General features: G+C 63.3%; 49 protein-coding genes. 26 read left to right on the top strand and 23 right to left on the bottom strand.

What is annotated here, in order from left to right; translation table 11 throughout:
* The first annotated feature begins 71 nt into the window (after positions 1–71).
* Positions 72–1,079, top strand: coding sequence for an amidoligase family protein (locus tag CMN27_RS10195; protein WP_293626174.1), 1,008 nt, complete (start codon positions 72–74; stop codon positions 1,077–1,079).
* Between the two features lie 8 nt (positions 1,080–1,087).
* Complete coding sequence (locus tag CMN27_RS10190; RefSeq protein ID WP_293626172.1) at positions 1,088–1,801, top strand: gamma-glutamyl-gamma-aminobutyrate hydrolase family protein; 714 nt, start codon at positions 1,088–1,090, stop codon at positions 1,799–1,801.
* Between the two features lie 42 nt (positions 1,802–1,843).
* Here CMN27_RS10190 and CMN27_RS10185 read toward each other — a convergent pair whose 3' ends face one another.
* Positions 1,844–2,050, bottom strand: a complete 207-nt coding sequence (locus tag CMN27_RS10185) for a CsbD family protein (RefSeq protein ID WP_293626170.1) — start codon at positions 2,048–2,050, stop codon at positions 1,844–1,846.
* Positions 2,051–2,126: 76 nt separating this feature from the next.
* The gene (locus tag CMN27_RS10180; protein ID WP_293626168.1) at positions 2,127–2,987 is read right to left on the bottom strand and encodes a formate/nitrite transporter family protein; all 861 of its coding nucleotides are present in this window, start codon (positions 2,985–2,987) and stop codon (positions 2,127–2,129) included.
* On the opposite strand from CMN27_RS10180, the gene CMN27_RS10175 reads away from it, so the two are divergent.
* On the top strand, positions 2,986–3,897 hold the full coding sequence (locus tag CMN27_RS10175; protein ID WP_366515443.1) for a glutaminyl-peptide cyclotransferase: 912 nt from the start codon (positions 2,986–2,988) through the stop codon (positions 3,895–3,897). The two genes, CMN27_RS10180 and CMN27_RS10175, sit on opposite strands and share 2 nt — an antisense overlap.
* A 16-nt stretch (positions 3,898–3,913) precedes the next feature.
* On the opposite strand, the gene CMN27_RS10170 is transcribed toward CMN27_RS10175, so the two are convergent.
* The 6 genes from CMN27_RS10170 to rpmH form a co-directional block, all read right to left on the bottom strand.
* Positions 3,914–4,315 carry an ectoine synthase gene (locus CMN27_RS10170; RefSeq protein ID WP_293626166.1) on the bottom strand — a complete coding sequence of 134 codons (402 nt, stop codon included), beginning with the start codon at positions 4,313–4,315 and terminating at the stop codon, positions 3,914–3,916.
* Positions 4,316–4,452: 137 nt separating this feature from the next.
* The gene (locus CMN27_RS10165) at positions 4,453–6,036 is read right to left on the bottom strand and encodes an FMN-binding glutamate synthase family protein (RefSeq protein WP_293626164.1); all 1,584 of its coding nucleotides are present in this window, start codon (positions 6,034–6,036) and stop codon (positions 4,453–4,455) included.
* A gap of 69 nt (positions 6,037–6,105) precedes the next feature.
* Positions 6,106–7,464, bottom strand: coding sequence for a tRNA uridine-5-carboxymethylaminomethyl(34) synthesis GTPase MnmE (mnmE, locus tag CMN27_RS10160; RefSeq protein WP_293626163.1), 1,359 nt, complete (start codon positions 7,462–7,464; stop codon positions 6,106–6,108).
* A 10-nt stretch (positions 7,465–7,474) separates the two neighbouring features.
* On the bottom strand, positions 7,475–9,223 hold the full coding sequence (yidC, locus tag CMN27_RS10155) for a membrane protein insertase YidC (RefSeq protein WP_293626162.1): 1,749 nt from the start codon (positions 9,221–9,223) through the stop codon (positions 7,475–7,477).
* A gap of 20 nt (positions 9,224–9,243) precedes the next feature.
* Positions 9,244–9,630, bottom strand: a complete 387-nt coding sequence (gene rnpA, locus CMN27_RS10150; RefSeq protein ID WP_293626160.1) for a ribonuclease P protein component — start codon at positions 9,628–9,630, stop codon at positions 9,244–9,246.
* A 9-nt stretch (positions 9,631–9,639) separates the two neighbouring features.
* Positions 9,640–9,774, bottom strand: a complete 135-nt coding sequence (rpmH, locus tag CMN27_RS10145) for a 50S ribosomal protein L34 (protein ID WP_006914433.1) — start codon at positions 9,772–9,774, stop codon at positions 9,640–9,642.
* Positions 9,775–9,950: 176 nt separating this feature from the next.
* On the opposite strand from rpmH, the gene dnaA reads away from it, so the two are divergent.
* From dnaA to gyrB, 4 genes are all read left to right on the top strand, one after another.
* Complete coding sequence (gene dnaA / locus CMN27_RS10140; RefSeq protein WP_366515445.1) at positions 9,951–11,264, top strand: chromosomal replication initiator protein DnaA; 1,314 nt, start codon at positions 9,951–9,953, stop codon at positions 11,262–11,264.
* A 264-nt stretch (positions 11,265–11,528) separates the two neighbouring features.
* Entirely contained in the window at positions 11,529–12,617 is a 1,089-nt protein-coding gene (dnaN, locus tag CMN27_RS10135) for a DNA polymerase III subunit beta (RefSeq protein ID WP_293626152.1), read from the top strand.
* A gap of 11 nt (positions 12,618–12,628) precedes the next feature.
* On the top strand, positions 12,629–13,702 hold the full coding sequence (gene recF / locus CMN27_RS10130; protein WP_293626150.1) for a DNA replication/repair protein RecF: 1,074 nt from the start codon (positions 12,629–12,631) through the stop codon (positions 13,700–13,702).
* Between the two features lie 64 nt (positions 13,703–13,766).
* Positions 13,767–16,187, top strand: a complete 2,421-nt coding sequence (gene gyrB / locus CMN27_RS10125) for a DNA topoisomerase (ATP-hydrolyzing) subunit B (protein ID WP_293626148.1) — start codon at positions 13,767–13,769, stop codon at positions 16,185–16,187.
* A gap of 46 nt (positions 16,188–16,233) precedes the next feature.
* Here the strand turns inward: gyrB and gmhB are convergent, their stop codons facing one another.
* The 3 genes from gmhB to glyQ are packed head-to-tail and all read right to left on the bottom strand — an operon-like array spanning position 16,234 to position 19,802.
* Positions 16,234–16,794, bottom strand: a complete 561-nt coding sequence (gmhB, locus tag CMN27_RS10120) for a D-glycero-beta-D-manno-heptose 1,7-bisphosphate 7-phosphatase (RefSeq protein WP_293626146.1) — start codon at positions 16,792–16,794, stop codon at positions 16,234–16,236.
* Positions 16,795–16,827: 33 nt separating this feature from the next.
* The gene (gene glyS, locus CMN27_RS10115) at positions 16,828–18,909 is read right to left on the bottom strand and encodes a glycine--tRNA ligase subunit beta (RefSeq protein WP_293626144.1); all 2,082 of its coding nucleotides are present in this window, start codon (positions 18,907–18,909) and stop codon (positions 16,828–16,830) included.
* Positions 18,906–19,802, bottom strand: a complete 897-nt coding sequence (gene glyQ, locus CMN27_RS10110; protein WP_293626142.1) for a glycine--tRNA ligase subunit alpha — start codon at positions 19,800–19,802, stop codon at positions 18,906–18,908. The genes glyS and glyQ overlap by 4 nt, the downstream gene beginning before the upstream one ends.
* Before the next feature lie 259 nt (positions 19,803–20,061).
* Here glyQ and glnA point away from each other — a divergent pair, with 259 nt between their 5' ends.
* From glnA to glnG, 4 genes are all read left to right on the top strand, one after another.
* Positions 20,062–21,471 (top strand): glutamate--ammonia ligase, encoded by a 1,410-nt coding sequence (gene glnA / locus CMN27_RS10105; RefSeq protein WP_293626140.1) that lies wholly within the window; start codon positions 20,062–20,064, stop codon positions 21,469–21,471.
* Between the two features lie 129 nt (positions 21,472–21,600).
* Positions 21,601–22,287: a DUF4124 domain-containing protein gene (locus CMN27_RS10100; RefSeq protein ID WP_293626138.1), complete on the top strand. Its 687-nt coding sequence runs from the start codon at positions 21,601–21,603 to the stop codon at positions 22,285–22,287.
* A gap of 197 nt (positions 22,288–22,484) precedes the next feature.
* Positions 22,485–23,561 (top strand): nitrogen regulation protein NR(II), encoded by a 1,077-nt coding sequence (gene glnL / locus CMN27_RS10095; protein WP_293626136.1) that lies wholly within the window; start codon positions 22,485–22,487, stop codon positions 23,559–23,561.
* A gap of 21 nt (positions 23,562–23,582) precedes the next feature.
* The gene (gene glnG / locus CMN27_RS10090; protein ID WP_293626134.1) at positions 23,583–25,094 is read left to right on the top strand and encodes a nitrogen regulation protein NR(I); all 1,512 of its coding nucleotides are present in this window, start codon (positions 23,583–23,585) and stop codon (positions 25,092–25,094) included.
* A 36-nt stretch (positions 25,095–25,130) separates the two neighbouring features.
* On the opposite strand, the gene CMN27_RS10085 is transcribed toward glnG, so the two are convergent.
* Positions 25,131–26,456, bottom strand: coding sequence for an NAD(P)/FAD-dependent oxidoreductase (locus tag CMN27_RS10085; protein ID WP_293626132.1), 1,326 nt, complete (start codon positions 26,454–26,456; stop codon positions 25,131–25,133).
* A 65-nt stretch (positions 26,457–26,521) separates the two neighbouring features.
* Here CMN27_RS10085 and CMN27_RS10080 point away from each other — a divergent pair, with 65 nt between their 5' ends.
* From CMN27_RS10080 to CMN27_RS10065, 4 genes are all read left to right on the top strand, one after another.
* Positions 26,522–27,286 carry an NRDE family protein gene (locus CMN27_RS10080; RefSeq protein WP_293626130.1) on the top strand — a complete coding sequence of 255 codons (765 nt, stop codon included), beginning with the start codon at positions 26,522–26,524 and terminating at the stop codon, positions 27,284–27,286.
* 13 nt (positions 27,287–27,299) lie between these two features.
* The gene (locus tag CMN27_RS10075; protein ID WP_293626128.1) at positions 27,300–29,252 is read left to right on the top strand and encodes a prolyl oligopeptidase family serine peptidase; all 1,953 of its coding nucleotides are present in this window, start codon (positions 27,300–27,302) and stop codon (positions 29,250–29,252) included.
* 154 nt (positions 29,253–29,406) lie between these two features.
* Positions 29,407–31,302 (top strand): autotransporter assembly complex family protein, encoded by a 1,896-nt coding sequence (locus CMN27_RS10070; RefSeq protein ID WP_293626126.1) that lies wholly within the window; start codon positions 29,407–29,409, stop codon positions 31,300–31,302.
* Complete coding sequence (locus CMN27_RS10065) at positions 31,299–35,195, top strand: translocation/assembly module TamB domain-containing protein (protein WP_293626124.1); 3,897 nt, start codon at positions 31,299–31,301, stop codon at positions 35,193–35,195. The genes CMN27_RS10070 and CMN27_RS10065 overlap by 4 nt, the downstream gene beginning before the upstream one ends.
* A gap of 240 nt (positions 35,196–35,435) precedes the next feature.
* On the opposite strand, the gene CMN27_RS10060 is transcribed toward CMN27_RS10065, so the two are convergent.
* Together CMN27_RS10060 and CMN27_RS10055 are read right to left on the bottom strand one after the other, a co-directional pair.
* Positions 35,436–36,008 carry a DedA family protein gene (locus tag CMN27_RS10060; RefSeq protein ID WP_293626122.1) on the bottom strand — a complete coding sequence of 191 codons (573 nt, stop codon included), beginning with the start codon at positions 36,006–36,008 and terminating at the stop codon, positions 35,436–35,438.
* A complete protein-coding gene (locus CMN27_RS10055) occupies positions 36,008–36,667 on the bottom strand; it encodes a dienelactone hydrolase family protein (protein WP_293626121.1) in 660 nt (219 codons plus the stop codon). Before CMN27_RS10055 ends, CMN27_RS10060 begins: the two co-directional genes overlap by 1 nt.
* 199 nt (positions 36,668–36,866) lie before the next feature.
* On the opposite strand from CMN27_RS10055, the gene CMN27_RS10050 reads away from it, so the two are divergent.
* The 5 genes from CMN27_RS10050 (at position 36,867) to polA (ending at position 43,698) form a co-directional block, all read left to right on the top strand.
* A complete protein-coding gene (locus CMN27_RS10050; RefSeq protein WP_293626119.1) occupies positions 36,867–37,976 on the top strand; it encodes an S-(hydroxymethyl)glutathione dehydrogenase/class III alcohol dehydrogenase in 1,110 nt (369 codons plus the stop codon).
* Between the two features lie 101 nt (positions 37,977–38,077).
* Positions 38,078–38,932, top strand: a complete 855-nt coding sequence (gene fghA / locus CMN27_RS10045; RefSeq protein ID WP_293626079.1) for an S-formylglutathione hydrolase — start codon at positions 38,078–38,080, stop codon at positions 38,930–38,932.
* A 150-nt stretch (positions 38,933–39,082) separates the two neighbouring features.
* Positions 39,083–39,292 (top strand): lipoprotein, encoded by a 210-nt coding sequence (locus CMN27_RS10040; protein WP_293626078.1) that lies wholly within the window; start codon positions 39,083–39,085, stop codon positions 39,290–39,292.
* Positions 39,293–40,555 carry a diaminopimelate decarboxylase gene (lysA, locus tag CMN27_RS10035; RefSeq protein ID WP_293626076.1) on the top strand — a complete coding sequence of 421 codons (1,263 nt, stop codon included), beginning with the start codon at positions 39,293–39,295 and terminating at the stop codon, positions 40,553–40,555. It abuts the gene before it with no gap.
* 404 nt (positions 40,556–40,959) lie between these two features.
* A complete protein-coding gene (gene polA, locus CMN27_RS10030; RefSeq protein ID WP_293626075.1) occupies positions 40,960–43,698 on the top strand; it encodes a DNA polymerase I in 2,739 nt (912 codons plus the stop codon).
* 949 nt (positions 43,699–44,647) lie between these two features.
* On the opposite strand, the gene CMN27_RS10025 is transcribed toward polA, so the two are convergent.
* Both CMN27_RS10025 and yihA read right to left on the bottom strand, forming a co-directional pair.
* On the bottom strand, positions 44,648–44,848 hold the full coding sequence (locus CMN27_RS10025; RefSeq protein WP_293626074.1) for a hypothetical protein: 201 nt from the start codon (positions 44,846–44,848) through the stop codon (positions 44,648–44,650).
* A gap of 67 nt (positions 44,849–44,915) precedes the next feature.
* Positions 44,916–45,530 (bottom strand): ribosome biogenesis GTP-binding protein YihA/YsxC, encoded by a 615-nt coding sequence (gene yihA / locus CMN27_RS10020; RefSeq protein WP_293626073.1) that lies wholly within the window; start codon positions 45,528–45,530, stop codon positions 44,916–44,918.
* Between the two features lie 175 nt (positions 45,531–45,705).
* Here yihA and CMN27_RS10015 point away from each other — a divergent pair, with 175 nt between their 5' ends.
* Together CMN27_RS10015 and CMN27_RS10010 are read left to right on the top strand one after the other, a co-directional pair.
* Positions 45,706–46,611 carry a cytochrome c gene (locus CMN27_RS10015; protein ID WP_293626072.1) on the top strand — a complete coding sequence of 302 codons (906 nt, stop codon included), beginning with the start codon at positions 45,706–45,708 and terminating at the stop codon, positions 46,609–46,611.
* A 39-nt stretch (positions 46,612–46,650) separates the two neighbouring features.
* The gene (locus CMN27_RS10010; protein WP_293626071.1) at positions 46,651–47,295 is read left to right on the top strand and encodes a thiol:disulfide interchange protein DsbA/DsbL; all 645 of its coding nucleotides are present in this window, start codon (positions 46,651–46,653) and stop codon (positions 47,293–47,295) included.
* A gap of 465 nt (positions 47,296–47,760) precedes the next feature.
* Here the strand turns inward: CMN27_RS10010 and CMN27_RS10005 are convergent, their stop codons facing one another.
* Together CMN27_RS10005 and CMN27_RS10000 are read right to left on the bottom strand one after the other, a co-directional pair.
* Complete coding sequence (locus CMN27_RS10005) at positions 47,761–48,984, bottom strand: L,D-transpeptidase family protein (protein WP_293626069.1); 1,224 nt, start codon at positions 48,982–48,984, stop codon at positions 47,761–47,763.
* 4 nt (positions 48,985–48,988) lie between these two features.
* Complete coding sequence (locus tag CMN27_RS10000; protein ID WP_293626067.1) at positions 48,989–49,933, bottom strand: tetratricopeptide repeat protein; 945 nt, start codon at positions 49,931–49,933, stop codon at positions 48,989–48,991.
* A gap of 212 nt (positions 49,934–50,145) precedes the next feature.
* Here CMN27_RS10000 and CMN27_RS09995 point away from each other — a divergent pair, with 212 nt between their 5' ends.
* Genes CMN27_RS09995 through mtnA form a run of 4 tightly spaced genes read left to right on the top strand, consistent with a single transcriptional unit; the run spans position 50,146 to position 54,399 of the window.
* Entirely contained in the window at positions 50,146–51,633 is a 1,488-nt protein-coding gene (locus tag CMN27_RS09995; protein WP_293626065.1) for a mannose-1-phosphate guanylyltransferase/mannose-6-phosphate isomerase, read from the top strand.
* A gap of 4 nt (positions 51,634–51,637) precedes the next feature.
* Complete coding sequence (locus CMN27_RS09990; RefSeq protein ID WP_293626063.1) at positions 51,638–52,993, top strand: phosphomannomutase; 1,356 nt, start codon at positions 51,638–51,640, stop codon at positions 52,991–52,993.
* A gap of 36 nt (positions 52,994–53,029) precedes the next feature.
* A complete protein-coding gene (locus tag CMN27_RS09985; RefSeq protein WP_293626062.1) occupies positions 53,030–53,365 on the top strand; it encodes an NIPSNAP family protein in 336 nt (111 codons plus the stop codon).
* Positions 53,362–54,399, top strand: coding sequence for an S-methyl-5-thioribose-1-phosphate isomerase (gene mtnA / locus CMN27_RS09980; protein ID WP_293626061.1), 1,038 nt, complete (start codon positions 53,362–53,364; stop codon positions 54,397–54,399). Before CMN27_RS09985 ends, mtnA begins: the two co-directional genes overlap by 4 nt.
* A 26-nt stretch (positions 54,400–54,425) precedes the next feature.
* Here mtnA and CMN27_RS09975 read toward each other — a convergent pair whose 3' ends face one another.
* The 5 genes from CMN27_RS09975 to CMN27_RS09955 form a co-directional block, all read right to left on the bottom strand.
* The gene (locus CMN27_RS09975; protein WP_293626059.1) at positions 54,426–54,815 is read right to left on the bottom strand and encodes a nuclear transport factor 2 family protein; all 390 of its coding nucleotides are present in this window, start codon (positions 54,813–54,815) and stop codon (positions 54,426–54,428) included.
* A 78-nt stretch (positions 54,816–54,893) separates the two neighbouring features.
* Positions 54,894–55,253: a MerR family transcriptional regulator gene (locus tag CMN27_RS09970; RefSeq protein WP_293626058.1), complete on the bottom strand. Its 360-nt coding sequence runs from the start codon at positions 55,251–55,253 to the stop codon at positions 54,894–54,896.
* A 52-nt stretch (positions 55,254–55,305) separates the two neighbouring features.
* Entirely contained in the window at positions 55,306–55,869 is a 564-nt protein-coding gene (locus CMN27_RS09965; RefSeq protein WP_293626057.1) for a cupin domain-containing protein, read from the bottom strand.
* A 58-nt stretch (positions 55,870–55,927) separates the two neighbouring features.
* A complete protein-coding gene (mtnC, locus tag CMN27_RS09960; RefSeq protein WP_293626055.1) occupies positions 55,928–56,674 on the bottom strand; it encodes an acireductone synthase in 747 nt (248 codons plus the stop codon).
* Positions 56,671–57,294: a methylthioribulose 1-phosphate dehydratase gene (locus CMN27_RS09955; RefSeq protein ID WP_293626054.1), complete on the bottom strand. Its 624-nt coding sequence runs from the start codon at positions 57,292–57,294 to the stop codon at positions 56,671–56,673. Before CMN27_RS09955 ends, mtnC begins: the two co-directional genes overlap by 4 nt.
* Positions 57,295–57,671: the final 377 nt, after the last annotated feature.

Below are 57,671 nucleotides of genomic sequence, written 5' to 3'. Positions count from 1 at the left end.
ACAACTAGTCGTTCTTCGGCATGGATGGCATGCTTTCAGCGTTTCTCGATTATGCTGCGTTGCACTATACAATGACCAAGATCGACGCCGCCGCGGCACAGGCCCCGCTGCGCCTGCCATCACGCCGCCATACGGCATCGAACGTTGAACGCCGTGTAGGCGTGGAACTTGAGTTTACGGGGCTGTCGATCGAGCGCATCAGCGAGATCGTACGCAGTACGCTGGGCGGCGAAATTCGCCCGCACAGCGCGTACGAATACACTGTGGCGAATACCCCGCTGGGCGATTTCGCCCTCGAACTCGACTACGCCTTTCTCAAGGAACGCGGCCGGCGTGAAAGCCAGCCCGGCCTGCTTGAGGAGATCGAACGCGTCTCCGAAGACATGCTGGGCGCGGTGGCCAAGCGCGTCGTGCCCTTCGAGATCGTGGGCCCGCCGATTGCGATCAGCGAACTGCATGCCATCAACGCCTTGATCTCGGCCCTGCGCGAAGCCGGCGCCCGCGGCACCAGCCAGTCGGCGATCTATGCCTTCGGCCTGCACCTGAACCCGGAACTGCCGGATCTCGAAACCGAAACCCTGCTGGACTATATGCGTGCCTTCGCGGTGGCCTTCGACTGGCTCAAGCGGGTCAGCGAAATCGATATCAGCCGGCGCGTGTTTCCGTATATCCAGCCCTACACCAAGGCCTATGTGCGCCAGATCTGCGATCCGGACTACGCGCCCACCCGCGAACAGCTCATCGACGATTATCTGGCCGAGAACGCCAGCCGCAACCGTGCGCTCGACATGCTGCCCGTGTTCGCCCACCTCGACGAGCCGCGCGTACGCGAGGCCGTGTCCGACGGGCTGATCAAGGCCCGGCCGACACTGCATTACCGCCTGCCCAACTGCGAAGTCGAACGCCCCGGCTGGGATCTGCATCCGGCCTGGAACCACTGGCTGGTGATCGAGGAACTCGCCGCCGATCCCGAGCGGCTGGAACAGATCTGTGCCGATTACTGCGACGCCCTGGACCGGCCGTTCGGCGACTGGTTCGGCCGCTGGAGCCACGTGTTCGAACAGTACCTGCAGCGCTGAACGCCGATATGAGGCGCGCACGACCCATTATCGCCGTGACCGGCAAGGCCAGCCGCTGGGCGCCGGGCTGGTGGGCCGCATGGCTTGCCATCGCCCTGGCCGGCGGGCGCGCGGTACGTGCCACGCCGCGCCACCCCATGCCCACGCCTATCGACGGCCTGCTGATCGGCGGGGGTGACGATATCGCCACCGACCTCTACGGCGCGAGCGCGGCCTACGACAATACCGCCGACCGCGCCCGCGACGCCTTCGAACTGGCCGGCATCAAACAGGCGCTGGCCGAAAACAAACCGGTACTGGGCATCTGCCGGGGCGCGCAGCTGATCAACGTCGCGGCCGGCGGCACGCTCTACAGCGATATCAGCAAGTTGCGCCAGGCCACGTCGAACCGGGTGAACGTATTGTCGTGCAAGCCCATCGCGATCAAGCGGCGCTCGCGGCTGGCCGCGATTTTCGGCAGGCGGCGGCTGCGGGTGAACAGCCTGCATCATCAGGCGGTGCTGGCCCTGGGCGAGGGCATCGGTGCCACTGCCCGCGATGCCGACGGCTTCGTGCAGGCGATTGAAGCCCCGAAATACGACTTCGTGATCGGCGTGCAATGGCATCCGGAGTATCTGTGCTATCAGGGCTCACAGCGCCGGCTCTTTCGGGCTCTGGTCGCGGCCTGCCGTAGGCGTCGCGACGCCGGGACAGAAGCGCTGCAGGCCGAACGCCGGGCATAAAAAAGGCCGCCCCGTGGGGCGGCCCTTTCAAACGCCATGGCGTTAGAGATATTTGCTCTCGAATTCCTTGAGCATCTCTTCGGCTTTTTCCTTGGTCTCGCCGTACTTCTCCTGGATCGTGCCCAGCATGTTCTGGCGTTTGCCCTTGGTTTCCTCAACCTCGTCGTCGGTCAGACGGCCGAAATGCTCGCGGGCCTTGCCCTTCACACGATCCCAGCGGCCTTCCCATTTGTCGTCGGATTCTGCCATGACAGATTTTCCGTTTGAGTGGTGAGCTGACTATACCGTATTGGGAAAACTTTGCCAGCCACCGGTGAGATCGTCGTCAATCGCCCTTGTCGACGTCGCTGTCATCGCGATCGGAATCGCTATAGGCGACCTGCGCATAGTTGACCGCGGCCACCATGGCCACACCGCCGAGCACGTTGCCGAGAATGGTGGGCACGAAGAACACGCTGAAGAACTCCATCATGCCGTGGCCGCCGGTAAACACGCCGTAGAGGGCCGCGACCGAGCCCGCGATGATGTGCGGGAAATGGGCCAGGCCGATGACATAGGTCACCAGAATAATCACGCCCACGCGCGCGGTTTCGGCGAACGGCATCAGCCAGAGCATGAGCGCGACCAGCCAGCCGGCGAATATGGCGCGCACGAACATGGTGGCAAAACCGTTTTCGTACTCCTTGGCGGCAATCGAGGCCAGGGCGCCGTTGATCTTGGGGTCGAGGACATCGAAGTACGACATCATGAAGGCGAATATGGCCGTGCCGACCATATTGGCGATCAGCACCACCACCCAGAGGTTAGTCGTGCGCAAGATGGTCGAGAGCTGGCGCACGCGCAAGACTTCGAGCACCGGCGTGAGCGTGTTTTCGGTGAACAGCTGCTGGCGACCGAGAATCACGAACAGAAAGCCGATCGAGTATCCGAAGCTGGCGATGATCGGACGCCAGGCGGATTCCGGCGTGTAGCTGTAGAGCAGGGCCTGGGCGATGAACGAAAACCCCATCGACAGGCCGGCGGCCAGCCCCGAGAACGCCAGCCCGGGCAGCGGGCGGGTCAGCTCCGATTCGGCTTCGCGTCGAATCGCTTCATAGACCACGGCCGCGCTCGGCGCTTCGCGACGGCGGGCGTCGCGTTTCTGGCTGGAATCAAGGTCGTGTTCGGTATGTTCTTGTTCGGCCATGCTTGGTGTTTTCCCTAGCGGTGGTCAATCATCGATGGCAGGCGCTGTGCAAAGCGCACAACGGTATCGCCGAGACGGGCTGGCGCTATTGAATTGTGCGCCATATCATCCGGCCATGCGTCGTTTTTTTCGCTTTCCGGCAGTTACGCTGGCTGCATTGCTTGCATGCGCCTGTTCTGCCCAGACTACCCCCACGTACCCCGCCCACATGACCGGCGAATTTGCGCACGACACGTCGGCATTCACGCAGGGACTGCTGTATTACGACGACGCGTTATTCGAGAGTACGGGCAAGTACGGCCAGTCTCGACTACGACGGGTGGCCCCGGCAAACCATACCGTGACCCGTGAGATTCAGCTGCCCGAGGATTATTTCGGTGAAGGGCTGGCACGCGTAGACGATCAGCTGTTCTGGCTGACATGGCACGCCGGGCGTGCCTTCGTATTCGATATTCACAGCTTCGAGCAGGTCGGCACACGCCGCTACGAGGGCGAGGGCTGGGGCCTGACCTACGACGGCCGCCACCTGATCATGAGTGACGGCAGCGCCACGCTGCGCGTGCTCGACCCCGGCGATTTCAGCGTGGTCCGCCGTATCGACGTACACGACGGCGGGCAGGCCATCGACAAGCTCAACGAACTGGAATACATCGACGGCGAGATCTGGGCCAATATCTGGTATTCGGACCGCATTGCACGTATCGACCCGGACACGGGGGCCATCGTCGCCTGGCTCGATGCGAGCACACTGCGCACGGCACTGGGCGACGCGGCAAGCGGGGCGAACGTGCTCAATGGCATCGCCTGGGATCCCGACCAAGGGCGTATCTATCTCACCGGCAAGTACTGGCCGAAGACGTTCACCGTCGCGCCGCCGCGAGGCATCGCGCCGGCGCCCGATAGGCCCTAGGTCGGTTCCAGAACGCCTAGCGCTGCAGCACGCTGCCGTCGTCGTCGAGCAGGGCATAGCTGCCCTGTTCGTCGTGATCTTCAGGGCCGACCAGCGAGGGCGAGAAGCAGCACAGCACGGTCATGCCCTTTTCGCTGGAGAGGATATGCTGCTGGTGCTTGTCCAGCGCATAGAGCACGCCGGGCTTGAGATCCCACTTACCGCCCTCGGTGAGGTCCTCGATCTGGCCTTCGCCCTCGATACAGATCACTGTTTCCTTGTGATTCTTGTACCACATATGCAGCGCACAGCCGGGTTTGACATAGGTTTCGTGAAACGAATGCCCCATGCCGTCGGCGCGCAGCGTATAGCGGCGGCTGATGAATTTCTCTTCGTCGACGGCCGTTTTTTCGGCGTCTTTGTGATCTCTTACGATCATCGCTGTACTCCTGTGTAAACCGGTCCGGCGTCCGGCAACTGAATGCGCCGGGCGCCTGAGAGGGCGCACACGGTAACGATGTCGCAGCGCGCGAAGAATCCGCCCAAGTACGGACGCCGACGTTCTACCCGACGGCGCTAGAACGCATCCGCGCTGGCCCGGGCCCAGGCACTCACATAGCTTTCCGGCAGGTCGCCGTTGAGAAACGCACCGCTTTTGACCGTCGGATGGACGTCGCCAAAGGTACGGGCCGGGCCGTGCTCGGGCCGGTGGTGGATCAGCGAGCGGGTGAGCGCATCCGGCGTCGAACAGCCCATGGCGCCGGTGATATCCAGAAACGAGCCGATCGTGGCCTCGTGAAAATTACGCACCGACAGCGATTTGCCCAGCACGTCGATGGCCGCCGAGCGACGGGGGTTCTGTGTGGCCACGCCGGTGGGGCAGGTATCGGTATGACAGCGACGCGCCTGTATACAGCCCACCGAAAACATGAACGGCCGGGCGGCGTTGCACATATCCGCACCCAGGGCGATCTTGACCACCATATCGAAACCCATCACCACCTTGCCGCTGGCGATGATGCGGATCTCGTCGCGCAGGCCGATGCCCCGCAGGCAATTGTCGACGAACGGCAGGGCCTCGTTGATATAGGTGCCCAGCGAATCCTGAAACTCGGTCGGCGCGGCCCCGGTGCCGCCTTCGGCGCCGTCGACGGTGATGAAGTCGGGGTAGATGCCGGTTTCGAGCATTGCCTTGCAGATGCTCATGAATTCATCCTGGCGACCCAGGCAGAACTTGAAGCCGACCGGCTTGCCGTGGGTGAGCTGGCGTAGCCGATCGACGAACTCGAGCAGGCCGCGCGGGGTATCGAATTCCGGATGCGAGGCCGGCGAGGCACAGTCTTCACCGACCTCGATCTCGCGCACGCGGGCGATTTCCTCGGTGACCTTCGAGCCCGGCAGCAGGCCGCCGTGGCCGGGCTTTGCGCCCTGGGAAATCTTGATCTCGATCATCTTGACCTGATCGGTATTGGCCTTTTTCGCGAACTCGGCGTCGTCGAAGCGACCATCCCTGGTCCGACAACCGAAATAGGCCGAGGCCACCTCCCAGATCAGATCGCCCCCGTGTTCGCGGTGATAGTCGCTGATCGCGCCTTCGCCGGTGTCCTGGGCGAAGTTCCCCAGCGCCGCGCCCCGGTTCATGGCCGCCACCGCGTTGCCGGACAGCGAGCCAAAGCTCATCGCGGAAATATTCAGGCGTGAGGAATCGTAGGGCTGGCGGCACTGCGAGCCGCCGATCATCAGTCGGGCGTGGCGTTTGTCGACGTCCTTGGGCGCCATCGAATGCTGGGCGAAATTGAAGCCGGCATCCTCGAAGTCGCGCATGGTGCCGAAAGGCGAGGTATCGCCCGCGCCGGCGCTGCGCTTGTAGACGATTTCGCGCTGTTCGCGGTTGAAGGGCCGGCCGCTGGTTTCCGACTCGAAGAAGTACTGGCGCAGCTCCGGTCGCAGGAACTCGAGCATGTAGCGCAAATGCCCGATAACGGGAAAATTGCGTAGCACGTTATGGCGTGACCGCAGATCCAGCGCGCCAACGACCACCAGCGCGAGCATGAGCAGCCACGGCCACAGGCCGACGGGCCACCAAAGCGCGAGCACGAGGCCAAGTGCGATCGTGAGTAGAACAAAGCCGGCGTAGATGAGCCGCGGGTAGCCGAACATGGGGGCGCTCGTAGGTATCGTGCATGCAGCATGCATTGCCTGGGCGCGCGGCTCAATCGGGGCGAATGCTTATTTGCCGATACAAAAGCTCGAGAAAATGGCGCCCAGCAGATCGTCGCTGGTAAAAGTGCCGGTGATCTCGCCCAGGGCGTTCTGTGCCGTACGCAGCTCTTCGGCCAGCAGTTCGCCGGCCGCATCGACCACGAGCCGTTCGTGGCCGGTCTCGAGCGCCTCGGCGGCTCTTGCGAGCGCATCCAGATGCCGACGCCGCGCCACGAAGGCCGGCGTCGCATCGTCGTTCATCCCGGCCGCCTGTTTGAGCTGGACGGCCAGCGCATCGAAACCGGCGCCACTGGTCGCCGAGACGCCGATGGTGTCGTAGTCCGCGCTGTCGCGCAGCCCGGCAATGCCGCCGCTGAGGTCGATCTTGTTGGCGATCACGGTCACCGGGCAGCGCCCATCGATCTCGGCCAGTACCGCTCGCTCATCCGCGCCCAGGCCGTTGCAGTCGTCCACGACCAGCAGCACCCGATCGGCATGCCGGATTTCGGCCTTGGCGCGGCGTACGCCTTCGGCTTCGATCGGATCGTCGGTTTCACGCAGGCCGGCCGTATCCACGAGCGTTAACGGCAGGCCGTCGATGGACAGCTGCTCGTGGAGTACGTCGCGGGTGGTACCGGCGATATCGGTGACGATGGCGGTATCGCGCCGCGCCAGACGATTGAGCAGGCTGGACTTGCCGACGTTGGGCGAACCCAGAATGACCAGGCGCAGGCCTTCGCGCAGGCTCGCGCCCTGAACCGCCTGGCTACGCAAATCCGCCAGTCGCTGCCGGATGACCGTCAGACGACGTTCGATCTCGCCGTCGCCGAGAAAGTCGACGTCGTCCTCGTCGGGGAAATCGATCGCGCCTTCGGTATAGACCCGCAGCTCCACGAGGGCGGCGACCAGCGCCTCGATCTCGCGCGAGAACACGCCCTCGAGCGAGCGCATGGCCGCACGGGCGGCCGCGCTGCTGCCGGCCTCGATGGTATCGGCGATCGCCTCGGCCTGGTCGAGGCTGAGCTTGTCGTTGAGAAAGGCACGCCGCGAGAACTCGCCCGGCTCGGCCAGGCGTACGCCCAGTTCGAGCAGGCGCGTGAGCAGCATATCGACCAGCACCGGGCTGCCATGGCCCTGCAGTTCGAGCACATGCTCGCCGGTGAACGAGGCGGGCGCAGCGAAATAGAGTGCCACGCCACGGTCGATGGCCACCCCATGTTCATCCACGAATGCACAGACGTGGGCCTGCCTCGCGGGCGGCAGGCGGCCGATCAACGCCTCGGCGATGCGGGGTACGGCCGGCCCGCAAACACGGACCACCGCCACCCCGGCCCGGCCGGCGCCGCTGGCCAGCGCGGCGATGGTGTCGCCGGGCGTACCCGTCACCGGCTATCGATCAGCTGTTGGCGGCCTTGTGGCCGAGGCCTTCAGCGTCGAGCTTGCGGTAGATATACCACTGCTGGGCAATCGACAGCATGTTGTTGGTGCACCAATAGAGCACCAGACCGGCCGGGAAGAAGGCAAAGAACACCGCCAGACCCACGGGCATGATCTGCATGATGCGCTGCTGCATCGGGTCCATGGTCACGTTCGCGGTGAGCTTTTGCTGCAGGAACATGGTCAGGCCGAAGACCACCGGCAGGATGTAGTACGGGTCCGGCGCGGACAGATCCTGTATCCAGAGCATGAACGGCGCATGGCGCAGCTCCACCGACTCACGCAGCACCCAGTACAGCGAAATGAACACCGGCATCTGCACGAGCATGGGCCAGCAGCCGGCCAGCGGATTGAAGCCCTCTTTCTTGTAGAGCTCCATCATCTTGGCCTGGAGCTTCTGGCGGTCGTCGCCGTACTGCTCCTTGAGCTGCTGCATGCGCGGCGCGAACTTGCGCATGCGGGCCATGGCCCGGTACTGCGTTTCCGACAGCTTGTAGAACACCAGCTTGATCAGGAACGTCAGCAGAATGATGGCCACGCCCCAGTTGCCGACGAGCGCATGCAGATGCTCCAGCACCCAGAAGATGGGCTTGGCGAGCACCGTCAGCCAGCCGTAGTCGACGGTCAGACCCAGGCCGGGGGCCACGGCGTCGAGCTGGTCCTGCAGCTTGGGGCCAACGAAGAGCGTGGCTTCGAGCGTGCTCTGCGTGCCCGCCGCAATCGCCTGCTGGGCGCCGATGAAGCCGGTCGCAAAGCCGCCGGCCGCATTGGGGACGTTCTTGGGCTCGCCGAAGAAGCGCACCTTCGCATCCGGCGGCGGGATGGCCGCGCCGATGAAGTAGTGCTGGATCATGGCCACCCAGCCGCCCTGCTGGGTCAGCTCGAGCGGGTTCTCGCCCAGGTCCTCGTGGCTTTCGGTCTTGTAGCTGTAGCTCTCGCCGCCGTCCTTGCGGTTGTACCAGCCCACGCCGAAGAAAGCCTGGGCAAAGGGCACATCGCCGGTAATTTCGTAGGGGGTACGCCAGAACCGCACGTACTGCGAGACTTTCCAGTCATCGCCGGCGTTGTTGGCCACTTCGTGGCGCAGCCCGATGCGGTAGCTGTCGCGGTTGAAGGTATAGACCTTGGTGACCTCGTGCCCGGCGTCATTGGTCCAGGTCAGCGGCACCTCGATGCTGTCCTCGCCGTCGGCCAGCTCGTATTCCTTGCGCTCGGCGCTGTAGCGCGAACGATGGTCGGGCGCCTTGGCGCCGTCGGCGACCAGACCGCTCTGGGCAATGAAGAAGTTTGGCGCGCTGTCGTTGATCAGGCGCAGATTGGTGTCCGGCTGTTCCGAGGAAACCGGCACGCCACGCAGTTCGACCTTGCGCAGGTCGCCCCCGCGGGTATCGATGATCACGTCGAGCTTGTCGGTGACCACATGGATCTGGTCCGCCTGACTGACCACCGGGGCATTGTCGGCACCGCGTTCATCGGCGCTGGCCTGCGGGCCGCGCTGCTCGGGGCCGCCTTCATTGTCGGCGGTGGGCGCAGAATCCAGCGACGGGACGTCGTCCTCGGCCGAGGCGTAGTCCTGCTGGGCGCTGGTCTGGTTATTGGCCGACGTCGCGTCCGCCTGGGTGGGCGCGTAATCGTTCTGCCAGGCCTGATACAGGAAAAAGCAGATAACGGCGACAGCGCAGAGCAGTCCGAAGCGAATATTTTCCATGCGCGGCTAATGTCCTTCGGTTAACGGCTGTCACTCGGTGAGCGGGTGGCCGGCGACGTTGCCACACGATCAAGCTGTGGCCAAAGCGCTTCGAGCTGATCGAACAGCGCGGCGTTGCTCATGGTCGACGTAAGGCTACGGGCCAGTACGACCACGTCGATCGGGGCCAGGTCGGCGCGGTGCAATCGAAACGACTCGCGAAGGACCCGTTTGACGCGATTGCGTTCGACGGCGCGCGCGATGCGCCGCTTCGCCAGGGCCAATCCGAGTCGGGCCTGCCCGGCAGAACCTTCGGCGGCAATGACGACGAATCCCGGACTGACGAACTTGCGGCCGTTTGCAAAAACGGCACGAAATTCTGCCGATTGCCTCAGACGCGCAGTCGCGGGAAACGCGGCCCGGGGCACGGCGTTTCCTTACGGCGTCAGGCGCTTGCGGCCCTTGGCACGACGTGCGGACAGTACGGCACGGCCGTTCTTCGTAGCCATGCGGGCACGGAAGCCGTGGGTACGCTTACGGTGCAGATTACTCGGCTGATAAGTTCGTTTCATGACGGTCTCGTTCTGGCGCCGGGCACGACGCGCTTCACGGTAAAGAGCGCGGATTCTAGTCGCCTGCCACCCCGCTTGCAAGCCTGTAAAATGCTGTGGATAACTTGTGGCCCGTACGCTAGGGTAAGGCGCCAGCGTCGGCCCCGGCCACGCTTTTTTCGCTACGGAGTAACGGAATTTTGGCTGACACGCTCTGGCAACGCTGTCTGACGCATATCGAGGCGCGACTGCCCGAAAAGGACATCAACCTCTGGCTGCGACCGCTCGAGGCCGAGTTCACCGACGAAGGCCTGGATCTGATGGCCCCCAACGAGGTGGTACGCGATCAGGTCGAACGCGAGCTGCGAACCCCGATCGCCAACGCCCTGAACGATCTGGGCGCGGTACCCAAGCGTATTCGCGTGCTGGTGGGCGGCGGGCAGAAACCCAAGGCCGCAGCGAGCGAGCCGGCCGCGCCGGCACCCACCTCGCGCCACAACCTGGACAGCCGCTATACGTTCGAGAGCTTCGTTCAGGGCAAGTCGAACCAGATCGCCCGGGCCGCGGCCGAACAGGCAGCCAACCCCGACAACATGGCCTACAACCCGCTACTGATCTATGGCGGTGTGGGCCTGGGCAAGACCCATCTCATGCAGAGCGTGGGCAACCGTCTGCTGGATACCAACCCGCGAGCCAAGGTCGCCTACGTACGCTCCGAGCATTTCGTCAACGAAATGATCACCGCGATCCGCCACAACCGCATGGATCGGTTCAAGGCACATTACCGCTCGCTCGATGCGTTGCTGATCGACGATATCCAGTTCTTCGCGAACAAGGATCGATCCCAGGAAGAATTCTTTCATACCTTCAACTCGCTGCTGGAGTCGAACCAGCGGATCGTGATCACCTGCGATCGCTTTCCCAAGGAAGTTGAAGGCCTGGAAGATCGGCTGAAGTCGCGTTTCTCCTGGGGGCTGTCGGTGGCAGTCGAACCCCCGGAACTCGAAACACGGGTGGCGATCATGCTCTCCAAGGCCGACTACCACGGCATCACCCTGCCGCAGGAAGTCGCCTTCTTCATCGCCAAACGGGTTCGCTCGAATGTGCGCGATCTGGAAGGCGCCTTGCACCGTCTCAAGGCGTCTGCCCAGATCACCGGCACACCCATCACGGTGGACTTCGCCAAACAGGCGCTCTACGACATGCTCGCGGTATACGACCGCCTGGTCACCCTGGAGAACATCCAGCGGACCGTCGCGGAGTACTACAAGATGCGTCTCGCCGATCTGCTCGGCAAGAAGCGCACCCGATCAGTGGCTCGCCCTCGGCAGATTGCCATGGCGCTGGCCAAGGAACTCACCAACCACAGCCTGCCCGAAATCGGACAGGGCTTCGGCGGCCGCGACCATACGACCGTGTTGCACGCCTGCCGCAAGGTCAAGGAACTACGCGAAACCGACGCCCGCACCGAAGAGGACTACGCGAATCTAAGCAGAATACTCACAAGCTAGCTGTGGATAAGCTGGGGGCCAACGCCTCGTGAACGAATAACGAGGCTGCGGCTGCGAAAGAACGCACACTTTGTCCACATGCAAGCAACAACATCCAAACCCTGTTCACTACAGGGTTGTCATTAGTATAAGCGATTGATTTAAATATAATTAAATCGATTTTCAACAGAATCAAGCCACCGTAGTTACTACTACGACTAACTTTTTTTAAGCCTTAAAAGACAATAAGGCCGACTGCCTCGGGAGACCGCCATGCAATTCACGGTGCAGCGCAAGGATTTGCTTTCTGCCCTTCAAACCGTCATCGGCGTAGTCGAACGCCGTCAGACGATGCCCATCCTGTCGAACGTATTGATCAAGGCAGAAAACGATCGGATCGTGGTGACGGCGACTGACCTCGAACTCGAGCTCATCACTGATACGCCCGCAGTGATCAGCCAGCCGGGTGCCGCTGCAATCCCGGCTCGCAAACTGCTCGATATCTGTCGTGGCCTGCCGGACGACGCAGAAATCACGCTGGAGCATGACGGCCAGCAGACTCGCGTTCAGTCCGGGCGCTCGCGCTTTACCCTGTCAACCATGGCGGCTCAGGATTGGCCTTATCTGGATGAGGTGGAAACCGGACAACAGATCTCTATTCCAGAACGACTTCTCAAAGGCTTGCTCGATCGCACCCACTTCGCGATGGCCCATCAGGACGTGCGCTATTACCTGAACGGCCTGCTGCTCGCACTCAGAACCGACCGCGCTCGTTGTGTCGCAACCGATGGTCATCGTCTGGCGTTAAGCGATACGCCACTCAATATCGAGATCGACGAACCGATTCAGGCGATCGTGCCCCGCAAGGCAATCACCGAGCTGGTACGCCTACTGGACTCGAGCGAAGCCGAAATCAATCTTCAGTTGTCGTCCAAGCACCTGCGTTTGCAGCTGCCTGGCCTGGTGTTCACCACCAAGCTGATAGACGGACGATTTCCGGACTACGAACGGGTGATCCCGGATCAGGCCGATAAGCAGATGCACGCAGATCGGGACACGATTCGCCAAGCCCTGTCTCGTACCGCGATTCTCTCGAATGAAAAGTTCGGCGGTGTACGCCTTGCGCTGGGCGAACACAGTCTTCGGCTACAGGCTCAGAACGTGGAACGCGAAGAAGCCGAAGACGAAATCCAGGTAACGTACGACAACGATCCGATTGAAATCGGTTTTAACGTCAACTATTTGCTGGAAGCGCTCGGCGCGATGGATAGCGGTGAGTTCACGCTTTCCTTGTCAGGCCCCGATAGCAGTGGCCTCCTGCAGAGCGTCAACGATCCGGCCACGCGGTATGTCGTTATGCCGATGCGGCTCTAGATCGGGTTCGAATGCATCTAACGCGTCTTCGCCTGCACGATTTTCGCTGCTTCGCCTCAGCGGACATCGAACCTGATCCATCGATTAACGTCATTACCGGCGACAACGCCTCGGGCAAGACCACCTTGCTCGAGGCGATCTATTTTCTGGGTCGTGGTCAGTCGTTTCGCCAGTCCGGACCTCGTCCAGCAATACGTGCAGGCGCGAGCGCCTTCACTGTGACCGGTGACATCGCCGTGCCGGACGGCCGATCTCATCGCCTCGGCGTCAGTCGGGACAAGCGCGGTATCAAATATCGTCGCGATGGCGAAAGCAACACCAACCGAATCGACCTAATCAGCACGCTGCCCCTGCAAATGGTGGACCCTAACGTTCACCGCCTGCTCGAACAGGGTCCCCGCTATCGGCGGCATTTCCTCGACTGGGGCGTGTTTCACGTGGAACACGCTTTCTTTCCAGCATGGCGACGATTCAGGCGCGCCCTCAAACAACGTAATCGCGCGTTGAAGTCGCGCATGTCAAAAGCAGACATCGTTGTATGGGATGCGGAGCTCGTCCGTGCGGCAGAAATAGTGGACGCTTCTCGTCGCGCCTATATCGACCATCTGTATGCGAACCTGCCGGACCAGTCGGCCAAGCTCCTCGGCGACGAGCCTGTCGTTCTCGAATACGACTGTGGGTGGCGCGGAGAGGACGGCTATGGCGCAGCACTCGCTGCGTCGCTCGATCAGGACGTGCGCGCAGGTTTCACCCAACAGGGCCCACACCGTGCTGACCTTCGTGTATCGATCGCTACGGCCGCCGCTCGCGACTGGGTATCGCGAGGTCAACAGAAAATCCTGACCACGGCGATGCTGCTTACTCAGGCTCGGCTTTTATATGCCCGTCGACAAGTGCGCCCCGTTTTGCTGATCGACGATATGGCCGCCGAATTGGGCGCACGCTACCGGCAGGTTCTCGCCGAAGAAATCGCGGGGCTTGGTGGCCAGTGTTTCCTGACTTTCCTCGAACCGAGTCTGGTACCCGACGCCCTCAAAGACGGTGCGATGTTCCACGTGGAACATGGGACGCTACGCCGCGGCTGAATGGCCTAACATGCTAGAATCCATGGGTTGACTTGCACCCATTTAGCTCACGACGCGGTGACCCATGGCGGAATCGAACGGCGATTACAACTCCAGTAGCATCAAGGTGCTCAAAGGCCTCGAGGCGGTTCGAAAGCGCCCCGGTATGTATATCGGCGATACCGACGACGGTACCGGCCTCCATCATATGGTATTCGAGGTCGTGGATAACGCGATCGACGAGGCCCTGGCCGGTTACTGTAACGAGATCCAGGTTACGATTCATCGCGACCAGAGCATCACAGTGAGCGATGACGGGCGCGGCATTCCGGTCGACATGCACGAAGGCGAGGGTAAGCCCGCGGCCGAAGTGATCATGACCGTACTGCATGCCGGCGGCAAGTTCGATGCGAATTCCTACAAGGTGTCGGGCGGTCTGCACGGCGTCGGCGTTTCTGTGGTGAACGCGCTTTCCGATCGGCTGGAACTCGATATCCACCGCGACGGGCAGCGGTATCGCCAGAGCTATTCCATGGGTGAACCGCTCGACGAACTGACGGCCGTGGAAAAGACCGAGAAAACCGGCACGTCGATCCATTTTCATCCCAGCGGCGATGTCTTCGCGAATATCGCCTACAGCTACGACATTCTGGCCAAGCGTCTTCGGGAACTGTCGTTTCTGAACTCCGGCGTTCGTATTCGCCTGCGCGAAGAGGCCAGCGAGCGTGACGTGGTCTTCGAATACGAAGGCGGCATTCGAGCGTTCGTTGAAAACCTCAACGAAAACAAGACACAGCTGCACGAGACGGTCTGTTATTTTACCGCCGAGCGGGACGATATCGTCGTCGAAGTCGCAATGCAGTGGAACGATTCCTACCAGGAAAGCGTGTTCTGCTACACCAACAATATCCCGCAGCGCGACGGCGGCACCCATCTGGCCGGTTTTCGTGGTGCGCTGACGCGTACCTTGAACGGCTATATCGAAGCCGAGGGCCTGGCCAAGAAGGAAAAGGTCGCACCTGCGGGCGACGATGCCCGTGAAGGCTTGACCGCGGTGGTCTCGGTCAAGGTGCCGGACCCCAAGTTTTCGTCGCAGACCAAGGAAAAGCTGGTCTCGTCCGAGGTGCGCGCCGTGGTCGAATCCACCGTCAATGAGCATCTCAACGATTTCCTGCTTGAAAATCCGCGGGAAGCGAAGGTCATTGCCGGCAAGGTCATCGAAGCGGCTCGGGCGAGAGACGCTGCACGCCGCGCTCGCGATATGACGCGACGGAAGGGCGCGCTCGATATTGCCGGTCTGCCGGGCAAGCTGGCCGACTGTCAGGAAAAGGATCCCTCCCAGTCCGAACTGTTCCTCGTGGAGGGTGACTCGGCCGGCGGCTCGGCCAAGCAGGGTCGTGATCGTCACAATCAGGCGATCCTGCCGCTCAAGGGCAAGATTCTGAACGTGGAAAAAGCCCGCTTCGACAAGATGCTGTCGTCGGTCGAGGTCGGCACCCTGATCACGGCCCTGGGCTGCGGTATCGGCCGTGACGAGTTCGACGCCGCGAAGCTGCGTTATCACCGCATCATCATCATGACCGACGCGGACGTGGATGGCTCGCATATCCGTACGCTGTTGCTGACGTTCTTCTATCGTCAGATGTTCGAGCTGATCGAAGCGGGTTATGTGTATATCGCCCAGCCGCCGCTCTACAAGGTCAAAAGCGGCAAGCAGGAGTATTACGTCAAGGACGACAAGGAGCTGGGCAACTATCTCCTGCGCCTGGCGCTTAGCAAGGCAGAACTGCGGGTCGAAGCCGATACGCCCGCGATTTCCAGCGATGCGCTGGCCACGCTTTCGCATCGCTATATGGGGTTGCTGGAGGATATCGATCGCCTGACCCGGCGTTTCGATCCGGCCACGCTCAAGGAAATGACCTACCTGCCGCAGGTCACGCCCGAAACCTTCTCCGATGCGCAGCGCATGCAGGACTGGGCCGATCAGCTACAGGCTCGCCTCGATGCGCGTAACGAACCTCGTCATCGCTACGAAGTACAGGTCAAACCGGCCGATGAGCAGCGCCCGCTGCATCTGCAGGTGACCCGCTACAGCCACGGTATTCCGCATACCTTTGTCTGGCACGAGGACTTCTTCACCGGCGAGGAATACCAGCGTATGGCCACGCTTGGCAACGAGCTGATGGAACTGATGGGCGAAGGCGCCCAGGTCAGCCGCGGCGAGCGCTCGGAGCCGGTGGAAACCTTCGAACAGGCCTATGAATGGCTTCTGGGCGAGGCCAAGCGTGGCCTGCACGTGCAGCGCTACAAGGGGCTGGGTGAGATGAACCCGGACCAGCTCTGGGAAACCACCATGGACCCGAACACGCGTCGTCTCATGCAGGTGAAGATCGACGACGCCGTTGGCGCGGATCAGATATTCACCACGCTCATGGGCGACCACGTGGAGCCGCGTCGCGAGTTCATCGAGCGCAACGCGTTGATGGTGTCGAACCTCGACGTCTAGCCATGCCGGCATGCTGAATGCCGGCCAGACGTGAAAAGGCGGCTTTCTAGCCGCCTTTTTTATGGGCGCGGGATTTGTCGCGGGCGATCAGGCTGTCGGCTGCGCTGGCCAGATCGTCGTAAACGTCGACGCCCGCCAGTTCCGCGGCGCTGTCATCGACCGGCTTGCCGGTGCGTACGACAAGGGGCGTGGCCCCGGCCGCTTGTGCGGCCTGGACATCCGAAATGCTGTCGCCGATGAACGGCGTCCCGCTGAGCGTGCGCCCAAAGCGTTTGGCGATATCGTCGAGCAGCCCCGTGCCGGGTTTGCGGCAGCTGCAGCCGTCCTCCGGCCCGTGTGGGCAGAAGAAGATACCGTCCACATGGGTGCCGATATCGGCGAGCATGCGGGTCATCTTGTCGTGGATGGCGAACAGCGTGTCGTAGTCGAACAGCCCGCGTGCGAGACCGGACTGGTTGCTGGCGACCACGACACGGTAGCCCGCGTTCTTGAGCTTGAGCACCGCCTCCAGGCTACCGGGAAGCGGGCGCCATTCGGCAGGCGACTTGATGTAGTCGTCGCTGTCTTCGTTAATGACGCCGTCGCGGTCCAGAATGATGAGCTTCATGAGGCATCGCCCGACAAATGTTCGCCGACCAGTCTAATCGCTCTGCTCGAGCGATAGACAGGAGATATCGGCCACCTCTCGGCAGAGTTCGTCGAGCAGGCTGAGCAGGGCCAGTCGATTCTGTCTGAGTGAGGGGTCGTCGGCCATGACCATCACTTGATCGAAGAAGCCGTCCAGGGGCTCGGCGAGCGCCGCCAACGCTGCCAGCGCCTCGGTTGGGTTTCGCGCCTGCATTTTCTCGACGACCACGTCGTGTTGGGCTGCATAAGCCGCGGCAAGATCGCGTTCGGCCGGCTCGGTGAGCGTGGCGGTATCGAAGGCGCGACCTTCAAGCTCGTCAGCATTGCGTCGCAGGATATTGCGGATGCGCTTGTGTGCGCCGCATACCGTCTGGGCGCTGCTTTCGCGGCCAAAGGCATCGAGCGCACGGATCCGACGATCGAAATCGACCAGGTCGGTGAGCTCGAGATTGGCGACTGCCTCGAAGCGGTCGGTACCGATCCCCTGATCGGCATAGTAGCCACGTAGACGTTCCATGTGGAACATCCAGAGCGCGTCGAGCGTATCGGCTTGTGCTTCCACCGGCTGGTTGGCGAGCGCAGCCGAGAGTTCGGCCCGCAGGTCGAGCACGATGCCGGCTTCGATGACGGTTCTCAAAACCCCCAGGGCGGCACGACGAAGGCCGAACGGATCCTTGTCGCCGCTTGGCCGGCGTCCGATGGCAAAAATGCCGCTGAGCGTATCCAGCCGGTCGGCCAGGGCCAGCGCGCGCCCGGCGGGCGTGGCGGCGATGTCGGCACCGGCACGCGCCGGCGCATACTGCTCGGCGATCGCTCGGGCCACTTCGGTGGGTTCGCCGTCCGCCTCGGCATAGTAGAAGCCCATGAGGCCCTGCAGGTCGGGGAATTCGCCGACCATCTCCGTCAGCAAATCGGCCTTGGCGAGTTCTGCTGCCCGTGCGACGGCCGGTGCCGAAGCGCCGGTCGGCGCGACCAGACGCTCGCCTGCCTTGGCGATGCGTGCACTCTTGTCGGCCAGCGAGCCCAGTGACTGCTGGAAGGTCACCCGTGCAAGCCCGTCAACATGATGGGCAAGCCCCTGGCGACGATCCTGATCCCAGAAGAACAGCGCGTCGGATAGGCGTGGACGGACCACACGCTCGTTGCCGGCAATCACCTGGGCCACGTCGCGGCTTTCGATATTGGCCACGGTAATGAAACCGGCCAGAAGCTCGCCGGCCTCGTTCTCGATCGGGAAATAACGCTGATGTTCCTGCAGCGTGGAAATGAGCACCTCGCGCGGAAGGACCAGAAAACGCTCGTCAAAGCGCCCGGCAATGCCGACAGGCCATTCCACGAGCGCGGTCACTTCTTCGACCAGGCCATCGTCGATCAGGGCGCGGCCGCCGAAATCGGCTGCGGCCTGTTCCACCTGTTCGACGATACGTTGCCGGCGAACGTCCGGGTCGACCACGACCCAGGCGTCGTTCAGCGCCTTCGCATAGTCGTCGGCGCGCGCGAGCTCGATCGCCGCCGGGTGATGGAAGCGATGGCCGAAGGTCTCGCGGTCCGCGCTTTGTTCGAAAACGTTGAGCGGCACGATCTCATCGCCGTGCAGGGCGACGACCCAGTGAACCGGGCGTACGAAGGCGGCTTCACTGTCGCCCCAGCGCATCAGCTTGGGGATGGGCAGACGCTTGATCGCCTGATCGACCGCGGGCTGGATCAGCGTAGCGATCGGCTTGCCCGGCTCGGTGGCGCGATAGACCAGGCGTTCGCCCTTGTCGCTATCCTCGTGCTCGAGCGCGTCCACGGTCGTGCCCAGAGAGCGCGCAAAGCCTTCGGCGGCCTTGGTGGGCTGGCCGGCCTCGTCATAGGCAATGGCAAGCGTCGGCCCGGCTTTTTCCACGGCGACGGGGTCGGTGGCCTCGGCGACATCGGCGATCGCCACGGCCAGTCGGCGCGGCGTGGCATAACGCGTCGTAGCACCCAGCGCGAGCCCGGCTTCGGACAGCGCGCTGGTGACGCCGTCGGCAAAGGCATCGGCAAGCGTACGCATGGCTTTGGGGGGCAGTTCTTCCACCCCGATTTCGATGAGTAGCGTAGCGGCGGTCATGCGGCCTCGTCGTCGTTCTTGAGCATCGGAAAGCCAAGCGCCTCACGCGAGGCGTAATAGGCCTGGGCGCAGGCCCGTGCGAGCGTACGCACGCGCAGGATGTAGCCCTGGCGTTCGGTGACCGAGATCGCGTGGCGGGCGTCCAGCAGGTTGAAGGTGTGCGAACACTCGAGCATGCGTTCGTAGGCGGGCAGCGCCAGCTCGGCTTCGACCAGACGCTGGCATTCGGCTTCCAGGGCATCGAAATGGGTGAACAGGGCGGCCACGTCGGCGTATTCGAAGTTGTAGCGTGATTGCTCGACTTCGTTCTGGTGAAACACGTCGCCGTAGTAAAGCTTGCCCGCGCTGGACTCCGACCAGACCAGATCGTAGACGCTCTCCACGTTCTGGATATACATGGCAATACGTTCCAGGCCGTAGGTGATCTCGCCGGACACCGGGCGGCAATCCAGGCCGCCGGCCTGCTGGAAATACGTGAACTGGGTGATCTCCATGCCGTTAAGCCAGATCTCCCAGCCCAGTCCCCAGGCGCCGAGCGTGGGCGACTCCCAGTTGTCTTCGACGAAGCGAACGTCGTGGATCGACATATCCAGGCCGAGTGCTTCCAGCGACTGCAGATACAGCGACTGAATATTCTTCGGCGAGGGCTTGAGCAGCACCTGGAACTGATAGTAGTGCTGCAGCCGGTTCGGGTTGTCGCCGTAGCGGCCGTCGGTGGGACGACGCGAGGGCTGCACATAGGCCGAGCGCCACGGCTCGGGGCCGATCGCACGCAAGAACGTGGCCGGATGAAACGTGCCGGCACCGACGGGCATATCCAAGGGCTGCACGATGGCACACCCCTGCTCGGCCCAGAACTGCTGAAGCCGGAAGATGAGCTGTTGGAAATCCATGCAAACTGTCCTGTGTTCGAGCGCGGAGTATAACGAAACAGGCCTCTTCCATGGTTTCGCGCTGCTACGCATCAAATAAGTGCAGATGAACTCTTAAGCACTATTTTGGTGCTGTATTTGCTCCGTATAGGTGCGTAGCACCGCCCTGTGACCCGAAAAAAGGCAAAGATGACGTGGCACGGATTCTGCCTTTATAGTGGCTATCCTCGTTGCTCTGCACCAGACAGTTCGAACGGGTTCTACATACAAGGAGTCATCAATGGCGAGTAGCGAAGCGCTCAAGCTGATCAAGGAAACCGAGGCGAAGTTCGTCGACTTCCGCTTCTGCGATACGCGCGGCAAGGAACAACACGTGACGATGCCCGCGCATATCGTCGACGAAGAGTTCATGGAAGAAGGCAAGATGTTCGACGGCTCGTCGATCGACGGCTGGAAAGGCATCAACGAGTCGGACATGGTGCTCATGCCCGACGACAGCACGGCGGTGCTGGACCCGTTCTTCGAAGAACCCACGGTCATCATTCGCTGCGACGTACTCGAACCCAACACCATGATGGGCTACGAGCGCGACCCGCGCACCGTCGCCAAGCGTGCCGAGGCCTATCTGGCCTCCACCGGCATCGCGGATACGGCCTATTTCGGCCCGGAAGCCGAGTTCTTCGTCTTCGATTCCGTGACCTGGCAGAACGAAATGAAGGGCGCCGGTTTCGCGATCGATTCCGAAGAAGGCTACTGGAACAGCGCCAAGCAGTATCCGGAAGGCAACATGGGCCATCGCCCGGGTATCAAGGGCGGCTACTTCCCGGTCCCGCCGGTCGATTCCCATCAGGACATGCGTTCGGCCATGTGTCTGGCCATGGAAGAAATGGGCCTGACCGTCGAAGTGCACCACCACGAAGTGGGCACCGCCGGCCAGGGCGAGATCGGCATGCTGTTCAATACGCTGGTCAAGAAGGCCGACGAAACGCTGATCTACAAGTACTGCGTGCACAACGTCGCCCACAGCTTCGGCCGCACGGCGACATTCATGCCCAAGCCGCTGGTCGGCGACAACGGCTCCGGTATGCACGTGCATCAGTCGCTGTCCAAGGACGGCAAGAACATCTTCTCGGGTGAAGAGTACGGCGGTCTGTCGGAAGAAGCCCTGTACTACATCGGCGGCATCATCAAGCATGCCAAGGCGATCAACGCCTTTGCCAACGCCTCGACCAACAGCTACAAGCGTCTGGTCAAGGGCTTCGAGGCGCCGGTGCTGCTGGCGTACTCGGCGCGCAACCGTTCCGCTTCGATCCGTATTCCGTGGGTGTCCAGCCCGAAGGCCCGTCGTATCGAGGTGCGCTTCCCCGATCCGACCGCCAACCCCTATCTCGCCTTCTCGGTGATGATGATGGCGGGCCTCGACGGCATCCAGAACAAGATCCATCCGGGCGAAGCCATGGACAAGGATCTCTACGATCTGCCGCCGGAAGAGGAAAAAGCGATCCCGACCGTGGCCCAGTCGCTAGAAGAAGCGCTCAAGGCCCTCGACGAAGACCGCGAATTCCTCAAGAAGGGCGATGTGTTCACCGACGATCTGATCGACGGCTATATCGAACTCAAGATGGAAGAAGTGCTGCGCATGAAGATGAGCACGCATCCGGCCGAGTTCGACATGTACTACTCCTGCTAAGGCAGGACCCCCGCTTCAGGGGAGGCCGGGGCATGTGCGTTTGATCGCACGACGCCGCTGGCCGGCAGGGCGCGTCCTTTTATCGGACGCGCCCTTTTTTATGTTCGCGCTTCGCGCTAGATTGAAGCCATGAAAACCTCTATCGCGCTGTTGCTTCTCGCCCTCGCCGCCGTGGGCACGGCCCATGCCGATATCTATACCTGGGTGGATGCCCAGGGTGTGCGCCATTACAGCGACAGCGCCAAGAGCCAGGGGGCCAAACGGGCCAACCTGCCCGGGCTGCAAACGGTGGACGGCAACCCCGATGCCCTGCAGGAGCTTCAGGCCGCCTCCGACCGCGCGCGTTCGCGAAAGAACAACGCCGAATCGCGCATGCCAACGCTCGTGAGCCCAGAGCCCGAGCAGACCTTCCGGGATGCCCGCGGCATCGTACCGGTATCGGTCGAAATCAGCGGTTCGCCCGAGCTGCGCGACGGCGAGCAGATCACCTATTACCTCGACGGCAGCCCGATCCCGCAATCGCCGACCGACGATACCCAGCTGTCGCTGGGCAATGTGCCACGTGGAACTCATACGCTCAGTGCGGCCCTGCTGTATCAGGGCACCGAACTGCGCCGTACCGAACCCGTGACCTTCTACATGAAACCGCCCTCTGCGATCTCGCCGTTGAACAGCGGCCAGAACGCCGGCGGCGATGCAGGCAACAGTGATTCGCCGGGTACCTCCACCGCTGCACCGGCAGCGGGCAACGTGGGCGGCGCGCCCAGTACCCCGCGCTTGAATACGGGGGGCGGCCTGGCCGCACCGCCAAGTTAGGCAGCAGCGTTTTTCCCCCTCGGGCGGGCGGTTAGCGCTTTACGCCCCGGCGTTGGACGAACCCGGCCCGCCGCAGGGTAAATGCCCTGCCGAAGACGCAGGACGACACGCATAGCACTATGATGGTGCAATAGCGTTGTCGCAGTCCCGTCGCGCGGGATGTCGGCACTGGCCCAAGTCTTGCTTTCCCCTGCGTCATGAGTTCACGCGACAGTATCGGTGTTCGTCCCGACACCATCCTCGATAATCTGAAGACCGCCGTGGTCTGTCTGGATGCCCGCCTGCGGGTGACCTATCTGAATACGGCCAGCGAAATGCTGTTCGGGGTATCGGCACGCCACTGCGGCAGCGAGCCGTTCGACCGGGCGCTGCCCTATCTTGCCGACCATCGAGCAAAGCTCGAATCCGCCCTGTACAAGGGGGCGGCCTTCACCGAGCGCGAGCTGTATCTGCGCGCCGGCGTGGGCGATCCGCTGACAGTGGACTGCACGGTCACGCCGTTCACCGATCGTAACGGCGGCTCGGCGCTGCTGCTGGAGTTCCTCTCGCTCGACCGCCAGCTGCGCATATCCCGCGACGATCAGATGCGGGTCCAGAACCTGGCCAATCGCGAGATGATTCGCGGGCTGGCGCACGAGATCAAGAACCCGCTGGGCGGGCTGCGCGGCGCGGCCCAGCTGCTCGAACGCGAGATCGACGACGACGCGCTCAAGGAATTCACCACCGTCATCATTCGCGAAGCCGATCGGCTGCAGAACCTCGTGGACGGGCTGCTCGGGCCGAGGCGTCCGCCCAACAAGCAGCCGCTCAATATCCACGAGCCGCTCGAGCATGTGCGGGCGCTTATCAGCTCCGATCTGCCCCCGGGCGTGGAACTCAAGCGCGATTTCGACCCGAGCATTCCAGAGATCAGGGCCGATCGTGAGCAGCTCATCCAGACGCTTTTCAATCTGGTGGGCAATGCCGTTACCGCGCTCGATGGCAGCGGCGAGATCCTGCTACGCACCCGTACCCAGCGGCTGTTCACGATTGGCGGAACCCAGCATCGGCTGGTGGTCCGTGTGGATGTCGTCGACAACGGGCCCGGCATCCCGCGCGATCTGCTGCCGCGCATCTTTCACCCCATGGTCAGTTCGCGCGCCGAGGGCACCGGCATGGGCCTGCCGATCGCCCAGTACCTCATTCACCTGCACCACGGGCTGATCGAGTGCGAAAGCCGCCCGGGGCAGACTATTTTCAGCGTCATCCTGCCCCTGGAGGCCGGTGATGATTAGCCAGAACAAGGTGAGTTCGCGATGAGCACAGGCAATACAGGCACGCTCTCGGCATGGGTGGTGGACGACGACGAATCCATTCGCTGGGTGCTCGAACGCGCGCTCAAGAGCGCGGATATCGACGTCGTGACCTTTCCCGGCGGCGCCGAACTGCTCGATGCCCTCGACGAGCAGACCCCCGACGTACTGCTCACCGATATCCGTATGCCCGGCATCTCCGGCCTGGATCTGCTCGAGCGCGTGCATGCGCGCAAGCCCGAGCTGCCGATCATCATCATGACCGCGCATTCCGATCTGGACAGCGCGGTATCGGCCTATCGCGGCGGTGCCTTCGAATACCTGCCCAAGCCGTTCGATCTGGACGAAGCGGTCGAGCTGGTGATGCGCGCGGCCCGTCTGGCCCGCGAAGGCCAGCCGGAAAGCGAAGCCGCGAAGCCCCAGGCCTCGATCATCATCGGCGAAGCGCCGGCCATGCAGGAAGTGTTTCGTGCCATCGGACGCCTGTCGGCCTCCAATATCACGGTGCTGATCACCGGCGAGTCGGGCACCGGCAAGGAACTGGTGGCCCATGCCCTGCACGAGCACAGCCCGCGGGCGAGCCGGCCGTTCATCGCCGTGAACACCGCCGCGATTCCGAAAGACCTGATGGAATCGGAGTTCTTCGGCCATGAAAAAGGCGCCTTCACGGGCGCGGCCGCCCAGCGCCGCGGGCGCTTCGAGCAGGCCCATGGCGGCACTCTGTTTCTGGACGAAATCGGCGATATGCCGGCCGATCTGCAAACCCGGCTGTTGCGCGTGCTCCAGGACGGGCAGTTCTATCGTGTGGGCGGACATACGCCCGTGTCGGTGGACGTACGCATTATCGCGGCGACCAACCAGGAGCTGGAAAAAGAGGTTCGCAAGGGCCGTTTTCGCGAAGATCTGTTCCATCGCCTGAACGTCATTCGGCTACGCGTGCCGCCGCTGCGCGAACGCCGAGAGGATATTCCCCTGCTGCTTGAGTTCTTCCTCGGTCGCGCCGCGCGCGAGCTCGATATGGAACTCAAGAGCCTGAGCAAGCAGGCCAGCCAGTTTCTCAGCGCTCTGGATTGGGCGGGCAACGTTCGCCAGCTCGAAAACCTGTGTCGCTGGCTCACCGTCATGGCGCCGGGCCGCGAGGTCGTGCTGGAGGATCTGCCACAGGAACTGCGCGACGGCAGCGCCATGCCTGCAGCCAATGCACCCGCGCCGGCCGAGCCGAAACCCCAGGCCGCCGCCTCACCGACCGCGACGGCGGCAGCGCCTCCTACGATGCCCGTGGCCGGCGAACAGCGCTGGGACGACCAGCTCGCGCACTGGGCCGAAGAGCGTCTGGCCGAAGGGGCCGATCATCTGCTCGACGAGGCCATCCCGAGCCTGGAACGGGTGATGATCCGTGCGGCCCTGGCGCGCACCGATGGCCACCGTCAGGAAGCCGCGCGCCTGCTGGGCTGGGGCCGCAATACGCTCACGCGCAAGATCAAGGAACTCGGCATGGAATCCGAAGCCGTTTGATCAACCGGTTGATCGTCCAGCCGTGAGGCGGGCGCGTCAGCGGGGTTTTTCACCGCGGGTCTGATGCAGCCGGCGGGTGTTGGGCGGCCGGCCGGTGATCAGCCGATCGCCGGTGCGGCAGGTGAAGTATTTCCATACCCATTGCACCATCACCCGCAGCCGGCGTTCGCTGCCGATCAGCGCATAGATATGGATCAGCACCCACAGTAGCCAGGCACTGAAACCGGCCATGGTGAAGCCCGGCAGATTGGCCACGGCGCGGTTGCGTCCGATGACCGCCATGCTGCCCTTGTCCTTGTACTTGAAGCCGGGGGTGGTCTTGCCACGGCGACGTCGCTTGAGCACACCAGCGACATATTCGCCCTGCTGGATAGCGGCCGGTGCGAGGCCGGGCACCGCCTTGTCGGCACGATCGGTCACCGCGGCCAGATCGCCGATCACGAAGATATCCGGGTAGCCGGGCAGGGTCAGGTCGGTATCCACCACCAGGCGGCCACCGCCGGCCCGTTCGGCCTCGGTGCGCTCGGCCAGAATCTCGCCGAACACCGAAGCGCGCACCCCGGCCGCCCAGAGCACGGTCCGTGCAGCCAGCGTCTTTTCGCCGTCCGGGCCTTTCATGGCCACGCCCTGTTCATCGATCGAGGACACCATCGTATCGGTGACCACCTCGACGCCCAGTTCTTCCAGCATCTCCTTGGCCTGGCGCGAAAGCTTTTCCGGGTAGGCCGGCAGCACGCGCTCTGCCCCTTCGACCAGCAGAATGCGTGTTTCACGTGGATCGAAGCTGCGGAAATCCTCCACCATGATGCGATGCGCGAGTTCGGCGATGGCGCCGGCCAGCTCCACGCCCGTCGGCCCCGCGCCGACCACCACGAAGTTCAGCCAGGGCGCGCGTTCGGCGGCGTCGCTGGTAAGCTCGGCGGTTTCGAAGGCATGGAAAATACGCCGACGCATGCGCAGCGCGTGCTCCACCGTTTTCAGGCCGGGGGCGTGCTCGCTCCACTCGTCGTTGCCGAAATAGGCATGTTTGACGCCGGTGGCCACAATCAGCGTGTCGTAGGAAAGCTCGCCGCTTTCATGAAATATGAGACGCTTCGCCGGGTCGATATCGTAGGCCGTACTCATCAGCGAGCGGATGTTTTTCTTGCGGCGCAGGGTCACCCGATGGGGCGTACACACATCGCCGGTGGTGAGCATGCCGACGGCGACCTGATACAGCAGAGGCTGAAAGGTATGGAAATTACGCTTGTCCACAAGCGTTACGTCGTAGCCGCTTCCTCCGAGCTTGCGCGCGGCGAACAGACCGCCAAAACCGCCACCGACGATCACGACATGATGTCGCGTACTGTTGCTATCGCTCATGATTCTGCACCGAAAAAGCGGCCGAAAAGCTTAGCAGCTTCGCGCAGCGCGGGAGAGATTGCTATATGTGTCTGATCGCCTTTGCCTGGCGCGCGCATCCTGAGCTGGACCTCATCGTGGCCGCCAATCGCGACGAGTTTCATGCCCGCCCCACCGAGGCCGCCCATTGGTGGCAACAGCCGGCCGAAGCCTTCGGTGGGCGCGATCTGCAGGCCGGCGGCGCCTGGTGCGCAGCCGACCGGCAGGGTCGCTTTGCGGCCGTGACCAACGTCCGCGAGGCATCGAAGGTGGCCGAGGCGCGTTCGCGTGGCCTGCTGGTACGCGATTATTTCGCGACACAAACCAATGCCGACGACTGGGCCGCGCGCATGCATGCCGAAGGCGATGCCTACGGGCCGTTCAATCTGCTGGTCGGCGATCGAACGAGCCTGTGGTTCGTATCCAATCGCGGTGCGGTGCGTCATCTTCGGCTGCGTCCGGGCGTGCACGCCATTTCCAACGGCTGCTGGGGGGATCACTGGCCCAAGACCGAGGCGGCCCAATCGCGGCTGCGCACGCGCATCGAAAACGATGATCTCGACGCCGAGACGTTGTTCGAGCTGTTGGCCGATACGGATACCGTAGCCATCGACGCCCTCCCGGATACCGGCATCGGCACTGAGCGCGAGCGTTTTCTATCCCCGCTTTTCATTCGCAGCGGCTACTACGGCACGCGTGCCTCCACGGTGATCAAACGCGGCGCCGACGGTTCGGTTGCATTCCACGAGCGGGGTTTCGACGCGGATGCACGGCCCACGCACGCAATCGACGAACACTGGACTGATCTTTGAAAAAGGCGTTGTCATGATGAGCACGCAGGAAAGCACAGAGCGCGAAATCCGCCCCTACGGCAGCTGGCCGTCGGCCATCACCGCCGATCATGTGGCTGCGGCGGGGCGTAAACTCAGCGATGTCTGCGTGGACACGGGCGTCGAGACGCCGACCCTGTACTGGATCGAAAGCCGCCCCGACGAGGCCGGCCGCAACACGATCATGCGCCTCGATGACCGCGGCGAGGCCGTGTCACTGCTCGATGCACCGCTGAGTGCGCGCAGCGCGGTCCACGAATACGGCGGCGCAGCGTTTACCGTGCATGGGCAGACCGTGTGGTTCGTCAACGCGGCCGATCAGGCGATCTATCGGCGTGATGCCGACGCCACCATCCGCCCCGTCACGGCGAGCGACGACGACGTCCGCTTTGCCGACCTGCAATACGATGCCCGCCGCGAGCAAATGGTGGTGGTGGCAGAAACCCCGGTCGAGGGCGGCGAGCCGAAGGCGACGATCGAAATCGTCACCGCCGATGGACGACGCCATGTCGTCGCCGAAGGCCACGACTTCTATGCCAGCCCGCGGCTGTGCCCGGGTGGCGAGCGCCTGGTGTGGCTGGCCTGGAATCATCCCGATATGCCCTGGGATGCCACCGAACTCTGGCAGGCCGAGATCGATGACGACGGCATGCCCGGCGTGCCGCGCTGTCTGTGGGCACCGGCCGATGCCTCGCTGTTCGGCCCGCGTTTCGACCCGAACGGGCGGCTGCATATCGTCTGCGACGAAAACGAGTGGTGGAATATCTATCGCGAGCGGTCGGGCCAGGATGGCTTCGAGGCAGTCACCCGCGAGCGCGCGGAATTCGGCGTGCCGCAATGGGTGTTCGGCCAGAGTACCTATACCTTCACCGCCGACGGCCGGCTCATTGCCATGGCCAGCGCCGATGGCCTGTGGCAGCTCGGCGAGGTCGATCCGAACAACGGCGCGTTCTCGCCCTGGCCGCTGGCCTGGGATTTCTATGAACAGCTGCAGGCCGTCGGCGACCGCGTGGTCGTGGTGGCCGCGAACGCGCGCACGCCCAAACAGCTGGTGGCCATCGAGCGCGACGGCACGGCCCGTGTGCTGCGGGCCACCGACGGCCTGCCGGGCGACACCGCCTTGGCAGCGCCGCAACCGATGAGCTGGCCGACCGCCGACGGCGATACCGCGCACGGGCTCTACTACGCGCCGGCAAGCCATGTCTGTCGCGGCCCCGATGACGAGCGCCCGCCGCTGATCCTCAAGTGCCACGGCGGCCCCACCGGGGCGACCAGCACCGCCCTGGATGCGCGTATCCAGTACTGGACATCGCGCGGCTATGCGCTGCTGGACGTGAACTATCGCGGCAGCACCGGCTATGGTCGTACCTATCGTCAGAAGCTCACCGATGCCTGGGGCGTGGCCGATGTGGCCGACTGTGAATACGGCGCACGTCATCTGACCGAGCTCGGCCGGGTCGACGGCGAGCGCGTGCTCATTTCCGGCAGCAGTGCCGGCGGCTATACCGTGCTGTGCGTGCTCACATTCACCGATGTGGCCGCCGCCGGGGCGAGCTATTACGGCATCGGTGACCTGCGTCGCCTGATGGCCTCGACGCATAAATTCGAATCGCGCTACCTGCATCGGCTGATCGGCGCCGACGACGTCCTGCTGACCGAGCGTTCACCGCTCGCCCATGCCGAACGTCTGGCCTGCCCGGTGTTGTTCCTGCAGGGGCTCAAGGACAAGGTCGTGCCGCCCGATCAGGCCGAGACCATGGTCGAAGCGCTGCGCGAACGCGGCGTGGCCGTGGCCTACGTGGTGTTTCCCGAAGAGCGCCACGGCTTTCGCGACGCCGACAATATCCGTACCGCCATCGAGTCCGAGCGCGCTTTCTATACCCGCGTACTGCGGATCGCGGGCGTCGAGGATTGTCGGCCCCTGACCATCGATAATTTCGACGGCTAGCAGCGCACATGAATCGCCGCGACGGGCATCGCACGTAGACAGTAGACGCGACGCACGCCCCGCTCGTTTATGGGGCAGGAAAGCGTTTGCGGTAATCTGGACGCTGGGTCTGCGTTTTTCGGGCCGTGACTGCGGCTTCCCAGGGGGCTTCGTCTTGAAAACGCAGGCGCGGGTACATTATTGGGTGGGTAACACGAGCACCGTGATCGAGCGCTATCGCAGATTGTTCAAGCGGCGGCATCTGCCGCTGGTCGTTATGATCGCGCTAGCGGGCGTGCTCGTGCGTCCGGCGGTGGCCGATACGGTCAACGTCAATATCGACGGCATCAACGACCCGTTGCTTGCCAACGTGCGCAACTCGCTGTCGGTGGCCGCCGAGCATGAAAAGCCCTGGGCGCCCGGCAAGATCCGGCGGCTGTATCGGCTTGCGCCCAACGAGATCAAGGCCGCGCTCGCGCCTTTCGGCTATTACAACCCGACGATCGAACAAACGCTGGCCGAGCCCGACGGCGATGGCGATACCTGGCAGGCCACGTTTCGTATCGATCGCGGACCGCAGACGAAAGTCACCGCGCTCAACCTGGCCGTACGCGGACCGGGCGACGAGCTGCCAGAAATCCGCGAGGCGCTGCGGGCGAGCAGGCTGGCCACCGGCAAGCGCCTGATCCATTCGCAGTACACGGCCACCAAGAACGCGCTGTATACCGCGGCCTACGATGCGGGCTATCTCGATGCACGATTCAGCCAGGCGGTCATTCGCGTGCGCCCCGACAACAATACGGCGGCCATCGATCTGGTGCTCGATACCGGCGAGCGCTACTACTTCGGCGACGTCAACTTCGACCAGGACGTACTCAACGACGATTTCGTGCGTCGTTTCGTGCCGTTCAAGGCCGGCGACCCGTTCGATGCCGAGCGCCTGGTCGACCTGCAGCTGATCCTGTCGGATACCGATTATTTCAACAAGATCTCGATTCAGGCCGAACGCGGCGACGCCGAGCGCGAAGCACCGATCGGCGACTGGCTGTTCGATATCATCTACCCGCCGGACGACCCGCTCATCAGTATCGGCCGGCTACAGGTGCCGGTGGGGGTGACCGCCGAAGCGAGCAAGCCGCAGAGCTATCAGATCTCGGCCGGCTACGGCACGGATACCGGCCCGCGCGTGGGTCTGGGCGTGAAGTTTCGCCATCTCAACAAGCGCGGCCATCAGTTTCGCAGCGATCTGCGCCTGTCGGCGGTTCAGCAGGCTCTGCAGGCGTCCTACGATATCCCCATCGCCAACGTCGCCCAGGACAAGCTCAGCTTCACCGCCAACGTCGCCAACGAGGATTTCGGCGATATCACCTCGATCAACTACGGCATCGGCGCGGTCCGGGATACCGGCTGGTCGCTCGGGCGCAAGCGCGCCTATATCAATCTCGAACGCGAAACCTACGACCTGGGCGATGACGTGGGCGATCGCACCTCCACGCTGCTCTACCCCGGTTATACGCTTACCCTGCAGAAGGCCGACGACCTGCTCAATACGCGCAAGGGTGTAAGCGCGTCGGTGGACGTGCACGGCGCCAGCGAGTCGCTGGGCTCGAGCGTGGATTTTGTCCAGGCGAAGGTGACCGGCAACGCGGTTCTGCCGTTGACCTCCAAGTCCCGGCTGCTGTTGCGTAGCCAGTTCGGCGCCATCGAAGTGGACGACTTCGACGAACTGCCGCCGTCGCAGCGGTTCTTCACCGGTGGCGATCGTACCGTGCGCGGCTATGGCTACCAGCAGATCAGCCCGGAAAACGCCGACGGCGACAACATCGGGGGCCGTTATCTGGCCGTAGGCAGTATCGAAGCCGACTACAAGGTCTACAAGGATTACGGTCTGGCCGCCTTCTTCGACGTCGGCGATGTCGCCAATACCACCAGCTTCGACTTCAAGCGGGGCGTGGGCATCGGCTTTCGCTGGGCCTCGCCGGTCGGCCAGATCCGGCTCGATCTGGCCCACCCGCTGGACGATCCGGACAGCGATTTCCGTATTCACTTCAGCCTCGGCCCCGATCTGTGAGCGAACACGACGACAACAACGCCGCCTCCGCGCCCGCGCAGGCAAACGGCGAGCAGAAGCACGCGGCCGCCAAGAAGCGTTCGCGGGTCTGGCGTATCGTCAAATGGACGCTGTTGACCCTGCTGGTGATCGTGCTCGTACTCGTCGGCCTGATCGCCTGGGTGGCGACCACGCGCAGCGGGCTCGACTTCGCCTGGGGCCAGATCGGTCCGCGCCTGCCCGACGGCATTGAAGTGGCCAGCGTCGAAGGCCGGCTGATCGGCCCGCTGGAAGTGCGCGGCGTGAACGTCGAAACCGAGACCATGAAGCTGTCGGTCAACGCGGTGGATCTGGACTGGACGGCCAGCGAACTGCTTTCGGCCACCGTGCATGTACGCAATCTCGCCGTACGCGGGGTGAACTACGAAGTCACAAAGATCGTCGATACCCCGGAACCCGAGCCGGAAGAACCGGCTGAGCCGTTCAGCCTGCCGGACGCGATCGATCTGCCGGTGGCGGTACAGATCGACCGGGTGTCTCTCGACGATATCTCGGCGAAGACCGCACCCGAGGCCGAGCCCTTCGTGGTGGATAGCGCGCGCCTGGCCAATGCACGGCTGGACGACGAGGATTGGCGTATCGAATCGTTGACCGGCCATGGCCCGATGTTCGACGTGGATGCCCAGGCGCGGCTCAACCCGCGCGGTGGCTATGCCACCAATCTGTCGCTCAACGCCGCGCTGCGCCTGCCCGATCTCGCACCGATCGAGGCCGACGCCGAGATCGAAGGCGATCTGGCCGATCTGGGCGTGAGCCTGACCGTGGCCGCGCCCTATAACGTCAACTTGAGCGGACGGCTGACCGACGCCCTCGACAAGCCGGCCGTCGATGCCACCCTCAAGCTCGACAATACGCGCCTGCCGGCCATCCGCGAGGATCTGCCCCAGGCCGGGTTCACCGCCACGATCGGCGCGAAGGGGCCGATCGATGCCCTCGAAGTGAATGTGGATGTCGATGCCGACAGCGCCGATTACGGCCGCGCCGCGCTGACCAGCACCCTGCGCTATACCGGCGATACCCTCGTTATCGACAGCCTGAATCTCTCCAGCCCGGACATGGCCGGCACGCTCGCTGCCAAGGGCCAGGTGGCGCTGGCCGAAGGCAATGCCATGGACCTTTCGGTGGACTGGGCCGATCTGCAGTGGCCACTGGCCGGTACGCCGGCGTATCGCTCCGAGACGGGGCGTGTGCGCCTGACCGGCGAAATGACCGATTACGAGCTGGCCACCAACCTGGCGTGGCAGGTCGTGGGCCAGACCGCTGGCAAGCTCAGCCTCGACGGCCGCGGCAGCATGGAAGCCTTCGAGCTGGCCAAGCTCGATATCAGCGGCGGGCCGGGCGATATCAATGGCAACGCCTCGATCCGCTGGGCGCCAGCGCTCGACGTCAACGCCCATCTGGAAGGCAAAAACATCAATCCGGGCGCGGTGGTGGCCGATGTACCGGGCGATTTCAACCTGGTCGCCGACCTGCGCGCGAAACAGGACGGCGAGCGCATCGTGGCCGACATCGACAAGCTCACTGCCCGCGGCAGCCTGCGCCGACAGCCGCTGCGCCTGGATGCCAAGGCACGCTATCTGGGCGATCACGTGCTCGTGGAGCGCTTCGATCTGGTCTCGGGTGCCACCGACGCGAAGATCAGCGGACGCTTTGGCTGGACCCCGGATGCTGCGCTCGACGGGCGCTGGACGATCGATTCCAGCGATCTGTCCACCGCCTGGCCGACACTGGCCGGTTCCTTGCAAAGCCGCGGAACCGTCAAGGGGCGTGTTTCGGCGCCCAACGTGGATGCCACGCTCGCCGCCCGCAATATCGCGGTCGACGACAACCGCGTGGCGCGTGCCGACCTGAATGCCAGGGTCGACTGGTCCGGCAACAGCCGCTCCAACGTGGTGCTGGATATCGCCGGCGTGGAGGCCGGTGGTCAGGCGATCGACAGCGTGGCCCTGCGCATGAACGGTACGCCCGGCGCGCATTCGATCAGCGCCAACGTGGATTCCGAAATCGCCACCGCCGATATCGGCCTCGACGGTGCACTCGACAAGAAGACCATGAACTGGCGGTATACGCTCGACCAGCTCAAGGCCGCCTACGGCGAACTGGCCCCCTGGACGCTCGCCACTACCGCAAAGGGCGCCGTCTCGGCCGAGGCGCAGTCGATCGACAACGCCTGCCTGACCTCGGGCGATGCCCGCGTTTGTCTGCGCGGCAGTCACGACGCCAACGCCAGCAGCGCGCATATCGAGCTGTCGGATTTCGCCTACGACTATGCCCGCATCTATTTTCCGGAAGGCCTGGATATCGATGGCTCGGTATCCGGCACCATCGATGCCCGCCTGCCGGCCGGCGGCGACCCCGACGTCGACGCGCGCCTGAACACCAGTGCCGGCAGCGTCTCCTTGACCCAGCCCGACGAGCGCGTCGTACGCATCGTGGATATGCAGCCCGGCACCATCACCCTGCGCATGCAGCGCTCGGCGCTCGACGGCGCGATCGATCTGCCGCTGGGCCAGACCGGACGTATTGCCGCGGATGTCGCGGTCGCGCCGGGCGCTGCGCCGCTGACCGAACGCGCGCTCAGCGGGTCCGTGAACCTCGATATCCAGCGCCTGTCGGTCATCGAGCAGCTCTCGCCCGAAGTCGACGAGTTCGATGGCAAGATCGCCGGCCAGCTCAACCTGGGCGGCAGCCTCGCGCGCCCGACCGTGCTGGGCGATATCGGCCTGAACGCCTCGCGCGTGGTGCTGGTCACGCCCGGCCTGGTACTCACCGATCTCAGCCTGGCGGCCACCGGGCGTGGCGACACCATCGATATCGACGCGAGTGCGAAATCCGGCGGCGGCACGCTGAACGCCAACGGCGCGATCGCGCTCAACGACGACGGTCAGGACGTCGATCTGACCATTCGTGGCGAGCGTTTTCAGGTGGTCAACATCCCGGACGCCACCGCCTATGTCAGCCCCGATCTTCGCGTGGCCGTCACCCCGTCGCGGGTGGATGTCGAAGGCCGCGTGGTGGTGCCCGAAGCCTCGATTACACCCCGGGATCTGCCGGCCTCGGGCGTGACCACCGTCTCGGGCGATCAGGTGATCGTGACCGACGAACAACCCGATGCGGCGACCGAGGCGATCACCCGTGCGATTCATGCCGATGTGCAGGTGGTACTCGGCGACGACGTGCATATCGAAGGTTTCGGTCTGAGTGCCAATCTCACCGGCGATCTGCGCGTGGTGCAGCAGCCGGGTGATGTGACCACCGGCACCGGCGAAATCCAGATCGTGGACGGCGCCTACCGGGCCTACGGCCAGAATCTCGATATTCAGGAAGGCCGTATTCTGTTTGCCGGCGGGCCGGTGAGCGAACCCGGCTTGGATCTGCGCGCGGCGCGCTACCCGGCCGAGGATGTGACCGTGGGTGTGGAAGTCCGGGGCAGCGTTGAAAACCCGCGGCTGACGCTGTTCTCCGAGCCCGCTATGGGCCAGTCCGAACAGCTGTCGTGGCTGTTGCTCGGCCGCCCGCTCGACGGCGCCAACAGCCAGCAGTCCAGCCTGGTGGCACGGGCTGCGCTGGCGCTGGGGAACAACCGCGCCAACCAGACGCTTGAAAACGTCGGCGATCGGCTCGGTATCGACGATATCGGTATTGGCGCCGGGGCGGGACAGTCCAGCGACAACGCCGCCTTCACGGTCGGCAAGTATCTGTCGCCCAAGCTCTATGTGAGTTACGGGATCGGGCTGTTCAACCCGGTGTCGACGCTGTCGCTACGCTATACGCTCAGCTCGCGCTGGCGCCTGGAAACCGAGTCCAGCAGCGTGGCCACGGGCGGCGACCTGATCTATTCGATCGACCGCTAGGGACGCTCTGCATAACCGCTCTCGGGTCGTGTTCGCGTCCTTCACAGGCGGTGCGCCGTCCGCAGATCGACGCAGATTCACGCAGATGAAAAACCTGCGCTACGGGCGCTAGCCGCTAGTCAGCCGTCGTTCGAACTAGGGATCGGGCCGTCAGGCCGTGTATTGATCTGCGCTGATCTGCGTCGATCTGCGGACTCTGACTTCAGAATGACGCGAAAAAAGCGTCCCGAATCGGCTCTATCAGCGCTGGGCGGTGACGTTGCGGCGCATCCAGTAAACCGCCAGACCCAACCCGGCACCGATGAGCACAACGGCGGCCAGGATCTTTTCCACATCGTGGATATGGGCCAGGGCATGCTCGATCGCGCCGGCGAGATGCACGCCGACGAAGGTGACTGTGCCGACCCACAGCAACGTGCCGATCATGGCGAGCAGAAAAAAGCGTAGCGGCGATACGCCAAGCGAGCCGAGCAGAAACGGCGTGACGTAGCGCAGCCCGTAGAGAAAACGAAAGCCGATCATCACCGGCGCGCCGTAGCTTTCAAGCAGGCGTTCGACACGGGCGATCTTGGGCTGCCAGCCGGGGCGTCGATCCAACGCCGGCCGGCCCATGCGGCGGCCGATATGAAAGCACAGGTTGTCGCCGATGATTGTGGCTATCGTGGCGGCGACGACCACGCTTTCCAGCGAGAGCCAGCCACGGTGGGCGCCGAATACGCCCAGCAGAATCGCGGTTTCGCCTTCCAGAAGACAGCCGATGGCGACCGCGAAGGCGCCGAAGTCGGCGATCAGGCCCTGTAGCGTTTCGATCATTACAGCAAACGCTCGCCCAACCAGCGGCCGATGGTCGCGATCTCGGGCATGCAGACCTGATGCTGCATCGGGTATTCGTGCCAGGCGACGTCGTAGCCGGCCTCGAGGAGCTGATCCCGACTGGCCTGGCCGAGCTGCACCGGCACCACCGGATCGTGACTGCCGTGGGCCATGAGAATCGGCGTGGCGCGATTGGCCTCGCTGGCTTCGGCGGCCACGGTCTCGGCCAGCGGTAGATAGGTGGACAGGCCCATGATGCCGGCCAGCCGATCGGCATGGCGTACGCCGGTATGCAGGGCGATGGCGCCGCCCTGGGAAAAGCCGGCGATGACGATGGATTCGGTCGCCACGCCGCGCTCGACCTCGCGCGCGATGAGCTGTTCGATCTCGTTCGCGCTGTCGTGAATGCCCTCGGCATCCTGCTTGTCGGCGATGGCCATGCCCTTGATGTCGTACCAGGCGCGCATGCTCATGCCGTTGTTGATGGTCACCGGACGCGTCTTGGCGTTGGGGAACACGAAGCGCACTCCGTGATCCGCGCCCAGGCCCAGTTCGTCGACAATCGGCACGAAATCATTGCCGTCGGCGCCCAGACCATGCAGCCAGATCACGCTGGCGCGGGCGGTGGTTTTGGGTTCGATCTCGATACAGTCGAGCATGCTTTATCGCGATGAGGAACAAACGAGAAGGCGAAGTCTGGCCAGCCCGGGCCGTGGGCGCAAGCAATTCTTCGAGTTCCCACCGCCTTGTTCAACCATAGTCTGTCTTGCCTAGACTCTGGACCGGTGCGCTAGACTCGTTCGCCTACGTTCATACAGGCAATGATGCAAAGACATCATTGCAAAACGAGGAAACGCCATGAAAAGTCGTGCCGCCGTGGCCTGGGAAGCGGGCAAGCCGCTGACCCTGGAAGAAATCGAAGTCGCACCGCCGAAAGCCGGCGAGGTGCTGGTACGCATCGTGGCGACCGGGGTCTGCCATACCGATGCATTCACCCTGTCGGGTGCCGATCCGGAGGGCTTTTTCCCGCGTATTCTGGGCCACGAAGGCGGTGGCGTGGTCGAGGAAGTGGGCGAAGGCGTGACCAGCGTATCCCCCGGCGATCACGTGATTCCGCTGTATACCGCCGAATGCGGCGAGTGCAAGTTCTGTCGCTCGGGCAAGACCAACCTCTGCGGCGCGGTGCGCGAAACCCAGGGCCAGGGCGTGATGCCCGATGGCACCACGCGTTTTTCCAAGGACGGGACCGACCTCTACCACTACATGGGTACGTCGACGTTCTCGGAATACACCGTGGTGCCGGAAGTCTCCCTGGCGAAGGTCAACAAGGAAGCGCCGCTCGACAAGGTGTGCCTGCTTGGTTGTGGCGTGACCACCGGCATTGGTGCGGTGTTCAACACCGCCGGGGTGGAAGAAGGCTCGACCGTGGCCGTGTTCGGCCTGGGCGCGATCGGCCTGTCGGTGATCCAGGGTGCGCGCATGGCCAATGCCAGCCGCATCATCGCCATCGATATCAACCCGTCTAAGTTCGATTTCGCCAAGCAGCTCGGTGCGACCGAGTGCGTGAACCCGAAGGATTATGACGACCCGATCCAGCAGGTGATCATCGAACTCACCGATGGCGGCGTGGACTATTCCTTCGAGTGCATCGGCAACGTCAACATCATGCGCGCGGCCCTGGAATGCGCGCACAAGGGCTGGGGCGAGTCGACCATCATCGGTGTGGCCGGTGCGGGCGAGGAGATCTCCACCCGTCCGTTCCAGCTGGTGACCGGTCGTGTATGGCGTGGTTCCGCCTTTGGCGGCGTCAAGGGTCGCACCCAGCTGCCGGACTACGTGAATCGCTACATGAACGGCGAGATCAATATCGACGATTTCGTCACCCACGATCTGCCGTTCGAAAAGATCAACGAAGCGTTTGATCTGTTGCACGAGGGCAAGGCCATTCGTTCGGTTCTGCACTTCTAGAACTGTCTGCATGAACCCGGATCGCCGTGGTGTCGGTCACGACATCACGGCGATTTCGTTTAGATTGGAACGACTGTCTCGAATTCTGCGCGGAGTCCACGATGGAAAAGATTGACGAACACCGCTCGTTCGGCGGCGTGCAGCGCCGCTACACGCATGCCTCCGAGGTCTGCAATTGCGACATGACCTTTTCGGTGTATCTGCCGCCGCTGGCCGATACCCGGCGCGTACCCGTGGTTTACTGGCTGTCCGGTTTGACCTGTACCGACGAAAACTTCGTCAACAAGGCCGGTGCCCAGCGTATTGCCGCGGAACTCGGCATTGCCATCGTCGCCCCGGATACCAGCCCGCGGGGCGAGGATGTCCCCGACGAGGACAGCTACGACATGGGCAAGGGCGCCGGCTTCTATGTGAATGCCACGCAACAGCCCTGGGCGCGCCACTACCAGATGTACGACTATGTGGTCAGCGAGTTGCCGAGCCTGCTCGCCGACGAATTCGGCACCACGCTGGATCTCTCGCGCGAAGCGATCTTCGGGCATTCGATGGGCGGCCACGGGGCGCTGGTGATCGGTCTGCGCAATATCGATCGCTTTGCCGCGATTTCGGCGTTCTCGCCCATCTGTGCGCCCAGCGAAGTGCCCTGGGGCCACAAGGCGTTTCCGAAGTACATCGGTGACGACAAGCAGGACTGGTATGCCTACGACGCCAGCTATCTGCTCGCCAACGCCGACAACCCCGAGGCACTGCCGCCGATTCGTGTCGAGCAGGGCCTGGCCGACAACTTCCTCGACGAACAGCTGCAGCCGCACCGGCTCGAGGAAGCCGCCGACAAGGTCGGCGCCGATGTCACCGTGCATCGACGCGAAGGCTACGACCACAGCTATTTCTTCATCGCCAGCTTCATGGAAGATCATCTGCGCTTTCTGGCCAGCCACATGGGCGTGGAAAGCTAGCGCTTCCGCGAACGTGCGTCGGCCGTTGGGGCCGGCGTGTGGCCCGGTCGGAATCGTGCACCGGCCGGGCGCCTCGGCGGCTGTTCGGCGAGGTGTCGCGCGAAACCACCACAGGCCCTAGACTAGGCGCTCAATTCACGGTGGCGAGCAATGATGAAAGCGCTTTCGAGTGTACTGCTGTGGGCGTTTGTAGCGGTCGTACTGGCTGGCTGCGGTCAGACCGGGCCGCTGTATCTGCCGGGCGAAGCGCCTGAATCCCAGACCGACGGCCCGTTCGGCATGGACGACGATACGGCGGACGAAAGCAGCACGCCGGCGCCCGACAACCGCGCCGAAGCCACCGATAACCGCGTCGATTAAATGGATCATTTCGAGTATCGCGACGGCGTGCTCCACGCCGAAGACGTTGCCCTGCCTGCGATCGCCGAGCGTTTCGGTACCCCCTGCTATGTGTATAGCGCGGCCACCATCGCCCGCCACTATCGCGTATTCGACGAAGCCCTGGCCGGTATCGATCACCGCATCTGCTTTGCCGTGAAAGCCAACGGTAATATCGGCGTGCTCGGCCTGCTGGCCGATCTGGGCAGCGGTTTCGATATCGTCTCGGTGGGCGAGCTGGAGCGCGTGATCACCGCCGGCGGCGATCCGGCGAAGGTGGTGTTTTCGGGCGTGGGCAAGCGCGTCGATGAAATCGAGCGCGCGCTGGAAGTGGGTATTGCCTGCTTCAATATCGAATCGGAAGCCGAACTCGAGCGTATCGACAGTATCGCCCGGCGTATGGGCACCACCGCGCCGGTATCGCTGCGGGTGAACCCGGATGTGGATGCCCAGACCCATCCCTATATCGCGACCGGCTTGAAAGAGAACAAGTTCGGCGTCGATATCGGCCGGGCCGAAGCCCTGTATGCGCGCGCGGCCGAGATGCCGGGCATTACGATTCGCGGCGTGGATTGTCATATCGGCTCGCAGCTGACCCAGTTGGCGCCGTTTCGTGATGCCGTCAAGCGCGTACTGGCCCTCATCGATCGGCTGGCCGAACGCGGTATCGTCATCGAGCATCTGGACGTGGGCGGCGGTCTGGGTATTCGTTATCGCAACGAGAACCCGCCTTCGCCGGCCGAATACGCCGAGAATATTCGTGATCTGGTGGAAGGTCGCGACCTCAAGCTCGTGTTCGAGCCGGGCCGCGTGCTGGTCGCCAACGCCGGCGTGCTGCTTACCCGCGTGGAGCTGCTCAAGCCGGGCCAGGCCGAAGACGACAAGCATTTCGCCATTGTCGATGCGGCCATGAACGACCTGCTCCGACCGGCGCTCTACGACGGCTGGCATGAGATCGTGGCCGTGAGCCCGCGCACCGATACGTCGGCCCGCGCCTGGGAAATCGTCGGCCCGATCTGCGAAACCGGCGATTTTCTCGGTCACGACCGCGAACTGGCCCTGGCTGCGGATGACCTGCTGGCCGTACGCAGTGCCGGTGCCTACGGCTTCACCATGGCATCGAGCTATAACGCCCGCCCGCGCGTGGCCGAAATCATGGTCGACGGCGATACTCCGCACGAAGTGCGCGCCCGCGAAACCGTCGCCGATCTCATGCGCGGCGAAAAGCGGCTGCCTTTTGCCTGATCTTCGAGAGTGTTCGCGCGTTTTTTGAAGGCGCTGACCGCAGATTACGCCGATTGCGCAGATAGGAAGGCGCCGCAAACGATAGGCGCTGCTTCGCCGCCGGATAAGGCCTTTTTCCGCAGATCGACACAGATCAACGCAGATAAGAACACGATGTTGGGTGGCTTGGGTAACGCATAAGCTGAGCTGCCCGCCTTTGATCTGCGTGAATCTGCGTCGATCTGCGGTTACTTCTTCGAAGAACGCGGCGCGATGCGCGTTTTGATCATGTTCCGAGTGCCGGCTTTGGGTACATGCGGGCCGGTTGGGTCTTAATCCGTTGCCATCTGCGTTAATCTGCGGGTCGATTTGTACTTGCGGCCGCCGCGTTCAACAGCGGGGCCGATTATTTGCCGGTTGCTCCCATGTCCGATTCCGCTGGTTCTTCTGCTTCCGAAAACGCAGCTGCGACGCCGCCGCGTGGTCCGTTGATTCTTATTGACGGCTCGTCGTGGCTGTATCGCGCTTACCACGTGCTGCCGCCGCTGACCAACGCCGCCGGCGAGCCCACGGGTGCGATCTATGGCATGACCAACATGCTGCGCAAGTTCCTGCGCGAATACGATGCCGATCGCATCGTGGTGGTGTTCGACCCGCGCGGCCCGACCTTTCGTAACGAGCTGTTCGCCGATTACAAGGCCAATCGTCCGCCGGTGCCCGAAGAACTTTCGGCACAGTTCGCGGGTATTCGCGACGTGGTGGTCGCACTGGGCCTGCCCCTGCTGCAGGTCGACGGCGTGGAAGCCGACGATGTAATCGGCACCCTGGCCACCCGCGACGCCGGCGAAGTGCTGATCGTGACCGGCGACAAGGATATGGCGCAGCTGGTCAACGAGCGGGTGAACCTGCTCGATACCATGCAGGACAAGCGTACCGATGTGGCCCGCGTGCACGAGAAATTCGGCGTCGGCCCCGAGCTGATCACCGACTATCTCGCCCTGGTGGGCGACAGTTCGGACAACATCCCCGGCGTGGCCAAGGTCGGGCCGAAGACCGCGGCGAAATGGCTGTTGCAGTACGACGGCCTCGACGGCGTGATGGCCCACGCCGACGAAATCGGCGGCAAGGTGGCGGACAACCTGCGCGCGGCGCTCGACGAGCTGCCGTTGTACAAGGATCTGGCCACGATCCGCTGTAATCTGGACCTGGGTTCGGTCGGCGAGGCGCTCACCCGGCGCGAGGCCGATGTCCGGGCGCTCAGCGATCTGTACCGTGGCTATGAATTCCACAAGTTCCTGGAAGATCTGGACGCGCCCGCCGAACAGGCCAGCCCGGACGTGCCGGCTGCACCCGCCGAAACGCATTACCACGAGGTACGCGACCAGGACGCCCTCGAGGCCATGATGGCCAGGCTTGAGGCCGCCGACCTGATCTGTGTGGATACGGAAACCGATGCGCTGTCGGCCATGCAGTCCAATCTGGTGGGGCTGTCGTTCGCGGTTCAGGCAGGCGAGGCCTGGTATGTACCGGTCGGCCACGACTACATGGGCGCGCCCGAACAGCTGTCGATGCAAACCGTGCTCGATCGCCTGCGCGGGGTTCTGGAAAACCCCGATATCGCCAAGCTCGGTCAGCACATCAAGTACGACATCAACGTATTGCGCCGTCACGGAATCGAGGTTGCCGGCGCCGATCACGACACCATGCTCGAATCGTATGTGCTTAACAGCACGGCCACGCGTCACGATATGGATTCGCTGGCACAGAAGTATCTGGACCGGAGCACCACCAAGTTCGAGGAAGTGGCTGGCAAGGGCGCCAAGCAGATCACCTTCAACCAGGTATCGCTGGAACAGGCCACGCCCTATGCGGCCGAAGACGCGGATATCACGCTACAGCTGCATCACCGTCTTTACGGGGAGCTCGCCGAGAGTCCGCGCCTGAAGGCGCTGTACGAAGATATCGAGATGCCGCTCATGCCCGTGCTCGCCCGCGTCGAAGCCAACGGCGTACTGGTCGATCGCGATCTGCTCGGCCGGGTGAGTCAGGAAATGGCCGAGCGTATGGCCGAAATCCAGACCCAGGCGTTCGAGGCCGCCGGGGGCGAGTTCAACCTCGGTTCGCCGGCCCAGCTCAAGGATATTCTCTTCGATCGGCTCGCCCTGCCCGTGATCCGCAAAACGCCCAAGGGCGCGCCCTCGACCGCCGAGGACGTGCTGCGCGAACTGGCCGATCAGCACGAACTGCCGGCGCTTATCGTGTCGTGGCGCGAGCTGTCCAAGCTGCGCTCGACCTATGCCGAGAAGTTGCCGACCCAGATCAATCCGAACACGGGGCGTATTCATACCTCCTACCATCAGGCGGTCGCAGCCACCGGTCGACTGTCCTCGTCGGATCCGAACCTGCAGAACATCCCTATTCGCACCGAATCCGGCCGGCGTATCCGGGAGGCGTTCATCGCCCCCGAAGGCCAGCAGATTCTGGCCGTCGACTACTCGCAGATCGAGCTTCGCATCATGGCGCATCTGTCCGGCGACCCGGGCCTGCTGGCGGCCTTCAACGAAGAGCGGGATATTCATTCGGCCACGGCTTCGGAAGTCTTCGATACGCCGCTTGATGAGGTCAGCACCGATCAGCGGCGCGCGGCCAAGGCGATCAACTTCGGCCTGATGTATGGCATGTCGGCGTTCGGGCTGGCCAAACAGCTGGAAACCTCGCGCGAGGAAGCCGGTGCCTATATCGATCGCTTCTTCGAACGCTTCGCCGGCGTGCGTCGCTACATGGACGAAACCCGCAAGCTTGCCAAGGCCGAGGGCTATGTCGAAACGCTCTATGGGCGTCGGCTTTATCTACCGGAAATCAATTCGCGCAACGGCGCGCGCCGCCAGGGCGCGGAACGCGCGGCCATCAACGCGCCGCTTCAGGGCACGGCCGCCGACCTGATCAAGAAAGCCATGATCGACGTGGATGCGTGGCTGCACGAAACCGGGGAGCCGGCCCGCATGATCATGCAAGTACATGACGAACTGGTCTTCGAAGTGCCCACGGACCAGGCCGAGCGGTTGGGCAAGGTCATCAGTGAGCGCATGGGCCGGGTGGCAGAACTCGACGTGCCGTTGCTTGCCGAGGCCGGCATCGCAGCCAACTGGCAGCAGGCACATTGAGGCCAGAGCGCGGTTTGAAAATTTTTCGCGAATCTCGGGAACTCGGCTGGAAACGCCCGGTCTGACCTTCCATGAGCGTTACGACGCTCAACCGCTTTTCTCCCTGAGCGGTAACCCATATCCGGTTTTCCCCCCAAGAACCGGAACACTCGCCCCGGCGTCGTTTCCCCCGCGACGTCGGGGTTTTTTATTGGGGGTGATTCCCAATTCGGCCAGCAAGCCGGTCGCGCCGCGAAAAAATAGTGGGCTGACTCGGGAACTCTGGCTCGAGGGCCACGGTCTGACCCTGTACAAGCAAGAGGCTTGACCGCTTTTCTCCCTGAGCGGTAACCGATATCCGGTTTCCCCCCAAGAACCGGAATATTTACCCCGACGTCGTTCCCCCACGACGTCGGGGTTTTTCTTTGGCCGGCTTTGTTGCTGGACGGGCGTCCACGCCGCAAAAAATAACCGGTTCGGTCAGGAACTCCCCCGCCGAGTTCACGGTCTGACCCTCTACAAGCGCGATGCTTGACCGCTTTTCTCCCTGAGCGGTAACCGAATCCGGTTTTCCCCAAGAACCGGTCTATTGCCCCGATAGGCTTCCCCCAGCCATCGGGGTTTTTTTTGCGCTCATTCAGCAGGTTGGCTCTCCCCAGAGCCGCCCGCCGTCGAGCCGCAAATTTTTTCAACTTTTTTGGAACAAACCGATTGGCTGCCGGTCTGACCCTATGCAAGCGCAATACTTGCCCGCTTTTCTCCCTGAGCGGTAATTCGATCCGGTCCCCCCCCCAAGGCCGGATCGGTCGCCCCGGCGGTATTCCCCCTGCCGCCGGGGCTTTTTTATTCCCTGAGCAATCAATCTCTTGCTGTGGCTATTTTATGCCACAGAAAAACCGGCGCGTCGATTAAAACGGCCGGTTTTCCGATGAGCGGTCGTCGCCGCGCGATATGGGCGCGGCTGGCGGCGTCAACGGCGCGGCGCGACCATGCGCCGATTGAGATCCTCGCGTGCGCTTAGCAGGATCAGCTCATGAAACAGGGACTTGATAGCGGGTGAACGTTCGCCGCCGCAGTCCCAGGCCAGCTGCACGTGGCCGGAATCGATATCGATGATCTGCAACTGGGGGCGGCCCTCTCGATCGAGCCAGGCCCGAATGTCATATCCCATGTGTCAGCCCTCCTGAAGGATGTGCTTCGAGCATACATGAGAATGATTCGCATTTGCATATAGTTCGCTAATCGACGCGCTGCTCATTGGCACCGTTGGCAAAGGCCGCGATGGCGGCTCGGGCCTCGTCGATGCCTTGGCGCTTGGTGGATGAAAACAGCTGTACGCTGGCATCGGGCATGTCGCGTTCGACCTGGCGCAGAGTATTGACCTGCTGGTTGCGCGACAGCTTGTCGGCCTTGGTCAGCAGCAGATGAAAGCCCAGGCCCTGGGCCTCCCCCCAGTCAATCAACTGGCGGTCGAACTCCATGAGCGGGCGGCGCGCGTCCATGATGAGCACCACCCCGGCCAGGGTTGTGCGGGTGGCCAGATAGCCCTCGATGAGCGCCTGCCAGGCGGCCTTGACCGCCGGCGGCACCTTGGCGAAACCGTAGCCCGGCAGGTCGGCGAAGCGCAGCTGATCGCTGGTGAAGAAGTTGATGGCCTGGGTGCGGCCGGGCGTCTTGCTGGTGCGTGCAAGCCCGGTCCGCTCGCACAGCGCGTTGAGCGCGCTGGACTTGCCGGCATTGGAGCGGCCGGCAAAGGCGATTTCCGCGCCGGCCGGCTCCGGGAAGGCGCGCGGATTGGGTGCCGAGCACACAAAGCGCATCGCTTTGAAATCGGCGGGCGTAATGCTTGTCATGAAGGACGAACCGGAAGAGAACGGGTAAGAGAAAGTCAGCCGTAGCTGCGCGCAAGACTGTGGCGTACGCAGCGGGTGGTATACAATAAAAGACTATATCCAGTGGGCAGCCAGAATCCGATAGAGTTCGGATAGCGCCATTGTGCTGCCGTTTTGCGTCGGAGACGACTACGACATGACCAAGCGCCTTTTTGTGTTGTTCGGCTTGATGATCTGTGCCGGGGCCGTCGCCGCCGAGCCGTTGGTGGACGGTGACATCGAGGCCGGCAAGACTCGTTCTGCCCAGTGTGCGGCCTGTCATGGCCCGCAGGGCAACATGGAGTCGGCCCAGTTTCCCAAGCTTGCCGGCCAGGGCGCGCCCTACATCTATGAACAGCTCAAGCTGTTCAAGTCCGGCGAGCGCCAGAACGCCATCATGGCCGGCCAGGCCGCGGGTCTGAGCGAAGAGGACATGAAAAACCTCGCCGCTTATTACGCGTCCCAGCAGACCCGCCCGGGCGCTGCCGATGTGTCGATCGCGCCTGCCGGCGCCATGCTCTATCACGCCGGCGACGCAGAGAATGCGGTACCGGCCTGCTCCGGTTGCCACGGCCCAAGCGGGCTCGGCAATGAAGCGGCGAAGTTCCCGCGTCTGTCGGGCCAGTCCCCGCAGTACATCGCCACCCAGCTCAAGGCCTATCGCAGCGGTGACCGTTCGGGTTATCGCAATGCCACCATCATGAATGGCGTCGCCGAGAATCTCAGCGATGAAGATATCCAGGCGCTGGCCTCCTATGTGGCCGGGCTGCAGCCGGCGACCGGCGAGAAGAAAGGCGGCGGCCACGGCGCGTTGATGCAGCATGCCGGCGGCCCGGCGGGCGCTGCGGCAGGCCAGGCTGAGACCGGTGACGACGCGGAAAGCGAAGCCTCGCCCGAGGCCGTTGACGCCAGCGAACAGCAATCGCAGGACGCTGACGCAGCAGCCAAGCAGGAAGCCGGCGCGGCCGCTGGCGATGAGGCCGCCAGCGCAGAGAACAACGAGGCCGACGATGCGGGCGAAGATGCCGCCGCGGCCAGCGAAGACGACAGCGACGCGCAGTAACGATTGGGTTCGGCTGCGCCTGAGAGAGGTCGGGCACGAATGAAGACGTGGCGCATTGCAACGGGCGTGGTCCTGCTATTGATCGTGGGGATGGTCCACGCGCAGGGGCTGATGATTTCGCGCTATGTGGAAGGCGAGCATTATCTTGCCGCCAAGCAGCCGATCGACCAGCCCGATGACGGCAAGATCCACGTCACCGAGTTCTTCCTCTATAGCTGTCCGCACTGCTATCACCTCGAGGCCGATCTCGAGACCTGGCGCGACCAGTTGGGCGACGACGTCGAATTTTCGCGCGTACCCGTACTTTTCAGTGCCGGCGGCGAGCCCTATGCGCGTCTGTATTACACCGCCGAAAAGCTCGGCGTGCTGGAACAGGTGCACGACAAGATCTTTGCCGCAATTCATGAGCAGGGCCGGCGGCTGCTCAGCGAGTCCGCCATGCGCGATTTCATGGTCGACCAGGGCGTCGATGGCGATCGCTTTGCCGAAGTCTATGAAAGCGACGAGATCACGCAGAAAGTGCGCCAAGCTGCCCAGGCCATGCAGGCTTTCCCGGTGACAGCCACGCCGAGCATTACGGTGGCAGGGCGCTATTACGTGACCGGGCGCACTGCCGGCAGCAACGACCGTATGCTCGAGGTCGCGGATTATCTGATCAGCCAGCAGCGTAGCGCGCGTCCGTAACCCCGGCATGCCCGCCTGCGGCCGCCATAGCCGCGAACACCACCAATCCACTGCCACCAACGGCCTTTCCTGAAGTGGACGCCTGCCGGCTGCCTGCCCGCTACTGCGTACCGCGTTGGTAAAGGCGCGGGTGAGTCAGGGCCGCCCAAGGACGCCCACGCACGGCGGTAGGACCCCAGGCCCGGCGAAACACGGATGCCAAACGCGAGCAGGGTGCGGCTTGGCCGCGTACCGTTGCATGAATGGCCCGGTAGGCGCCGACTTTGACCATCACCATCGTTTGAAGACAGGGCGATCACGGCGCGTTCACGCGTGTGGAACGCCGCTCGACGACCCGGGCAGGGGGGGTGGTTAGGCGATCAGCCAGCGCGGCCAGTGCGCAGCCTCATTGCGACAACGCCGTGACAGCTGCGAACCGCGATTTCATCCAGCCACCGCGTGCTGCGGGTCGACCCTACCCGCGACTCAATCCTGTTCGGTTTCCAGCACGATCTGCCAGTCGCCGTCGTCGCTTTGCTGCCAGTACTGCACCTTGCGGTCTTCGGCGTGGTAGTTGTTGCTGGTGTAGGCCTGATTGAACATCACCTTCATCATTCGATCCTCGCCGGGATAGCGCATGATGGTGATATCGCTCAAATCCACCTCGATTTTCGTCTTGGTGGCGTTGATGCGCTTCTTCTCGATCGCGAAGTCTTTCTTGTCGAGCCCCTTGTCGCTGACAAAGCTGGGCGCGTAATAGGCGAGATACGATTTGGTATCGATCGCCTGCCAGCTGTGCCGCCAGGATTCGATCGTCGACAGCATCGCGGTGCGCTGCTGCTCGACCTCGGCCGCCGATACCCAGTTCAGGCCGGTGGTCATGATCACGGGCGTCTTGCCGATGGTCACCTGCTCGCGAATCGACTCGAAGTCGTCGTTGGCGATCACCACGCAGCCTTCGCTGGCACGCGGCGTGCGTGAATAGGTGGTGCGCGGCACGCCGTGCAGCCAGATACCGTAGCCGGTGCGCCCGTGCAGCCGATCGAGGGCGTTGGGGTAGTTCACCGGGAGTGCGCCCACGCCATAGAGTTCGGGCAGCTTGTTGTCGTCGATATAGCGGGTGATGTGATAGATGCCGATCGGCGTGCGCATATCGCCCTCGACCTGCTTGCCCGCGCCGCCGCGACCGATGGTGGTATAGAAGTCGGACACGAGCCGGGGCACGCCCTGTTCGTTGTCGAACAGATAGAGTCGGTTGTTCGACAGGTCGACCACGACCACGTTGTCGTACTCGGGCGACAGCTGCAGTATCACGTCCGGCACCTTCCCGTCGGTGGCTGCCGACACGCGGTGTGCCCAGCGGCTCTTGGCCTCGTCGAGCAGGGCATCGCGCTGGTCGCGCATCTTTTCGCTGATTGCCGGGTCGATACTACGCCCGGTGCGCGCCACCATGAGTTCGCCGTAAACGAGTTGGGCAAGGCGAAAGTTCGGCCGTGCCTCGATCAGATCCGACAGATCGTTGATGGCGCTATCGTAGTCGCCTTTCTGGGCCAGATTGAGCACGGCCAGCAGCTGGGCCTCGGCGCTGGAGTGCACCTTGCCGCCGCTGCGCGCCGCCTGGGTTTCGGTACCGGCCGCGAACGCGCTTGCCGCTAGCATCAGGTAGCAGGCGATCAACAAAAAGCTATGGATGGCTTGGCGCACCGACATGACGCTAGTTCGTCCCCGTGGTTTCGCGCAGGATGCGCCAGCCCGCCGGGGTGCGGGTGAGCACCATCTGCTTGTCGACCCGGTCGCTATAGCGGGGCGATTCGTATTCCTGGGTGAAATCGACCTGAACCGCGCCATTGGCCAGCCGCGTGATCGAGGGGTCCTCGATACGGATATGAATATCCTCGGGCTTGTTCAGGCGTGCCTGGCGTAATTCGAGCCATTCCTGCCGAGTCATGCCGTCCCCCGGATCGTACTCATCCGCATAGAAATCGGTGTAGGCGTCGAAATCCTGCGCCGACCATGCCTGCGCCCAGGCACGCACGGTCTGGATGATGCTGCGGCTGGCCTGATCGCTGATCGTATCGCTATTGGAATTCGGCGTCGCGGGCCGCTTCGCGGGCGCCGGCGTCGGCGCATTCCCCGGCGCGACCGACTCCTGCGCATAATATAGACGATCGAGCATGGTCAGCGGTAGCTTGGTGTCATCGTCGTCGGTGCCCAGCGCCTTGCGATAGGCCAGTTCGGCCAGGGCGGTATACACATCGCCCAGGTTGCGATGGGCGGTCGCATAGGCCGGCTGTGTGGCCAGCGCCTTTTCCAGCCACTTGCGGGCCTTGTCATATTCGCCCTGGTCGGCATAGAGCACGGCCAGGTTGTTGGCAGGCTCCACACGCAGGGGATAATCCGCCGCGAGTTTTTCGTACTCGGCGATCGCTTTCTCGACATGCCCCTGGCCGGCCAGCGCGCGCGCATGCATGAAGCGCGCATCGCGATTGCCGGGATGGGTTTCGAGATAGGTCTGGGACAGGCGCGCTGCGGCATCGAACTTGCCGGTATCGATTTCGTGCTGGAGCTCGTCGAGCGTGACCGCCGTGGCCGCCGTGGACACGAAAAGCAGCGCGCCCAGCAGGGCCGCGAACGGCTTTGTCGCTATGCGTCGTGTCACGAGTGCATCGTCCTGTCCTGCTGAGAAGCGTAAGAGCGCACGCCGGCGTACGATTCGCCCGGTCGTGGTCTCGACTTCAAGAAATTATACTAGACGCCGCGCCCGCGCTTGCATCGCGCGCGGCTAACGCATCATTTTTGTTATAAAACCTGCGGCACCCCTGAAGGCGCCGCGCTCCTTCCTTACTATTACGGCGCACCTGGAGAAACCTGATGCTGATTCCCGTTTTGCTTGCAGGCGGCATCGGTACCCGATTGTGGCCGTTGTCGCGCGAAAGCCGGCCGAAACAGTTCCTTGCACTTAACGGCGAGGCCAGCCTACTTGAACAGACGCTGGCGCGCGCGGCGCGGCTAGCCGATGTGGGTCCAGCGCTGTTGATCGGCAACGTCGAACACCGCTTCGTCATGGCCGAGCAGCTGCGGGCCAGCGGGATGCCGGGCCAGGTCATGCTGGAACCCTCGCGCCGCGATACCGCGCCCGCGGTTGCCGCGGCGGCGTTTCAGGCGCTCGCCGATCACGGAGACGACGCGGAACTGCTGGTCATGCCGACCGACCATGCCGTTGCCGACGCCCAGGCCTTCGAGCAGGCGGTGGGACGCGCGCGTGCGCGCGCCGCGCGCGGCGGGATGACGCTGTTCGGTGTACGCCCGGATCGACCCGAGCCCGGATTTGGCTATATCCAGGCCGGCGAGCCCCTGGACGACGGCGTACGGCGCGTACAGACCTTCGTGGAAAAACCCGACCGGGCCCGTGCGGCCGTCTATCTCGAAGATCCGGACTACTACTGGAACAGCGGCATGTTCCTGTTCAGGGCCGGCGACTACCTGGCGTCTCTGGCGCGCCAGGCCCCGGCGATTCATGCCGCGGCCAGGGCCGCCCATGCCCGGGCCCATGTCGATATCGACTTTCTGCGCCTGGACGAGGACGCGTTCGACGACAGCCCGTCGAAATCGATCGACTATGCGGTAATGGAGGGCGCCGACGATGCGGTGATGGTCGAGCTCGACGCCGGCTGGAGTGATCTGGGCAGCTGGTCGGCCGTCGCCGACGCCGTGGGCGCCGACGCAGACGGCAACAGCGTGCGGGGCGATGTCGTCACCGAAGACAGCCAGGGCTGCATCCTGCATAGCCAGGATCGCCTGCTTGCCACGATTGGCCTGCGCGACACCATCGTCATTGAAACGGCGGATGCGGTGCTGGTGGCCGATCGCGACAGCGAACAACGCATTCGCGAGCTCGTCACGCGTCTGGTGAAAAGCGGTCGAGACGAGGCCACGGCCTATCGCAAGGCCTACCGGCCCTGGGGCAGTTATGAACAGATCGCCGTGGGCGAGCGTTTTCAGGTCAAGCATATCCGCGTGACGCCGGGCGGCCGGCTGTCGTTGCAGAAGCATCATCATCGCGCGGAACACTGGATCGTGGTCCACGGCACCGCCAAGATCACCTGCGACGGGCGTGAAAGCCTGCTTACCGAAAACGAATCCACCTTCATCCCGCTGGGCGCCGTGCATCGCCTGGAAAACCCGGGCAAGGTCGATCTGGACCTGATCGAGGTGCAGTCGGGCAGCTATCTCGGCGAAGACGATATCGTAAGATTCGACGACGTCTATGGCCGTAGCGACAATGAACCGTCGGACCGGAGCACGGTCCCAGGCACGGCGGCGGCCGCCGATTCCACCCTGCACCCAACCAAGGAGTGACCCGATGGGCCAGTATTATCCGTTCTTCAAGGCCTATGACGTACGTGCCAAGGTGCCGGACGAGCTGGATGCCGGGCTGGCCCGGCGTATCGGACGTGCCTTCGTGGCAGAACTGGGCGCGAAGACGGTCGTGGTGGGTCGCGACATGCGTCTGTCCAGCGAAGAGCTGGCCGATGCGCTCATCGACGGGCTGACCGCGGGCGGCGCCGATGTGCTGGATATCGGACTGTGCGGCACCGAAGAGGTGTATTACGGCACCTTCTCCCAGCACGCGGACGGCGGCATCATGGTGACCGCCAGCCATAACCCCAAGGACTACAACGGCTTGAAGTTCGTGCGCGAACAGGCGCGCCCGATCTCGAGCGATACCGGCCTGTTCGATATCGAAAAGCGGGCCTACGACAACGACTTTGCCGATTCGGCGCACACCGGCGAACGCAGGCCGCTGGACCAGCGCGACGACTATGTCCGTTTTCTGCTCGATCAGGTCAAGCCCGAGCAGATGAAGCCGCTCAAGATCGTGGCCAATCCCGGCAACGGCTGTGCCGGACTGGTCGCAGCCGCGCTGGAAGGGCATCTGCCCTTCGATATCGTGCGCCTGCATTTCGAGCCGGACGGTCATCTGCCCAACGGCATTCCCAACCCGCTGCTGCCGGAAAACCGTGACGCCACGGCCACGGCCGTACGCGAGCACAAAGCCGACTTCGGCGTGGCCTGGGACGGCGACTTCGACCGCTGCTTTTTCTTCGACGAGCGCGGCGAATTCATCGAAGGCTATTACATCGTCGGGCTGATCGCCGAAATGCTGCTCAAGATGAACCCCGGCCAGGCGATCGTCCATGACCCGCGCCTGACCTGGAACACCCTGGCCCAGGTGAAGGAGAACGGCGGCACGCCGGTGCAGTCGAAATCCGGCCATTCGTTCATGAAACAGACCATGCGCGACGTCGATGCCCTGTATGGCGGCGAAATGAGCGCGCATCATTATTTCCGCGATTTCTCCTATGCCGACAATGGCCACCTGCCCTGGCTGGTCCTGGCTCAGTTGATCTCGGAAACCGGCAAGCCGTTGTCGACGCTGGTCGAAGAGCGCATTGCCGCTTTCCCGGCCTCGGGCGAGATCAACCGCGAAATCGGCGACCCCGATGCCGCGCTCGCCGACCTGGAGTCGCATTACGGCGCCACCGCGCAAGCGGTCGAACACGTCGACGGCCTGTCGATGGATTTTGGCGACTGGCGCTTCAATCTGCGCAAGTCCAACACCGAGCCGGTGGTACGGCTCAACGTCGAGGCGCGCGGGGATATCGAACTCATGCGGGCCAAGACCGACGAACTGCTTGAACGGCTCGGTCGGCATTGAATTCGCCCGTGATTCGTTCTCGATAGGAGCACGGCAATGGTGACCTGCTATCTGCGTTACGAGATCGACCCGCGCCAGACGCGCGAGTTCGAGCACTATGCACGCCTGTGGATACCGCTGGTCGAGCGCTTCGGCGGTCGCCACCACGGTTATTTCCTGCCGCACGAGGGCGCCAACGATATCGCCATTGCCCTGTTCACCTTCGATAGCCTGGCCGACTACGAAACCTATCGCGAGCGCGCCGCCGCCGATGCCGACTGTCAGGCCGCCTTTGCCTATGCCCGGCGTACGGGCTGTATCCGGCGCTACGAACGCAGCTTCATGCGCCCGGTATTCGATGGCCCATCCACCGACGACACATTCGTTGTATGAAAGATCGTGATTGTCTGGCCCTGCGCGTACGCAGCGGCCGGTTGATGCTGCTGGACCAGTCGCGCCTGCCGCACGTGCAGGACTGGTTCGCGGTCGATGATGTCGCCACCCTGGTCGAGGCGATTCATGCGCTGCGAACCCGCGGCGCGCCGATGATCGCCATTGCCGCCGCGCTGCTGGTCGCGGTACGCGTGGAAGCGGGCGATGATCGCGATACCGTGCGCCAGGCGATCGCGCGTCTGCGCGAGGCCCGGCCGACCGCGGTGAACCTCATGCATGCGATGGATGCACTGGCGATGGCTCTCGAAGCCGACGATTGGCGTACGGACGTCGTCGTCAGCGCCGAAGCCCTGTTCGATGATGATCGTGCGCTGTGCGACGCCATGGCCGACCACGGCGCGGCCTTGGTCGGCCCCGGCGAGCGTATTCTCACCCACTGCAATACCGGCGGCCTGGCCACGGCCGGGATCGGCACGGCGCTGGGTGTGATCCGGCGCGCCCACGAGCGCGACCCTGGTATTTTCGTCTGGGTCGACGAGACACGGCCGTTGTTGCAGGGCGGGCGCCTGACTGCCTGGGAACTCGGCGAGCTGGGCATCGACTACCGGCTGATCACCGACAGCATGGCCGCCAGCTTCATGGCCGCGGGCGAAGTCGATCGGGTGCTGGTCGGCGCCGATCGCATCGCCGCGAACGGCGATTTCGCCAACAAGATCGGCACCTACGGGCTCGCGGTACTGGCCGACTATCACGATATCCCGTTTGCGGTGGTCGCACCGCACACCACGGTCGACTCCGGCTGTGCCACCGGCGCCCGAATACCCATCGAACAGCGAAACGCGGCCGAAGTACGCGGCGTGACCGGCGCGGCCGGCGAGTTGGCCTGGGCACCGGTGAATGCCACCGTGGCCAACCCGGCCTTCGACGTCACGCCGGCCGCACTGATCGATCACTGGATTCTGGATACCGGTGTCTTCGATCGGGTCGAGGTCGAGGCCGGCGTGTTCCAGTTCGGTGGGGCCGCGGTCGGGTAACGCGCCTGCGATAACGCCCTGGTGGCTCAACCGGCGTGGTATGCCGCGGCGAGAGCGGCTGTGTCCTCGAACATCTTGTAGCCGATGATCCGGCCGTCGGCGATCCGGCAGACCAGCGCCCATTCGCATTCGAAAATACGATCGCTGCGCCGTACGCGGTGACGCATGCGCCCGTGGGCGAACACGATGTCGTCGTTTTCAGCCCAGTGGTAGAACTCGAACGCCTCCGTCTCGAATAGTTCGGCCAGTATGGACAGGAATGTGCGCGCACCGCTCGGCCCGTGAAAGACCCCGTAGATCGGCACCGTCTGCGGGCCCTGGGCTTCGAAGACGGCCTCGTCATGAACCTGCATCAGCGCGCCGTCGATATCGGCGTTGGCCACACAGGCAAAGAACTGGCGAACGGGGTGGGACATGATGATTCTCCTAAAGGCTTGCAGAGAATCACGGTACGACTTGGAGTGAACTCCAGGTCAAGCAGGTGCTGAAGAGGGTTAGAGCGGTTCTTCCTGGCCCTGGTACCAGGCGATCTTGGCGCGGATGAGGCTCAAACTATCCTGTGCCCGGGCCAGTCGCTGTTCGAGTGCCGCGGCGTGGTCTTCGAGCAGCGCCCGGCGGCGTGCCGCGGTGGCCGCGCCCTGATGGCGCAGCCGTGCATACTCGCGAATCCCGGCCAGCGGCATGCCCGTGTCCTTGAGCCGGGTCACGAACGCAATCCAGTCCAGATCGCCTTTATCGAACACCCGATGCCCGCTGGCATTGCGCGCGATCTGGCGCAGCACGCCGATCTTTTCGTAGTAGCGCAACGTATCGGCCGACACGCCACTACGGGCCGCGAATTCGCCGATGTTCAAGACGCAGCCTTCGAAAACGGCGCCGCCGCGGCCCGGCGGCACCCATGGCCGGTCAGTCCTGACCCAGCATCTGTTCGCCGGCGGGGCGGAAGTCCTTGGCGATATCCGTGCCGGTGAAGTTGGCCACCCAGCCTTCCTGGTTGTTGAACAGGCGGATCACCTTGAAATGCGGCTTGTCGCCCATGTCGAACCAGTGCGGCGTGCCGGCCGGCACGCTGATCAGGTCGTCGGCTTCACAGAGCGTGGCATAGACGCGATCGCCGATATGCAGGGTGAAAAGCCCGGCGCCATCCACGAAGAATCGGACTTCGTCTTCGCTATGCGTGTGCTCGTCGAGAAACTTGGCCCGCATGGCATCTTTCTGCGGATGTTCGGGGTGCAGGCCGATCACGTCCCAGGTGGCATAGCCGAACTGGGCCTGCAGGCGTTCGATATCGCTCGCGTAGGCTTCGCCGATCTGCTCCGCGTCGGCATCGGCCGGCAGTTCGTGCTCGGCCGGCCAGCGTTCGAAGAGAACGCCCACCTTTTCCAGCTCGGCAGCGATCTTGTCTGCGTCGGCGGTATCGACCAGCGGTTGCTGGGTATCGTTTTCGTTATAGACGGTCAGTCGGCTCATTGTTCAACTCCTGTGCGCTGTAGCGCGCTGGCGGACGACGCACGGCGCGCGGCCCGGCTCAAACCAGTTCGATATCCTCGAACGACGTCACCACCGGGTGTCTTTCGCTCATTCTAGCCTTTTCCTGGGTGTTTTCATCGCGGGCCACCCAGCAGGTCTGCAGGCCGGCGTTGGCGGCCGCATCCAGCTCTTCGCCGACGTCGGACAAGAACAGCAGCGAGGCCGGCAGTTCCCCCAGTTCGGCGGCAATCGCCTTGTAACTACGCATCTTCTTCTTGGCGCCGATGCGGGTATCGAAATAGCCGGAAAACAGATCGCTCAGATCGCCGTGGTCGCTGTAGGTGAACAACAGCTTCTGGGCCGCGACCGAGCCCGAGGAATACACATACAACGCGCGTCGATCGTCGGCCCAGGCCTGCAGGGTGGCCACTGCGTCGTCATAGACATGGCCGGTGAAATCGCCGTCGATATAGCCTTTCTCCCACACCAGACCCTGCAGGGTCTTGAGCGGCGTGGCCTTGCGGTCCTCGTCCATCCATTTTTCGAGAATGGTGATCACCCGGTCGAGATCGGCGCCGGGTTCCTCGGCTTCGGTGCGGACGTCTTCGATCAGGGCCGTGACCGCGGGCTCCTGGGAATGCGCCCGTACGAACGGCGGCAGATAGTCACGCGCGTACGGAAACAATACGTCGTGCACGAAGGCGATATCCGAGGTCGTGCCTTCGATATCGGTGATGACGGCGCGTACGTCCGGCGTCGGCTCTTCCAGGCGCAGCCGATCGTGATCGCCCATGAATTCGCTCATCGTGTGTTCTCCAGTTGTCGGCGCTGCAGTTCGCAGGCGAGCAGAAATTCCCAGCCTTCCAGATGGCGGCGTGCGCTGGCCAGATCCGCGCCCCAGGCATAGATGCCGTGCCCGCGCACCAGAAAGCCGAACGCCGGTGCGGCTTCGTCGAAACGCGCTTCGAGCGCCGCCGCCAGCGTTTCCATGTTCTGGCTGTTATCGAGCACGGGCAGATCGAGCGTGGCCTCGTGGGTTATGTTGCCGGTAATGCTTTTTTGCATTTCATAGCCTTCGAAACGCAGCCGCTGCGGCGTATGGATACGCGAGAGCAGGGTATTGGCGATCGAATGCACGTGCAGAACCGCGCCGATGGCCGGGTCGCGCCGATACAGGGCCAGATGCAGCCCGGTTTCGGCCGAGGGTTTGCCTTCGGCCAGCAGCTCGCCGTGAATCGTCATCGGCAGCAGTTCGGCGGGCGTCAGCGCGGTCTTGTCGACGCCGGAGGCCGTGATCAGTACGTGTTCGTCATCGAGTCGGCTCGAGAAGTTGCCGCCGGTGGCCGGGCAATAGCCGCGCGACGCGAACCAGCGCACGGTGTCGCAGAGCGCTTGTGCGGCAGCGGTTGTAGCGGCGTCGTCCATTCGTCGAGGCTATTGCGGTGTGTTCAGTCGCGCATGCTAGCGCTGTGGCTGCGGCCTCGCCAATGGCGGGCCACGCCGATTAACGCAGTGCTCGCGCTTTCTCGCGTTCTGAGCTAATGGAAGCGATGAATTTGGATCTGGGGTTTTGCACTGCCGTGCTAGTGCGTTTCACCGGCTTTAAGCCGACAAGAACGCGCCAGCGCGAAACCAGCGGTTCGACAGAGTCTTGGGTGCTGAACGACGCGTGGTTCGAATCGGTCGCTGTCTGAATCAACTGCGCGGGTCAATTTTGGCTTGGGGTTTCGCGCTGCTGCGCGAGTGACTTTCATTTGCTTGTCCAAATGAAAGTAACCAAAGCAAAGGACACCCTGTCTTGC

This window comes from Salinisphaera sp. (assembly GCF_002729955.1).
In the GTDB taxonomy this organism is placed as follows: domain Bacteria; phylum Pseudomonadota; class Gammaproteobacteria; order Nevskiales; family Salinisphaeraceae; genus Salinisphaera.
Note: the sequence above shows the minus strand (reverse complement) of the source record. Positions and strands in the feature narration are given on the sequence as shown.

Coding starts and splice junctions, on each gene's coding strand:
- CMN27_RS10040 (WP_293626078.1), top strand. CDS start 39,083: ATGATGAAAGCGCTTTCGAGTGTACTGCTGTGGGCGTTTGTAGCGGTC.
- CMN27_RS10195 (WP_293626174.1), top strand. CDS start 72: ATGACCAAGATCGACGCCGCCGCGGCACAGGCCCCGCTGCGCCTGCCA.
- polA (WP_293626075.1), top strand. CDS start 40,960: ATGTCCGATTCCGCTGGTTCTTCTGCTTCCGAAAACGCAGCTGCGACG.
- CMN27_RS10060 (WP_293626122.1), bottom strand. CDS start 36,008: ATGATCGAAACGCTACAGGGCCTGATCGCCGACTTCGGCGCCTTCGCG.
- CMN27_RS10180 (WP_293626168.1), bottom strand. CDS start 2,987: ATGGCCGAACAAGAACATACCGAACACGACCTTGATTCCAGCCAGAAA.
- glnA (WP_293626140.1), top strand. CDS start 20,062: ATGGCGAGTAGCGAAGCGCTCAAGCTGATCAAGGAAACCGAGGCGAAG.
- CMN27_RS10080 (WP_293626130.1), top strand. CDS start 26,522: ATGTGTCTGATCGCCTTTGCCTGGCGCGCGCATCCTGAGCTGGACCTC.
- CMN27_RS10010 (WP_293626071.1), top strand. CDS start 46,651: ATGAAGACGTGGCGCATTGCAACGGGCGTGGTCCTGCTATTGATCGTG.
- CMN27_RS10005 (WP_293626069.1), bottom strand. CDS start 48,984: ATGTCGGTGCGCCAAGCCATCCATAGCTTTTTGTTGATCGCCTGCTAC.
- CMN27_RS10050 (WP_293626119.1), top strand. CDS start 36,867: ATGAAAAGTCGTGCCGCCGTGGCCTGGGAAGCGGGCAAGCCGCTGACC.
- CMN27_RS10085 (WP_293626132.1), bottom strand. CDS start 26,456: ATGAGCGATAGCAACAGTACGCGACATCATGTCGTGATCGTCGGTGGC.
- CMN27_RS09995 (WP_293626065.1), top strand. CDS start 50,146: ATGCTGATTCCCGTTTTGCTTGCAGGCGGCATCGGTACCCGATTGTGG.
- CMN27_RS10100 (WP_293626138.1), top strand. CDS start 21,601: ATGAAAACCTCTATCGCGCTGTTGCTTCTCGCCCTCGCCGCCGTGGGC.
- recF (WP_293626150.1), top strand. CDS start 12,629: ATGCATCTAACGCGTCTTCGCCTGCACGATTTTCGCTGCTTCGCCTCA.
- mtnC (WP_293626055.1), bottom strand. CDS start 56,674: ATGAGCGAATTCATGGGCGATCACGATCGGCTGCGCCTGGAAGAGCCG.
- glnG (WP_293626134.1), top strand. CDS start 23,583: ATGAGCACAGGCAATACAGGCACGCTCTCGGCATGGGTGGTGGACGAC.
- CMN27_RS09985 (WP_293626062.1), top strand. CDS start 53,030: ATGGTGACCTGCTATCTGCGTTACGAGATCGACCCGCGCCAGACGCGC.
- yihA (WP_293626073.1), bottom strand. CDS start 45,530: ATGACAAGCATTACGCCCGCCGATTTCAAAGCGATGCGCTTTGTGTGC.
- CMN27_RS10185 (WP_293626170.1), bottom strand. CDS start 2,050: ATGGCAGAATCCGACGACAAATGGGAAGGCCGCTGGGATCGTGTGAAG.
- CMN27_RS09975 (WP_293626059.1), bottom strand. CDS start 54,815: ATGTCCCACCCCGTTCGCCAGTTCTTTGCCTGTGTGGCCAACGCCGAT.
- CMN27_RS10175 (WP_366515443.1), top strand. CDS start 2,986: ATGCTTGGTGTTTTCCCTAGCGGTGGTCAATCATCGATGGCAGGCGCT.
- CMN27_RS09990 (WP_293626063.1), top strand. CDS start 51,638: ATGGGCCAGTATTATCCGTTCTTCAAGGCCTATGACGTACGTGCCAAG.
- CMN27_RS10075 (WP_293626128.1), top strand. CDS start 27,300: ATGATGAGCACGCAGGAAAGCACAGAGCGCGAAATCCGCCCCTACGGC.
- CMN27_RS10025 (WP_293626074.1), bottom strand. CDS start 44,848: ATGGGATATGACATTCGGGCCTGGCTCGATCGAGAGGGCCGCCCCCAG.
- gmhB (WP_293626146.1), bottom strand. CDS start 16,794: ATGAAGCTCATCATTCTGGACCGCGACGGCGTCATTAACGAAGACAGC.
- CMN27_RS10170 (WP_293626166.1), bottom strand. CDS start 4,315: ATGATCGTAAGAGATCACAAAGACGCCGAAAAAACGGCCGTCGACGAA.
- CMN27_RS10055 (WP_293626121.1), bottom strand. CDS start 36,667: ATGCTCGACTGTATCGAGATCGAACCCAAAACCACCGCCCGCGCCAGC.
- lysA (WP_293626076.1), top strand. CDS start 39,293: ATGGATCATTTCGAGTATCGCGACGGCGTGCTCCACGCCGAAGACGTT.
- glnL (WP_293626136.1), top strand. CDS start 22,485: ATGAGTTCACGCGACAGTATCGGTGTTCGTCCCGACACCATCCTCGAT.
- CMN27_RS09955 (WP_293626054.1), bottom strand. CDS start 57,294: ATGGACGACGCCGCTACAACCGCTGCCGCACAAGCGCTCTGCGACACC.
- mtnA (WP_293626061.1), top strand. CDS start 53,362: ATGAAAGATCGTGATTGTCTGGCCCTGCGCGTACGCAGCGGCCGGTTG.
- glyS (WP_293626144.1), bottom strand. CDS start 18,909: ATGACCGCCGCTACGCTACTCATCGAAATCGGGGTGGAAGAACTGCCC.
- rpmH (WP_006914433.1), bottom strand. CDS start 9,774: ATGAAACGAACTTATCAGCCGAGTAATCTGCACCGTAAGCGTACCCAC.
- fghA (WP_293626079.1), top strand. CDS start 38,078: ATGGAAAAGATTGACGAACACCGCTCGTTCGGCGGCGTGCAGCGCCGC.
- yidC (WP_293626162.1), bottom strand. CDS start 9,223: ATGGAAAATATTCGCTTCGGACTGCTCTGCGCTGTCGCCGTTATCTGC.
- glyQ (WP_293626142.1), bottom strand. CDS start 19,802: ATGGATTTCCAACAGCTCATCTTCCGGCTTCAGCAGTTCTGGGCCGAG.
- gyrB (WP_293626148.1), top strand. CDS start 13,767: ATGGCGGAATCGAACGGCGATTACAACTCCAGTAGCATCAAGGTGCTC.
- CMN27_RS10165 (WP_293626164.1), bottom strand. CDS start 6,036: ATGTTCGGCTACCCGCGGCTCATCTACGCCGGCTTTGTTCTACTCACG.
- CMN27_RS10190 (WP_293626172.1), top strand. CDS start 1,088: ATGAGGCGCGCACGACCCATTATCGCCGTGACCGGCAAGGCCAGCCGC.
- CMN27_RS09965 (WP_293626057.1), bottom strand. CDS start 55,869: ATGAGCCGACTGACCGTCTATAACGAAAACGATACCCAGCAACCGCTG.
- CMN27_RS10015 (WP_293626072.1), top strand. CDS start 45,706: ATGACCAAGCGCCTTTTTGTGTTGTTCGGCTTGATGATCTGTGCCGGG.